This is a genomic window from Seramator thermalis (assembly GCF_004138125.1).
Lineage (GTDB): Bacteria > Bacteroidota > Bacteroidia > Bacteroidales > Dysgonomonadaceae > Seramator > Seramator thermalis.
In genome coordinates, this window is the sequence record NZ_RXHS01000015.1 from 1 (window position 1) to 57,671 (window position 57,671).

Here is a 57,671-nt window from a genome sequence, read left to right on the forward strand (position 1 = left end):
CTGCTTTTCTTCTTCCCCGTTAAGCATATACGCTTTAGTATCCATTACCCTTTTGATGGATTGATAGGTCAGAATATCGTTGTCCAGCGCATAGCGGCATACCCGCTCAAAAATTACCGGATCTGTCTTTCGTTGAAGGCTTAACAGTCCATCGCATCTTTTATACTGCACCTCGGGTATCTCTGCCCTTTCAAAAATAACGGCAAACAGCTCAGCCAACAGCTCAGAGTGTTTCCCCGCTTGCCTGATATAGAACTCAGGGCTACGGTCATGATAGAAGTTGTGGCCGGAACCCATATGCGCTTTGACGACAGTATATCCAAATCCGATAGTGCGTAGGTGGGTAGCCACATATACTCCCCGGATATAAATGCGAACCAAACTTCGGGTATAGATGACATCCGCCTCTTCCCCGATATGCGGATAAGGAACGGAATAATAATGTTTGTCACGGGCAAGATAGATGCAGTTGTTTTGAGCTACCCTGAGTTTCGCATAATATTTTATCTCAAAATCTTTTTCCGGAAGTGCTTTCAATAAAGGTTTTTCTTCTGCCAGAAACTTCTCTTCCCGACAATATCCCTTTTGCTGCTGACGAGTTTGATTGTGTTCACGCGTTTTATCGGCTAAAGCCCGGTTTATCTCTTCAAGAGAAAAGAAGGTATGATGGCGAAGCTTGGCATAAACGCGCCTGTACACAATTTTTACCTCGTTTTCAACAGAGGCCTTGTCCTGAGGTTTTCTCACTCGAGCGGGCAAAACTGCGAATCCGTAATGATTGGCAAAATCATCCATCACCCTGTTCAGTTCGGGTTCATACCGGTCTGTTTTAATCACCGAAGCCTTCAGATTGTCTGTAACTACTATTTTGGGAGAGCCTCCCAGATGTTTTAAACAACAGGAAAGAGCATAAAGAAAATCATCGGTGCTTTGCGAGGGAACGGCCATCACAAAAGCATAGTCTGAATATGGGAGACAGGCTACAAACACCTGCGTTTGTATTACTTCTCCACTCTCTCGGTTGATATACGAGACAGTGTCTCCGGCAAAATCCACAAATAGTTTTTCACCCGCATGGTGCTGCAATATGCTTCCCGGTTTGCGTGCTTTGATAATCTGTCCTAAATGAAAACAGAACTGGGAATAACCGTAACCATCCGGATGGCTTTCCCTGTATTCCTCCCAAAGTAGATAGCGTGTCACATGCGGTTTTTTGAGCTCTTCTTCCCAGTAAGAAATCATGCCCTTAAACTCTTCGAAACGATCCTGCTTGTAAGCGGGATTGCCGGCGAAAAGCTTACTCTCCAAAACCGGTTCATCCAGAGCCAATAGCTCTTCAATGCCGGATTCTTGCTCTTTAATCTTACGCACATAGGTATTGACTGTCCTCTTGTATAACCCCAAATCGCCGGCTATCTTTCGGTTCGAAACCCCTTGTGCGTGCAAGCGAAGTACTTGTTTTACCTTACTCATGTTAATTATTATTCCTGCCATACGATTATGTGATTAATTGAAATATCACACAATCTTATGAAAAAGAATCAACAAGCGGGTGGGTATGCGCCGGAATCGGCACGGAGCTGAAAAGGGAAAAAGAAAAAACGTAATATACTTTTTATAAGCATGTTATACTCGGGAAAATGGGTGCATATGCTCCGGAAAAGTATGTATTTTTCCACTACCTTGCATTGTTGGGTGCATATGCGCCGGAATCGTTAGCTCGACGCCTTGTATTCCCTTTTTTTGCTCTCTTTTTTTACAATATGTAAGCCATTTATATGGGATATGTGACAAAATGGTTGATTATCGAAGAATTTTCTATCTTATTAAATCACCGGATTTTGTCCGAAAAGTGGGTGGGCATGCTCCGGATTATCCAGTTGCTTGGTCGATATTAAAGTTTTGTTCTACGATGCTATAGCACAAGGTTGATTTTGCACGGGTAACGAAAAATGCTCCGGCGCTGTTTATTCGATATAATGCCTCAAAATCGACATAAGCCTTGTCCATCAGGTAAATGGCATCTGCATAAAACGGAATTTCATCCAACGCATTGCTGTCGTGATATTTACCGTCGGTAATCAGGATAAATTCCGGTATACTGCCACGCAAATCGAGCAGTGTGTGCATTTTTATGGCACCGCGTGAATATTTGCCTTCTGCCCAAGTAAAAAGATTGATGCTTATGGATATGGTCGTTGAGTCCAACGCAAATATCTCGTTGTCAATATCAATGCCCGGTACAGGAGAGTCGGCATAAAGAGGACGGACAAGGCGTATGAGGTAATTGCCGAAATCGGCAAAAATCCGCCAGTCACGCTGCTCGTTGGCTCGCGAAAGCGTTGTGTGGGCAACGTATTTCTTCATGCCCAAGTGATAAAGTTTGCCTTTGTGCGCTTTTAGACACAGACAGATTGAGCGAAGCGATTCCAAAGAGGTTAACTGTCCGAAAAAAAGTTGTACAAAGTGATTCCAGCAATCGAGTTCATGAATGTGGTAATCCCCCTTGTAACGCTTGACGCATTTGTTGAATTCATATTTGCTCACAAACTCCAACACTTGTGAAAATACATATTTGCCTGAATACATAATAATTTTGAGTTTAGATAATTAAAAACTGCAAAATTATTACTTTTCAAATCAAGTCGTAAAATCAAAAATCGCTTATAATGTATTTAATATTAATTACTTACAAAAATATTTTGAAAATTAACGCACCAGCAGTATAAGCAGATGAAAAAAATTACAACCTATTTATTAATCTTTCTGGGGTTATTGTCATGCTCAAAAAGTCATAATACAATAAATGAAATATTTAAACACAATATATCCCTCCAACATAAAAAGATAATTTATGACGAAGACTACCTGATTGGTAGTTCCGGAAAAATGCTTATTATTGATTCTATTTTGATTACTTTAGACTATAATAACGAACGAATGTTCCATGTATTTGATATAAAAAATAATAAATATATCAATAATCTCGGCGTGAAAGGACAGGGTCCGAACGAATTTCTACACCCTTATTCTTTGATCTATCATTCCCATATTGACTTTCTGTCATACGATCTGTTAGATAATTCCCTAAAAAAAATACGTATTGATTCGTTAATGAATGGAACAATATCTTACGAAAAAATGATTTCTTTTAACTCTATATCCAATTCGATAGTTATTCCTACAAAATACAACAACTATATAGGATTCGGGCAATATGAGTCAAACATGTTTAAATTAATCGATTCGGATGGAAAAGATATTGGATTATTTATGGATTTTCCAACTGATAAAGAGACGAAAACAATCGATCACAGAAATATTGCTCTCGGTTATCAAGGATCACTTGCCATCAATATGGATAGAGATAAGCTTGTATATGCTTCTTTATATGGGACTATCTTAGGCATTTACAATATAAAAGAGAACTCGATCAATCAGGAGTTTTTATTAGTTTATGATTATCCCCAATTTACAGTACAAAATGAAGGAGGAGGAATGTCAAGTCCTATAACCAAAGATGGTATCTGCGCATTCAGGGACATCTATGCAACAGACAAGTATATCTATTCGTTATATTCCGGCAAAACAATTTCTAAGTTAGGGGAAAAGGCTTTTGAAGCCCAAAATATCTATGTTTTCGATTGGGAAGGAAACCCTGTCATACACTATCGTCTTGATGCCTCAATTAATAATATGGCTGTTCTTTCAAACAATAAAAGAATATATGCTATTTCTAACCTGCCGGAACCGACTTTAATCGAATTTGAGATCGATTTGTAATAGTATCTTCTAATAGTCTGGAATTACTAACTTTGCCGGGACAAAAAGTTAAGCATAAAAAGCTTATTTTTGTCAAGGTATGAGACAACAAAGAACACATTATGACAAGACATTTAAAGATAATGCTGTCAAACTAAGTCTCGAGCGGAAGAATGTTTCCGGGCTCGCACTCGAATTGGGCATATCACCCACACTATTGTATCGCCGGCGCAAAAAGTACCAAGAGCGAGGGGAAAACAGTTTTCCCGGCAATGGAGTCCGTTCTCGTGAAGGAGAAGAAGCCGGAAGGGTTGTAGAGTTGGAAAGGCGTCTCAAAGAGGCTGAAACAGAACGTGACATATTAAAAAAAGCTTTAGGCATCATCTCCACGAGCGATCGTTGTCCCCGGGTTTAAAGTTCAGCATGGACGGTAAAAGAGGAGCGATCGATAATATCTTCATTGAAAGATTCCGGCGAAACATCAAATACGAAAAAATCTATCTCGAACCGTCTGATCATGGTTTGGAATTATATCACAAATATACACGCCAAATTAAAGAAAGTTCTTTGACAAATTTTCAATTAGCCCAAACCTTTCATACTTCTCCTGCTACCATAGGGAAACGTGTAAAGACAAAAGCCCACGTCCTCATCAGATCGCATATGCTTTAAATGAACCGGAAGAAAGTTTGGCCGTCTTCATCAGGAAAACTACCCCGTTACCTTTGGATGAAGTATGGGGGATGCTTTTCGTCTATAATCCGCAAATTGCAAGAAGTTCCGTTTATAGAACATTTTATAGAAACCATGTCAATCGGGTTCCGCCGGCAGGAAAGGGAAAAAGCCGAAAAGTTTAAGGAATATGAACCGGGCTGTCTTCACGTGGATGTGACCTATTTGCCTGCGTTCGCTTGATGGAAGACATGGCGGAGTGAGAAAAAGAACAGGGCGTAAAACTCCTTTTCGGGCCGTCGAAAAACCTGTGGTGAGCAAAGCCGAACCATGGTTCGTGTTAAAACATTAAATTTCTAAACAAAATCCTTTCATATTTAAAAACAAAATTTTATATTTGCATCCGAATAAAAGTCCAAGTTTTCACAAACAACTTTGTGAAACTTGACAGGTAATGGATAAATATTTCCACACCGAAGATAACCGGAAGTGGGTATTTACCGAAACGGTTGCAGAAAACGGAAGCCGGAAAACCTTTACTTTAAGGAAACCGGCTGACATATCCAATCACCCGCCATTTGAAAATCAAAATGGATGCAAATCCATTTGATGCCAAGAGGTATGAATATTTTGGAAAAAGGCAGTCTGCAAGACTGCGGTTTGCTCTCACGTAACGTGTAACTTTATCGGACAGAGGCTTGTAAAAGTCAACGAACCGGTTTAATTTCGTGAGAATTAAATTTTGTAACACTTGAACCGTATGCGGGGAAACTCGCACGTACAGTTCTTAAAGGGGAAAGCGGGGGTAACCCCGCTGACCTACGTAATACAAATCAAGAAGAAAAGATTCAGCCGTCTTTAAAGCAGAGGTTGCATTAGCAGCAATTAAAGAACGGAAGATCCTATTTGAATTAAGTGCCCGTTATGGTATTTACCCCACTGTAATAGATCAGGGAACCAAGTTATGAATTTAAAACTACTGAACAATGAAAGCAAGTAAATTATTATTATTAGGTTTTTTTATAAGTGCATTCGCAATGCTTTCTCTCTTTACTTCATGTACTGATGATGAGTTTGAATCTTACAATGAAGTACTTGTAATTGCATCAGAAATAGTTGTAAAAAGTGATGGAAATGCATATTGGGTAAAAAGAAATGGAAGTGACACATGGGAAATGATGCATGCAGAGATTGCAAATTTCCACCATGAAAGAGGGAACGAATATGTAGTTGAAGTGAGCGTAAAAAAAATTAAGGATCCAGGACCAGACCAATCTAATCACTATTATACTCTTATAAAAATCATATCAAAAGAAAAAAAGGATTCGGAAGTTCCTCTTTTTACAACAGATTTTTCATTTTTTCAATGATCGTAGTCCGGCTGTAATTTATGTTGTCTTCTTTTAATCCTTTCCTGATGTAGTTGACAATTTGGTATGCCATTATTCCGAGCTAAATATGTGGCTCTATGTATTCATCCTTTTGATGGTGGATTGGACGTACTTTTAAATCGGTTTTTAAACATCTGAATACAGCCTCCACGCCTCTTGTCATGTTGTACACATCCCATACCTCTGAGTAGGAATGGCGGCCGGACCTTGGTGGGGGGCCTTAGTATCTGTCGGATTTTGGGCGGCATCAGAAATAATGTGTTGATATTATGAATAATATTCTCTATTCTATTATTTGGTTAGCAATCTCTTTGATTCCTCCGTTTATTGTATATTTCGTAACACGTAAGTCTAAAGGAAGACAAACATCGAATAAAACTACGAAAATATATCTGTTGATATTTATTTTTGCTATAATAGCATCAACTTTGATTTATTCATTGTTTGATACTCTTTACTTATCTTTAATCATACTGTTTATATTGGGAGTATTGGCTCTAATCTATCTAATTCATAATCAGAATAGTATTAAAGATGAACATCATGAGAGTGAAGATAAGGAATAGAGGGGGTATTGGTAGATACTGGTTCCCGCATCGATCCTCATCCCCTCAGACCTGCTAGCGAAGGCACCCATTTCAAGTATCTTTTCCTTGACCAGGTTCTTGCGTAACTTGACGCACATGATCACCGGTTGCTTGCGCAGGAATTGGGTATAGCCCCCTTTCTGTTATATCTTTGGCGGAAAGAGTTCCGACAGAAAGGGGAATCCGATTTCCCCGGAAATGGAGTCCGGTCACTGAGTGAAGATGCCAAAAGGATAATTGAGCCGGAAAAACATCCGGGAGAGGTTGAAACGGAGCGTCACATATTAACTATGGGTCTCTGTGTTGAAGATTGTTTTTACTTTGGAACGGGCTTCCTTTTGTATTTCTTGTCCGATAGCAGGCAATGATTCGGATTTCATGTAAGCCGTATTGTTTTCTATAACAGTCAGTGTATCGGATATCTTGATCAATTGATTAAGATCATGAGAAGAAATAAGAATAAAAGCATCCCTTTTTTTCCACTCGTTCAATAATTCTGAAAGGATAGCTGACGACGTGATATCCAGTCCGTTTTCGACAATTTCCCGAATGTGGAAGAAGTCCTTATTTTCGGATCGAGAGCCACGGGAAATTATCGTGAGGGATCGGATATCGATTTGGCTATAATCGGTTCGAACATCACTTTCGACGAAATATTGGAGATTTCATCTCGAATCGACGATCTGGGATTGCTTTACAACGTGGATGTATTGAATTACGATCAACAAAAGGGAACTTCAATAGGCAATGAAATAGACAAATACGGAAAAACCTTTTATCGAAAAAAAGCCAATCGGATCGCCATATCACGTTAATCTTGATTCTTTTGACTCGTCGTTAAATGAATCAAATGTCGTTATCGCACAAGTGAGGGCATCATTGTTTTCTTCTCCTGAATGCGAGTCAAAAAATTATCATTAAACCTTCAAGATGCCTCCAACTCGATGGGTAACGACATACTTGCAATGGCTAAACCCAATCGGTTAATTCTTTGCCGAATCGGCGCGAGCTTATACGAAATCAGAACCGATAACCTACCGAGAAAGAACCGCGAATGAAAGCCCACGGACCATCGATCTTTATATTTGCAGAATGTTCGTCTACGCTTACCTCGCTTTTAATCATTGGAATATCTTCCAGCCCATCTTCAATGTCCTGTTTTAGTGTTTGTTGATCTTCTGGCGAAATAGTTTCGTCCGTTATGCCCGTAAAATCACCCGAACTTTTCCCGCCATGAACGCCCAGAATAGACCAATCCAGGACAATGTTCTTTTTGGAGCCCACCAACCACTGACATCCCAGTAGGATTCCACCACTATGGGTATTGAGTGAGCCATCCACATCAATAGTGCGTTCGTCATCATTGTCATCGGTAAAAGTCGTCGAAAGTTGATAAAGTGTAAATCGTTCGTATCGGTAATAGGGCGCTATATAAAATCCGCCCCCATAGCCTGATGCCAAATAAAAACGAACTTCGGGAGTAAACGAAAATGTTCCCAATCGAATGCTTTTTGCAGATTCATCATCGGTGAATTGCCCGATATAGGGCACTCCTCCCTTTGGCATGACATTGTAACTCAAAAGCACACTAACTCTTTTACTGAGGATTCGTTCGGCATAAAAGGAATAATTTCTAACGGCCGCTCCCAACAAATTGAACTTAACGATAGTTTGGCCATCCAGAAAACCGTAAGACAAATAATCAGGTTTGAGTGACGTGCTGTTCTGCGAAAACAGGGAAAACGACAGAAATATCGTTAGCCCCAGGACAATACTTCTTTTCATAAGGCCTCGAATTTAGTTTTAATCCGAAGCAAATTTATATAATTTTTCTCAACAAAAAAATAAATTAGCATTTATTTATCGCATAGAGTAGAAATAAGTATGATATTTAATAATTAACGTATTACAAATATTTCTTTCGTCGAACTTGGGGGAAATTTCAGACCTGAATTTTATGTTTATTATAGTTTTATTTTTATTTTTTTTGCTCCCGACTCATTGTTAAAAGCATCCAGAGCCGTCACCACGTAAGTGTATTTTTTCTTCCCTCCTTCGTAAGGAAATAAATAAAAATTATCAGGGGTCACTTTCACGATATTTTCGGCCCGACGGATATCGACCTTTTCGCCATCGCGAAAGCGATAAACGACATAATTCTTAGCCTTTTCGGGATTGGTGGGGTCATTTTCGCGATCCCAAGCCAAAAAGTGCATGTCTTCGGTGTAAACTTCTTTCAGGTTTTTCACTTTTTTGGGTTTCCCGTCGAACATGTGTGTATAAGCCGGCAACAGCGCTTTGGCTCGATGTATTTCGGTTTTCAACAAACTTGTTACCCCATCGGCATTATCCAATATCAAATATCCATACCAATAGCAATTCCCGTTTACAAACGACATTTCACGCGATTGACGAATTTTGGTTGGTAATTCGTTTTTGTCCATGCTTCGCTTTAAGTCCTGCCCGATGTATAATTGTTTGCCACTGTTGTTTGCATTCCACCAATGAAGCAAAGTGGTATAATCGGCCGCCCGATGTCCAATTTCCCAATAAAGTTGGGGCATGTTGTAGTCGATCCATCCTTTTTCTGCCCAAAGTTTGACGTCAGCATAAAGATCATCGTAATTCTGTAAGCCGTTGGTTTCGCTTCCCGAACCGTCGGGGGTACTTTTTTTGTTGCGGTAAATTCCAAACGGACTTACGCCAAATCGCACCCAAGGCTTAGTGGCGGCAATCGCGTATTTTATTTCTTGAATCAATAAATTCACATTGTTCCTGCGCCAATCATCGCGCTGAGTAGCCGAAAATCCTTGCTTGGCCGCATACATCGAGAAACTTCGATCGTCCGGAAACGGCTGTCCGGCAATAGGATATGGATAAAAGTAGTCATCCATGTGAATGGCATCTACATTATAGCGCGAAACGATGTCGCGCACAACATCGCAGATGAAAGCCCTGTTTTCGGGCAAACCTGGATCGAAAAACAATTGCGTGCCATATTGAATAAATCGTTCGGGATATTTCCAATAAATATGATTGGGCGCAAGTTGTGTGCTCATGCTCGTTTTCACACGATAAGGATTAAGCCATGCATGAAGCTCCATCCCTCGCTTGTGGCACTCTTCGATCATCACGGCAAGAGGGTCGAAAGAAGGATCGTCGGGTGCTTGTCCCTGACGTCCGGTAAGGAATCGGCTCCACGGCTCGAGATTCGATTTGTAAAAAGCATCGGCCTCCGGTCTCACCTGAAAAATTACGGCATTGATACCGGCCTCATCCAGTCTGCGAACCATGTCGGCGATATATTGCTTCATGGCCGCGCTGTTCATCTGTTGATATCGAGTCTGGCCTACTGTTTGAATCCACGTGCCTCGAAATTCTCTTTTGGGAGTTGGATCGGCCACACGAACGAGAGTGGGCTTTTTTGACCCGCAAGCGGAGATAAAGGCCAGGAAAACGAAGATAACGACAAATCTAAAAACGGTACGTATTGAATTCATTGCAATGAAATTACGATTAAACGGGAGTGAAAATAGGATGCTCGTCATCCAGCAAATGCTCGGGCGTATATTGCTGAGGATAGATTACCACTCTATTATAATTGGGAAAATTATTCTCGAGACGTGTTGGTAAATCGTCTAAAATGGAGAGATAAGATATATAGCCCGGATGAGCGGATACCACGATAAGCAAATCATCCGGCTTTATGAAACTCTTGCATTCCAGCGGATCGGCCCAATCGGTAAATGTCTGAAAAGTAAACAAATTTTTAATGTTTTTCTGGTTCGATATTATTTTGTGCGTATTGGGGTGTCCGAGGTGAAGAACAGGTGCCGAAAGTTCTTGTGATAAAGTTGCGATTTTATTGACCCACACTTCAAACCCGTATTCTCTTTCGGCAAGCGGTGGGGAAATTACCACAATCCGATTATGGGTTATTAACGGTTTTTCCAAATGACAAATAAACAAGTTTTTATCGAGCTTCTTTATTGTCGTTTCTACTTTGTCTCCAATCCATCTTTCGAACAGTCCCATCTTACCCGGCCAACCCATAAACACAATATCGGCCATTGTTTCGCGAGCTGTTCGCACAATGCCGTCAGGAATATTATGATCAATTGTTGTAATGATGTCCACTTTTAATTCGGCCGCAATTGCCGAATTAACCGATTCCTGCAATTCTCTTCTAAAATTGATGATATTTTTTTCAGCTTCGATATTATTAGACACAACTCCGAGTAACGAAATGGGATTTTCCGACTTTTTATCCTTGATAAAAAAAGCAAAATCGATTAAATGCCCTATATTGGGAGGATTGGCAATGGAAACCAATATTTTCTCCTGCGCAAATGTCCCCATAAATGATTTCGTAAGCTGACCATTATTTTGTTGCAATGCAATCTCGCGAGCCGCTTTTTGTGTTACTACCGAAGACACGACACATGTTAGCAAAATCAAGATAATGGTTCCGTTGAGTATGTAATCATCCAATATTCCGGCATGAAAACCCGTAATAATAATAGCCAGGGTGGCTGCAGCATGAGAGCTGCTCAGTCCGAAAATCAGGTTACGCTGGGAGGCCGAATAATGAAATATTTTTTGAGTAAAAAAAGCCGCGACATACTTACCGATAAGCGCCACCAATGTTAATACCAGAGCCACCTTGATTGTGTTCCATCCATCCATTACAACACTCAGATTCACGATCATGCCTACCGAAATAAGAAAGATAGGGATGAACAATGCATTGCCGAAAAAATCGATTCGATTCATCAAAGCAGAAGAGTGAGGTATAAGTTGATTCAATGCAAGACCGGCAGCAAACGCTCCGATAATGGCCTCCAAACCTCCCATTTCAGCCAAAAAGCCACAAAGAAAAAGTATGAAAAGAACGAAAATATAATGAGAATATTTATCGTCTCCGATTTTTTGAAAAAACCATCGGGCAAGCTTCGGAATAAATAAAAAAACAATTACCGAGAAAACCGCGAGTGAAACAATCAATCGCAGCCAAAAAGAAAATGGTAACCCGCTCTGTCCTCCGGTGGTGACAATTGTCAGAATAATTAAAACTACGACATCCGTAAAAATAGTCCCTCCAACGGTGATGGCAACCGCCTGATTTTTGGAAACTCCCATCCGACTAACGATAGGATAGGACAATAACGTATGTGTGGAAAACATGCTGGCCGTGAGAAAACTGGTCAAAGACTCGTATCCCAAACCAAATCTGCATACCGGATAGCCGATCAAAAGAGGAAACATAAAAGTTAGCGCCCCAAAAAGAAGACTTTTGTTTTGATGTATTCTGAAATCGTTAAAATCCAACTCCAATCCTGCCGTAAACATGATATACATCAGGCCGATAGTCGAAAACATCTGCATAGTTGCATCGTTGGATATTAAATTTAATCCGAATGGGCCGATAATGATACCCGCGAAAATCAATCCGATAATACTCGGTACGCGTATCCGGTTTAAAATGATGGTTACTAACAAAACAATGGTCAACAAAACCAGAAACACAATAACAGGATTGGATAATGGTAATGAAAATTCATGCGAAAAACTGCTTAGTAATATTGTTCCCATATCCAATCAAAATTTGTGGCGATTATAATCTATAAAAGTATAAAAGGAAAATCTGCTTAACATGTTCACAAAAATAATTATTTTTTTGTTTTCATCCCGAAAGATGCTTCTTTAAAAGTCACCAAAACAGACAAAAACAAAATTGCCTCCTTTATTCAACTTTAGAATTAACCGAATAAACAGCTCAAAACCGTATTTGATAAAAAATCATTACTTTTGCAAGTTATTTTCGCAGCTTATGAATTCCAATCAAATCGAAATAAAAGGTGCACGCGTCAACAACCTCAAAAATATTGACGTAAACATCCCTCGCAATACACTCACCGTTATTACCGGCCTTTCGGGTTCCGGAAAATCTTCGCTCGCTTTCGATACTCTTTATGCAGAAGGTCAACGACGTTATGTAGAAAGTCTCTCGGCTTATGCCCGACAGTTTCTCGGACGAATGAACAAACCCGAATGCGACTATATTCACGGCATTCCGCCGGCAATTGCCATCGAACAAAAAGTTACCACCCGAAACCCGCGATCTACTGTTGGCACTTCAACAGAAATTTACGAATATCTCCGACTCCTTTTTGCACGCATCGGGAAAACAATCTCACCGGTTTCCGGTGTCGAAGTCAAAAGACATTTCGTTTCCGACGTTGTGGACAAAATGCTCGAATATCGCCCGGGAACGCGAATGGCAGTTCTCTCGCCCATTCAGTTGCACAACAACCGAACGCTTGCCGAACAACTCGAAATCCTGATGAAAGAAGGCTTTTCGCGCGTAGATGTCGGAGAACAGTTTTATCGTATTGACGAGCTTCTCGCGCAAAAGGAATTACCTTCCAAAGAAGATATTTTATTGGTTATCGATCGACTTTCGTGCTCATCGGACAAAGCAACCGTCAACCGGCTTTCCGATTCGGTAGAAACTGCATTTCTTGAAGGCAATGGTGAATGTGTAGTCCGATTTTGGACCGAAAACGGCATCGAATCGTTCGTCTTTTCCAATCGCTTCGAAGCGGATGGCATGACGTTCGAAGAGCCTACCGATTTGATGTTCAATTTCAACAGCCCGATCGGGGCCTGCCCCAAGTGTGAAGGCTTTGGTAAGGTAATCGGCATCGACGAAAATCTGGTGATTCCCGACAAAAGCCTTTCGGTTCAGGAAGAATGCGTGCAATGCTGGAAAGGCGAAAAAATGAGCGAGTGGCAGAAAGAATTCGTCCGCAATGCCTACAAGGCCGATTTTCCGATTCACAGGGCATATTATGACCTCACCGATAGCGAGAAGGACATCCTGTGGAATGGTCGGCACGACTTGGGCATCTATGGCATCAACGATTTTTTCGAAATGCTCGAGCAGAATCTTTACAAGATACAATATCGCGTCATGCTGGCCCGCTATCGGGGGAAAACCGATTGTCCCGTGTGCAAAGGTTCGCGACTTAAGCCCGAAGCGCTTTACGTGAAAGTGGGCGGTCATTCCATTGCCGATTTGGTACTCATGCCGGTAACCGAACTAAAGGAATTTTTCAACCATCTCGAATTGAGTGATACCGACAAAGCTATTGCGGAACGATTGCTGACGGAGATTCACAATCGTCTGCAGTTTTTAATCGACGTAGGATTAGGTTACCTCACGCTCAATCGTCTTTCCAATACCCTGTCGGGTGGCGAAAGCCAACGCATCAATTTGGCTTCGTCACTGGGCAGCAGCCTGGTGGGATCACTCTATATTCTCGACGAGCCGAGCATCGGATTGCACTCACGGGATACTCATCTGCTGATCAACGTATTGCGCGATTTGCAACAATTGGGCAATACCGTAGTCGTGGTTGAGCACGACGAAGAAATCATTCGCGCAGCCGATTACATCATTGATATCGGGCCCCGAGCCGGACGATTGGGGGGTGAAATAATGTATCAGGGAAAAGTATCGGAAATCGAACGAAACACCGACAGCTACACCGTGAAATATCTGACTGGTGAAGAGCAAATCGAAGTGCCACACAATCGTCGCAAATGGAACAACTACATCGAAGTGCGTGGCGCACGTCAAAACAATTTGAAAAATATTACCGTTAAATTTCCACTGAATGTAATGACCGTCGTTACCGGCGTCAGCGGTTCGGGAAAATCGTCGCTCGTAAACGATGTGTTATATAATGCCTTGCAATATCATTACAAGGGGACATCACTCGAGAATGTAGAATTTAACGGAATCGGCGGCGATTTGAGGCTAATTAAAAATGTTGAATACGTCGATCAAAATCCCATCGGACGTTCTTCACGGTCGAATCCCGTAACTTATATCAAAGCCTACGACGAAATCCGAAAACTATTCGCCGCACAGCCTCTTGCAAAACAGATGAATTTTTCGCCGGCCTATTTTTCTTTCAACGTCGAAGGCGGGCGGTGCGAAGAATGCAAAGGAGAAGGCACTATTACCGTAGAAATGCAGTTCATGGCCGATATCAAGCTCGAATGTGAATCGTGCCACGGAAAACGATTTTCGCAGGAAGTGCTCGATGTGGAATATCATGGCGTTAACATCTACGATGTGCTGGAAATGACCGTAAATCAGGCTATCGAATTTTTTGGCGCACAAAAAGGGGCTACCGAAAAGAAAATCGTAAAACGATTGAAGCCGCTGCAAGATGTCGGACTCGGATATATTAAGCTGGGACAATCGTCGTCAACTTTATCGGGTGGCGAAAATCAGCGTGTGAAACTTGCCTATTACCTCGGGGAAGAAAAAAGTGAGGCAACTCTATTTATCTTCGATGAACCGACAACCGGCTTGCACTTTCACGACATAAAAACGCTGCTTCGTGCTTTCAATGCACTTATCGAACGTGGCCATACCGTGCTCGTCATCGAACACAACATGGAAGTGATCAAATGTGCCGACCATATCATCGACATCGGCCCCGAAGGCGGAAAGGCCGGAGGTTATATCGTTTGTGAGGGAACGCCCGAAAGAGTTGCCTCCTGCCCCGAATCATATACCGGTCAGTTTCTCAAAGAGAAACTGTCGATAAAATGATCGGAAAACACAAGCTACGTACTACCAAGAAATTTGATCGGATTCGGGAAATCCTTGTCAAAAACTAAACGTATTGGAGCCCGATTCGAAATCCGATAGCGAAAATAAACCTGCGCCCAATACCACAAAAAACAAAATAAAATAAAGAACCAAGATAATGGCGGACCACAGCAGTGATGCTTTTGCCCAACTCACCTTATTCGGATTATGGTTGCCTTCGCTGAATGCCCAAATAAACAGAAAAACAATATTGACAACCGGAACGAGCATAATCAGGTAAGTGATGATCCAATCCTTCACTTTCATTACCGGAGCATTGTTCGACTCCTTTCCTCCTTCAGAATTCGAATTAACGGGTTGTTGGTACGCCGGTGCTGCCGTAGTTTCCTGCACTGTATTTGTCGCGGGATAACCCTGCTCTGCAAACAGAGATTGCAGCTCGGCCACCTCGTCGGCACGCATCCATTGTGTCATGCCCTGCGTCCACACAAGCGTTTCCTTGCGGATATGTTCATTTCGAAGCTCTTCGGGTGTGTAGGTTCCCTTTTGTTTGCCATCGATGTCGATATAAAAGTAATGATTCATAATACGTTATATTAATTGTTATTTATATTGAGCAGGAGTAACCGTTATATCGTGAACGACATTTTGTAGGGAATCCCTATAAAAATATCGAAGCGTAACATCATTATCCCGGAATATGCGCAAATCGGGACTTGATGCCACTTGTGAACGAATATTTTCAGAAATAGTCTGTTTCAGTTCTCTGAAAAGCGAATCGGCATTCGTGGTATTCAAAATAGTATAATAATAACAAAATTCGTTATCCTTTGTCACAGAAGCGCTGTCAAAACGCGTGAAGCGATCGAGCATCACAGGCGTTGAACCATTCAGATTCGAAGCCATTTCGTTCAGCTTATGGTTAAGCTCCCTGTTTTTGGAAGTACATCCCCAAAAAGAAATCAAATATGGCAGCGATATGAGGGAAAAAAGCAATAATAATCTTTTCATAAGAATGCGAATAAGTTTACAAATTTAAAAAAGTTTTAAAAGCCAAAGAGGAAATATTCGGATTATTTTTCAAGGTTCTTTTTGAAATAGTGTGGGTAGATAAAAATAAAGGTTACTTCATAAATTACAGATGGCTCGCTTATTTCAATATTTATTACTCAAATTCCGCTCTTCCTTTTCCATTATCCTTATCAATTCTCAATTCCCCTCATAAACTGTCCCCTTAAGATAAGGGGACAAGTGCTGCCTGCAGGCAGTGCAGGGGTTATGTATGATACTACACTTTAATTGCAAAAATCTAACTTCGCGTCTTAGTGTCTTCGTGGCAAATATTAGCCACTAAGGTTCAAAAAAATCAATGGATAATTGATAATGCACAATGGATAATTCCCCGATTCAATGATTCTCTGTAATTCGCAATTCGTAATTCCCATTTCTCTACTTCTCCACTTCTTCCAAATTATCAATTGTTCGAATGGGACTATCGCCGTATTTGCGTCGTATTTGCGTCGTACTTCGCTCTTGTTGACCTTGTACAAACTCCAAAAAGAAAATTTTTCAAACTTGAAGCTGAAAAACAGTAAGTTGTTGCTTTCTACCATCCCACCTCCGGATCTAATAGATTTCAGTAACCGGCAATGAGCCCTTCCCATTTAGATTGACCAATATTGATGTGATGACACGTATTTTTACCGGTAACTCTTTATTGCCTGTAAATTGATTCACAAGCATTTAAAAAACATTGGCAGGATGTCTCACGACATTCTGCCAAACTTGTTAACCTTAAATCTAATACTATTATGAAAAAACCACGATGCAAATATAAAAAAGAAATAAAAACGCAGCAAATAATTTCAATAAAAAATAAATTTTTTTCGAAATATATCATTTTGTAAGTTGCGTGGCTAAATTGCAGGCAAACCCATACCCGTAATTTTACGATATAAATCGAGAGCATAAACATCGGTCATACCGGAAACATAATCCACCATGGCCTGAATTTTTCCATACAGTGATGAGGCAGCAGTTTCGTATTGTTCCGGTATGCGGTCAAGCAAAATACGCGAATAGGCATGATTCGGAGTGAGTGCAGCATCGATAAATTTTTCAAGCAAAAAGCCGATGATTCGATATCCGGCAATTTCGACGTCCAATACCTCTTTCGATCGGTAGATGGACGAGACGGCAAATTGCGAACATTCGGCATAAGCCTCTTTGGTTTTTGATGAGATCCGCTTAATAAGAGAGCCTTCGAATTCGCCGGATAGCAATAAATGTTCATTTTCGAGAAAAACATCCACACACTCATTCACCAATTCGCCGATAACGCTTGCCCGCAAATATGCAATCTGCTCGTTGACGTCGCTCACGCGAGCCAGCGTCTGCATTCGCCTTTCTTTGCGAGGCTCATCAAAAAAATTCAGAAACAATTCGATCGCCTTCTCGGTAGTTACCAAATGCAGTTTGTGGGCATCCTCGATGTCCATCACCTGATAACAAATATCGTCAGCCGCTTCCACCAGAAAAACCAACGGGAAACGTGCAAATTTAAGCGGCTGTTCATTCACTGTTGCAATGCCAAGATCGCCGGCAATAGTGCTATAATCGGATTCTTCGGAAGCAAAAAAACCGAATTTGTTTTTTCCGCCACTCAGTTCCGACGAAAAAGGATATTTAACTATGGATGCTATGGTAGAATAAGTGAGGGCAAATCCCCCTTCTCGCCGTCCTCTGAACTGATGAATGAGTAAACGCAAAGCGTTGGCATTGCCTTCGAAACACGTGAAATCCGACCAACGGCTACCTTCCTTTTCGATTTGCGCTTGCAATGACTTTCCTTTTCCTTCCGAAAAAAATGTGGATATCGCCTGCTCTCCCGAATGGCCAAAAGGAGGGTTTCCCAAATCGTGAGCCAAACAGGCAGCCGAAACAATCGAAGCAATTTCTTCGAAATGTGCAGGCGAATCGGGATATCTTCGGCGCAATTCTCGACCTACAATTTCGCCCAACGAACGTCCTACGCTCGAAACCTCCAAACTGTGCGTCAATCTGTTGTGCACAAAAATACTACCCGGCAAGGGGAAAACCTGTGTTTTGTTTTGAAGGCGACGAAATGGCGACGAAAAAATCAATCGATCATAATCGCGCTGATATTCCGTGCGATCATGCGTCTTTTCGTCGTGGTACGATTCCATGCCGAAACGCTTAGTGGATAATAGCTGCTCCCAATTCATCGTGTTGTTTTCTTCATTGTCGCAAATATACGACATTTAATTGGTGAATAATACTTTCGAAACAGCTTTCTATCTACTTGTTTAGCCGCTGCGTTATTTAAACTAATTATAAATAATTGATCAAACAGGGAATGATTCTCGGAAAAAATATGCAACTTTGCATTTCGAAATAACAAAAGAGATTAACCACACATAAATCATATATAATAGATGCGTCTTTCCGAACTACATACGGGAGAAACAGCATACATTCTGAAGGTTAATGGGAATGGTGCATTCCGAAAGCGTCTGCAGGAAATGGGATTTGTTCGTGGGCAAGAAGTCAAGGCGATTCTTAATGCCCCACTCAAAGATCCTATCAAATACGAAATCATGGATTATGAGGTTTCGCTTCGCAGAAGCGAAGCGGTCATGATCGAAACAACCATGCTCCGGGAGGAAGTTGAGCAAAAGAAAAAACAATGGCAATCGGATGCGGAAATCGATACGGACGAAGGCTTTACATCCCGCACCGGCGAATCATCCGAATCGATTATCCAGGAAAATCGGCAGCATAAAGTGCCCAAAAACATTAAAGTTGCCCTGGTAGGCAATCCCAACAGCGGAAAAACGTCTATCTTCAATTTGGTCTCGGGAGCACACGAACATGTGGGCAACTATAGCGGAGTAACGGTAGATGCCAAAGAGGGCACACTGCACCATCAGGGATATACTTTCACATTGGTAGATTTGCCGGGAACGTATTCGCTTGCCGGCTACACGCCCGAAGAATTGTATGTGAGAAGATATATCGTGGAAGAACAACCCGACATTGTCATCAATGTGGTAGCTGCATCGGCAATCGAACGAAGTCTGTATCTCACCACCGAATTGATCGATATGGAAGTGCCAATGGTGATTGCGCTCAACATGTACGACGAACTCGAACAAAGTGGTCGGAAATTCGACTACAGGTCGCTAGCCACAATGATCGGGACACCAATCATTCCCACCGTTGGTAAAAAGGGACTTGGAATTCCTCAACTGCTCAACGAAGTGATTCGTTTTTTTGCCTCAACCCAACAGCAAAATGCATCTCATCCCCACATCCCCTACGGAAGAGTATTGGAACGTGCCATCGAAATTATGGAACGAGAGTTTCAGCACATCGATATCACTCCTTTCAGACTTCCCTTGCGATATATTTGCATCAAACTGCTTGAGGGAGATAGCGAAATCGAACGCATCATCCGCCAATTACCCAATCATCAGAATATTTTCGCACGTCGCGATAAGGAACGCGCCTATATAGAGAAATTACTGCATGAGGATGCCGAATCGGCATTCACCAATGCCCGATACGGATTTATTGCCGGAGGCCTTGAGGAAACTTTGAGCGAAAGGCGTTATTTTTCGGAAACTACCCGCAAAATCGATGCGATTGTTACGAATAAATACTTGGGATTTCCGCTGTTTTTCCTCTTTATGTGGATCATGTTCGAGGCCACCTTCAAACTGGGAGAATATCCAATGCAGGGAATCGAATGGCTGGTGGAAATAATCGGCAATTTCGTGCGAAGGAATATGGCGGACGGACCATTGAAAGATCTCATTGTGGACGGAATTATCGGCGGTGTTGGGGGCGTAATCGTTTTCCTTCCGAATATTGTGATTCTCTATCTTTTTATCGCTTTCATGGAAGATTCGGGATACATGTCTCGCGCTTCCTTCATCATGGATAAAGTGATGCACAAAATGGGATTGCACGGCAAGTCGTTCATCCCGCTCATCATGGGCTTTGGATGCAATGTGCCGGCCATTATGTCCACACGAACCATCGAAAGCCGAAGCAGCCGAATGATCACGATGCTCATCGTGCCTTTCATGTCGTGCAGCGCACGTTTGCCGGTATATCTGGTTTTCGTCGGAATATTTTTCAGTAAATACGCGAGTCTTGTACTTTTAGGATTATATGTTACCGGGATTTTGCTGGCTGTTTTATCGGCACGTCTTTTCCGAAAAACGCTTTTCACGGAAGAGGATACGCCATTTGTAATGGAACTTCCACCCTATCGAATGCCCACGCTCAAATCCATTATCATCCACATGTGGGACAGGTCGAACCAATATCTTAAAAAAATGGGGGGGCCTATTCTTCTTGCTTCAATCGTTATCTGGTTTCTGGGTTATTTTCCACGAAACATGCAGCGCGAGGCAGCTTTCGATCTACAGATCGAAACAGTAAAAAGAAGTTTTACTCAAAACCGCATCGATGAACAAGCTAAAAACACGATGATTGCCGATATCGAACATATCCGAATGACCCAACATCAGGAGAATTCGCTCATCGGACAAATCGGCAAATTTATCGAACCGGTTATGCGCCCATTGGGATTCGATTGGAAAATTTCGGTAAGTCTGCTTTCGGGAATGGCAGCCAAAGAGATTGTCGTAAGCACGTTAGGCGTTCTTTACGCCGGCAACGATGATAATCAGACTTCATTGCAAGAGCGGTTAAAGGCCGAAACATATCCCGACGGTAGGCCTGTTTTCACTCCATTGGTAGTGATCGGATTTCTGCTCTTCGTGCTCATTTATTTTCCGTGCATCGCAACCATTGCCGCTATCAAAGAAGAATCGGGTTCGTGGAAATGGGCTGCATTCAGCATTTTCTATTCCACAGGCTTGGCTTGGATGGTGGCCCTGCTGGTGCATCAAATCGGATTGCTTGTGGCGTCATAAACTTTCAGAAAAAAAAATTGTTTTAGTAGCATGGATATACAGTTGATTATTGTTTTCATTATCGGCATAGCCGTTGCAGTAAAATTGGGATACGAAATCTATAAATTTTTCTTCGTGAAAAAAGACTCCCCCTATTGCAACGGATGCACCATGTGCAAAATACCTGATACAAAGACGAAAGCATAAAACTCCGGCTTCACGTCTGTTTATCGCATCAACTTCGTCAATACTTCGATATTTTTATCGGAATCAGGTTTTTTGCCTTCTACCGTGTATAAATAGGCAGTGCGCGAGGCATATTTTTCGTAAACTTTGTGTTTCACGATTTTCAAAGTCGAATTCACCATACCGTTATGCTCGGTAAAAGGTTCTTCCAAAACGGCAAAGGCCGACGGAATCCAGCGTTCGGGAAAAATTCCACCGAATTTTCCATCCTTCAGATATTGGTCTATTTCATTTTCGATAATCCGTGCAGCTTCAATCGGATCATGCGTAATCTTCTTCAATTGTTCGACGTTGGGAACAACAAGCGCCGTAGTATAAGGACTTTGGTTGTTATAAAGCACAATCTGCTCTATATATGGCGATTGAGCCATAATGGATTCTTCGATACCCTCCGGCGAAAACTTCTCGCCATCACTCCCGATCAGCAGCGATTTGGTGCGTCCAAGTACAAACAGGAAGCCGTCTTCATCCAGATATCCCATATCGCCCGTTCGCAACCATCCATTCACAATCGTTTCTTTGGTAGCTTCGGGATTTTTCCAGTAGCCTTTCATTACGTTTCCTCCGCGAATGACAATTTCGCCTCGCTCCCCGATAGGAAGTTCATGAAAATCATCGTCCACTATTTTGATATCCATGTGCGGCACGGGTTTGCCCGATGATCCCATTTTGTGCTCGTACGGCGTGTTCGACGAAATCACTGGAGTAGCTTCCGACAAACCATATCCCTGATACATGGGAATGCCGATGGCATAAAAAAAACGCTGCAATTCGATATCGAGCAAAGCACCGCCTCCGATGAAGAAATCCATATTGCCGGCAAACGATGCGCGCACCTTCGAGAAGATGAGCTTGTCGTAGAACTTAAGCATCGGTTTTTGCCAAAAAGGCGCTCCTTCGCCCTTATTATATCCTTCCTTGTTGTATGCGTAAGCAAGTTTCAAAGCTCTTCTGAAAAGCTTTTCGGTGGTTGCTCCTTTTTTTTGGATTCCTGCTTCGATGCTTTTTCTGAAATTGGCAGCCAATGAAGGCACACTCAAAAGGATGTGCGGGTTGACAGCCTGAAGACTTTTCGGAACATTTCGAAGCACTTCCATAGCCGTTTTCCCCATCGCAACCGATGCTACTGAAGCTCCACTTTTCATAAAAATATAAATTCCGGCTGTATGGCCGAAAGAGTGATCCCATGGCAGGATGAGCAATGTCCGGTAATACGAAGGGATCCCGTGCAGCAGTTCCAACGACTGCTCCACATTGCAGGTATAATTTCCGTGCGACAGCATGATACCTTTCGGATTTGCGGTGGTGCCCGAAGTATAGGAAATATTGGCCAGCGTGTCGGAGGTTACCAATTTTGCCCGTTCCCTAACTATATTCGGATTTTCCCGAAGATGTTCTCTTCCGGCCTCAACCACCTCATCGAAGAAAATCTCGTCCGATTCCAATTTATCAACGGGATCGAGAAGAATATACCGTTTCACGGTTTGTAGCTTGTCTTTCAAAGGACGCAATTTCGCAATCTGCTGATCGGAAGCAAGCACCATACAACATTCCGAATGATTGATCCGAAAAGTGATATCCTGTTCCGTTTCGAGTTTCACCGAAAGAGGTACGCTTGTTGCAGCAGCCGAAAGTATTCCCAATTCGCCGATCACCCAATTATTTTTCCCTTCCGAAATCAATGCCACACGATCCTCCGGTTGCAAACCCATCGAAATAAGTCCGCCAGCAAAAAGCCGTACCTTCTCATGCACCTCGCTGTAGGTCATCGAAATATAATCTACGCCCTTGCGCGCTTCATACAAATAAGGATTATTTCCGTATTTGGCAACGGCCTCATCGAACATTTGCAAAATCGTTTGGCTCATAATTTTTGAAAAAATGATATTCGACAAAACTACAATTTTTTTTGAAATTATATGACGACGGCAAACATTCGAGTTTTATTCTTCACATTTTTTGTTGGTAAACCTTTTGAACTCGGCGTTTGTTATAGGTATCTTTGCAGTCTGTTATTATGAATATTGTAAGGAAAATCCGGCAAGACAACACCAATGATCCTCACCTTTTAGGCAAAGGCGACATCAAAAAACTACTTGTACAATACTCGCTTCCGGCCATTTTGGGAATGGTCATTACTTCCCTCTATCATATTGTTGACAGTATATTTATAGGACACGGCATTGGAGCACTTGCATTATCGGGGCTTGCCGTAACTTTTCCTATAATGAACATTCTCGCTGCCTTTTCAACCCTCATCGGAGTGGGTGGAGCCACGCTTACCTCAATTCGACTCGGAGAGAGGGATGAAGCGGGAGCACGAAGTATTTTGGGCCATGTTACAATCCTGAATGCTGCAAACTCAATATTGTTGTGTAGCATCACATACATTTTTCTCGATCCAATCCTCACCTTGTTTGGGGCTAATGATCTGTTGCTACCCTATGCTCGCGACTTCATGTCGGTATATTTGATTGGAACTCCGGTTGTTTTTGTGTTTATTGCGCTCAACAACATAATGCGAGTAACCGGATATCCACAAAAAGCAATGCTTTCGTCATTCATAACAGTCATCGTGAATATTATTCTTGCACCTATATTCATATTCGTTCTAGGGTGGGGTATGAAAGGCACGGCTTTAGCCACTGTCCTATCACAACTAGTAGGGCTGATATGGGTTTTATCGCATTTTCTCAATAAAAAAAGCTTCATTCATTACACCAAACAATCTCATAAACTTTCTATCAAGACTATTTCGGCGATGCTTGCCATCGGACTTTCTCCGTTTCTCATCAATCTCACATCGAGCCTCATTGTTTCCATAATCAATATCGAATTGATGAGATACGGCGGTGAGATGGCAGTTGGAGCTTATGGAATCATCAATCGCGCCATCACATTGTTTATCATGATTGTTATCGGACTGACGATGGGTATGCAACCTTTGGTGGGGTATAACTTTGGCGCCGGCAAGATGGATCGCGTCTTTCGTACGTTAAAATATGCAGCCATAGGCGGTGCGGCCATCACTACGACAGGATTTCTGCTTTCCCAAATTATTCCGGCATATATAGTCCGATTATTTACCACCGATGAAGAATTACTAATGATTTCTACTCGCGGACTACAAATTATCACAGCCGTATTTCCGTTAGTTGGAGCACAAGTGGTTATCACCAATTTTTTTCAATCTGTAGGAAAAGCAAAAATTTCGGTATTTCTTTCCCTTACCCGACAATTGATATTCTTATTGCCATTCCTGCTTCTGCTCCCACCCGTTTTTGGGTTGGATGGTGTTTTCGGTAGTCTTCCCGCCGCTGACGTCGTGGCATTTGTAGTCACATTCTTTACATTTATCCATCAGACAAAGAAAATGGAAAAAGAATATGGCATCAAGGTATTGAGAAAAACAAAAGCCGATAAAAAATCGGATGATAAGAGGCAACAATCAATCGATGCATCATAAAAAAACCTCCCGGAAAAAATCAGGAAGGCATTGATATGTGCGGCTGAAGGGACTCGAACCCCCACGACTTTCGTCACCAGATCCTAAGTCTGGCGCGGCTACCAATTACGCCACAGCCGCAAATGCAGATACAAAGTTAACACTTTATTTTATTCGACCTTAAATATCGAGCAAATTCTACAAAAAAACATTATCGCTCCCTTCATTTATTTTCATCATCCAAATGAAAACTACGCGTTATAACCTTTTCGATCACAGCAGGATAGAATTCATATTCGAGTTTGTGAACCTTTTCGGCAACTTCGTGATAAGTATCCTCCGGCGACAGCAAACACGTCGCCTGAAATATGATATCGCCCTCGTCGTAATTTTCATTTATATAATGTATGGTGATACCTGATTCTGTTTCACCCGATTCTATCACGGCCCGGTGCACCCGATCTCCGTACATACCTTTTCCTCCGTGTTTCGGCAAAAGAGCCGGATGAATATTCACAATTTTGTGAGGAAAAGCATCGAGCAGCAAAGGAGGAATTTTCAACATAAATCCGGCCAAAACGATGAAATCGATATTATATCGTCTGAGAAGTTCCAACACCGAACAACCCTTTTCGAATTCCGACTTGGAGAAAGAAAACGATTCGATTCCAAAAGCTTTTGCCCGTTCGTGAACATAAGCATGTGGATTGTTTGATACTACCACTCCAACTTCAATCGAAGGGTGATTCTTAAAATACCGAATAATATTTTCGGCATTTGACCCGTTTCCCGAAGCAAAAATAGCTATCCTAACCATTGAAAAAAAAGTCGTTTTATGCACAAAAAAATCAAAAATGTGCACTTTTTGCGAATTTAGTGGACAAAAGTTTGCGCATTTCCAGAAAATTTGACTTACTTTGCACTCACAAAATTAAGCATAAATTTTTAATTCATTAATTAATAACAAAATTATGTCTGAAGTATCACAAAGAGTAAAATCGATCATCGTCGACAAATTAGGTGTTGAAGAGTCAGAAGTAACTGAAAATGCAAGCTTCACCAACGATCTTGGAGCAGATTCTCTTGACACTGTGGAATTAATTATGGAATTCGAAAAAGAATTCAACATCTCAATTCCCGACGATCAAGCAGAAAAAATTTCTACTGTTGGCGATGCAATCGCTTACGTAGAACAACATGCGAAATAATCCATCGATACATGTTTATGGAATTAAAGAGAGTAGTGGTAACGGGTCTGGGAGCCGTTACCCCACTTGGTAACGACGTGGAAACAACGTGGGAAAATGCCATAGCGGGGAAGAGCGGAGCCGGACCTATTACTCAGTTTGACGCATCGCTATTCAAAACCCAGTTCGCTTGCGAAGTGAAAAACTTCGATCCAAGCGAGTTATTCGACCGAAAAGAAGCGAGAAAATACGACCGTTACTCACAATTAGCCATCAAAGCAGCAAAAGAAGCGATGGAAGATTCGGAACTCGATCTCGAAAATGAAGATAAAGATCGTATCGGCGTTATTTTTTCGGCGGGAATAGGTGGAATAAAAACATTCGAAGAAGAAGTTGGAGCATATTATCTCGATAAAGAAAGAGGTCCTCGTTTTAACCCGTTTTTCATTCCGAAAATGATAGCAGATATAGCCGCAGGGCATATTTCTATGATTTACGGACTGAGGGGGCCAAATTACGCCACTGTATCGGCTTGTGCTTCATCAACAAATGCAATAGCAGATGCCTGCAATCTCATACGTTTAGGAAAAGCGAATGTTATCGTTTCTGGTGGAGCCGAAGCGACAATCAGTCCATCGGCGGTGGGCGGTTTTGGAGCCATGCACGCGCTATCCACCCGAAATGAATCTCCACAAACCGCATCTCGGCCATTCAGTGCCAGTCGCGATGGTTTTGTAATAGGCGAAGGAGGAGCCTGTCTTATTCTCGAAGAACTTAATCATGCACTGGCTCGAGGAGCACACATATACGCCGAAATCGCAGGGAGTGGTATGTCGGCTGACGCCTACCATCTCACGGCATCACATCCCGAAGGGTTGGGAGCGAAGCTTGTTATGCGAAATGCGCTGCAAGATGCAGAAATGCGGCCGGAAGACATTGACTACATCAATGTACATGGCACTTCGACGCCAGTTGGAGATATCTCGGAGGTCAAAGCTATCCTTGATGTTTTTGGAGAACATGCTTATAAACTAAATATTAGTTCAACAAAATCGATGACAGGTCACTTGCTCGGAGCAGCAGGAGCTATCGAAGCATTATTGACAATTCTTGCCATTCGCAATCAAATAGTTCCCCCGACCATCAATCACGAAGAAGGAGACAATGATCCCGAAATCGATTATAATCTTAATTTCACATTCAACAAAGCTCAAAAAAGAAAGATAAGAGCTGCGTTATCTAATACTTTTGGCTTTGGAGGGCACAATGCAAGTGTGATCCTCAAGCAATACGAATAAAACAAAGTGTTAAGACGAACAATCAAAAGAATAAAGGTTCTTCCCTATAAAAAGAAAGAACCTTATCTTAGTTTTAGCAAAGTACTCGGCTTCTGTCCGGACCGAATCGAATTATATCAGGAAGCCGTGACTCACCGCTCGTCATCTGTTAGATCTTCCAAAGGACGTTGGGTTAACAACGAACGTCTCGAATTTCTGGGCGACGCGATTTTGGATGCAATCGTGGCGGATATTCTATATAAGGAATTCGAATACAAAAAAGAAGGCTTCTTGACGAGTATGCGTTCGAGAATTGTGCAACGCGAAACTTTGAATAAACTTGCGGTAGAGCTCGGATTGGACAAGTTGATCGTTTCATCGACACGAAACTTGGCACACAATACCAATATTTATGGAGATGCGCTCGAAGCTATCATCGGTGCAATTTATCTTGATCAGGGGTATCGGGTGGCTAAAAGTTTTGTGTTCGAAACTATGATCAAGCAACACCTAACGATGGAAAAAGTTATCAAACGCGAAGTAGATTTCAAGTCGCGATTGATTGAATGGGGACAAAAAAACAAAATTGAAGTGAGCTTCAATCTCGTTGATTCTTTTTATGATGAACAGAATAACCCGATTTTCAAATCGACTGCCGTTGTGGGAGGTCTTGAAATTGGTAACGGTACAGGCTATTCGAAAAAAGAATCTCACCAGTTGGCGGCGAAAGAAGCAATCCAAAAAATGCGCGAAGATCGATCCTTACAGCAAACTATTCTGGATAGTACCCGTAATTATCAAATACAAGGTAACAACCCATCAGGAAGTACCAACGAACCAAATTTCGACGAACTACAGGAAGAACAATACGCCGAAGAAAATATGTAATAACAACATCATCACGAAATAAAGAAAAACGTTTCAAACGCATATATCCATTTACGGTATGCATTATTTGAAACGTTTTTTGATGCAGTTTCAAATGCCAAAAGAAATCCCCATGCGTTGACCCTGCAGCACGAGTGGCGTATCGGGAGACACCAATCGAAGTTTTCCCGCGACATCTTTTAGCGCAACATCGGTAATTTTGTTATCGATTTTGGAAACCATCCTGCCAAATTTGCGCTCATATATCAAATCGGCAGCATGACCACCCAACAACGTTCCCAAATTGCGGTCGTAGGACGTAGGTGAACCTCCCCTCTGTATATATCCGAGCACCGTTTCACGTGTTTCGAACCCTGTTACCTCCTCTATTTTCCGTGCAAAATATAATGCAGGACGCTCTTTGCCGGGCACTTCTATACCTTCGGCAACAGCAACAATGGAATATGCCTTGCCTGCTTCCATTCGTTGATTTATTTTCTCGATGACAACCTTCATATTGTAACCTAATTCGGGAAGCAAAATAATATCTGCTCCACCGGCCATTCCGGCGTAAAGAGTAATCCATCCGGCATGATGCCCCATCAGTTCGATCACCATCACTCGACGATGAGAGCTTGCCGTAGAATGCAATCTGTCGATAGCTTCGGTGGCAATACTTACCGCCGAATCGAAACCGAATGTAACATCTGTCCCATACACATCATTATCGATGGTTTTAGGGACTCCGATTACATTCAATCCTATTTCCGAAAGCATCCATGAAGTACGTTGAGTTCCGTTTCCGCCTATACAGACAAGACAATCCAAACCCAACTCGTGGTATGCGTTTTTGATTTGCTGACGGTCTTTTTCGTCGGGAGACGAAACAAGTTTTCTGAAAGTTTTCTCTCGCGTTGTACCTAATATGGTTCCGCCTAAATTTAAAATTCCCGACAACGATTTATCACTCAAGGAAACAAAGTCTTTTTCGAGCAAACCGGTAAATCCGTTCAAAATGCCAATCACTTCCATATCATAATGATTGATGGCTGTTTTCCCAACACCACGAATAGTGGCATTGATACCGGGCGCGTCTCCTCCCGAAGTGAGAATTCCTATTTTCATCCAAATGTATTTAATGAGTTATCGGATACAAAGAAAACAAAAATGTATTGAAACGACTGAAGATTTCAACAATTATTTTTTTTCAGGCTTTTGTGTTATTTTCTGAAAAACATAAAAGGCAGCTCTATCCGAAGCACCCGGATCTCCCAAAATCTGACGCATTTCGGCATAGTTTTGGAGCATTGTGTTGCGGTATTGTTGAACATTGAGAAGGCGATGAAGTTCTTGGCGGATATTTGTCTCGGTGAAACGGACGGCAAACAATTCCTTAACAACTTCACGACCACAAATCAGATTGACGAGTGAAATAAAGGGAGTGTGAAGTACATGTTTAAATCCCCAATACGCGAGTTGAGGGACAGGTGTTCGATAACATACAATCTGTGGCACATTAAGCAGAGCCGTTTCAAGCGTGGCAGTACCCGACGTTACCAATGCTGCTTCGGATTGAGCAAGAATTCTGTATGTCTGACCAAATAAAACTTTCACCGGTTGATTTTCGATAAAAGTGTCGTAAAAAGTCGATTCTATTCCGGGCGCTCCGGCAATCAAAAACTGATAGCCCTCGAAACTTTTTACCGCTCTAAGCATCATCGGCAGATTGCCGGAAATCTCCTGTTTGCGACTTCCAGCCAACAAAACAATAATGGGCTTGCTCTCGAGCCGATTAGCCTCAATAAATTCGGCAAATGTTTCGTTCTGATGATCACGTCCGGCAATTGCATCTACCGTGGGATTGCCCACATAATGTACGCGGTAATTATGTTTGCGAAAAAAGTCCACTTCAAAAGGCAGTATGCAAAGCATTTCATCGACATATTTTTTGAAAGACTTCACACGATACTCTTTCCAAGCCCAAACCTTAGGTGATATATAATAATGAACCGGTATTCGCAAGTGATCGTGAACATACTTGGCAATTTTCAGATTAAATCCCGGATAATCGACAAGAATCACTACATCGGGACGAAATTCGGCAATATCTTTCTTGCACAACTCCATGTTTTTCATGATAACCGGAAGGTGTGTGATCACGGGAATAAAGCCCATATAAGCCAATTCGCGATAATGCTTCACCGGCACGCCACCCTGAGCCTGCATCAAATCGCCTCCAAAAAACCGAAAATCGGCATTTGCATCAAGATTTTTAAGCGATTTCATCAGATTGGATGCATGCAAATCGCCCGATGCTTCACCGGCTATCAAATAGTATTTCATCCTTTAGTTATACTGAAATATCTGTAAAAGTACTACCACTGCCATTTTTTTAATTCGGGAATGAAATCGTGAGCTGTCATATCTATTTTGACAGGTACTATGGCAGCATAACCATTTGCCAGTGCCCACTCATCAGAATTATCGTTGTCTTCTTCCCAGTTTTCAAAATTTCCTGTCATCCAGAACACATCGCGGCCTGAGCCGTCTTTACTTTTAAAATACTCATTTACCCATTTGCCCTGTGTTTGCGAAGTAATTTTTATTCCTTTCACGTTGCCTGCAGGGACATTTACGTTAAGACAAATACCTGAAGGTAGTCCTTCTATAAGTACTCTCTGTGCAATTTTTCGAGCAATTTCGCCGGCCTTAGAAAAATCGGAATCGGGTTGAAACTCGCAAAGTGAAACGGCAATGGAAGGTACCTGGAAAACACATCCTTCGATTGCAGCACCTACAGTGCCGGAATACAGAACACTGATACCGGCATTCGAGCCGTGATTGATACCCGATACCACCAAATCGGGTTTTCGATCCAGAAATTCGTTGAGCGCAAGCTTAACACAGTCAACCGGTGTTCCGGTACAAATATATGCTTTCAAATCCTCCTCCTGTTTCACTAATCGGCAACGCAAAGCTGTACTCACGGTGATGGCACTCGACATTCCCGACTGCGATTTATCGGGTGAAAAAACTACGATTTCGCCTAAGCCTTTCAATGAATCGACGAGCGATTGAATTCCTTTTGCATGATAACCGTCGTCATTCGTCACAAGGATGAGCGGTTTTCGGGTTTCAGTCATTAATTTATCGTTTTGATTGTATAAGCAACAAAAATAACAAAAATCGTTCATTCGCTCGTTATCTTCGTTACACACAAAACGAGTTATTGCGAAAACTTAACCATAATTTAACAAGAAATGGTTATCTTTACGCGTTCTAAATAAGTATTGTTGTTATGAAAAGATTAAGCATTCTCATTTGTGCCGTAGCACTCGGTTTTTTTGCAATGGGGCAAACGCCCAAACCGGTAAAAAACGTGATCGTCATGATTCCTGATGGCACTTCCATCGGAGTATATTCTGCCGCTCGATGGTATAAGTTTTATACCCAAAACAATGGAAGTCTCAATATCGATCCGTTCGTTTCGGGTACTGTCACCACTTTTTCGTCAAATGCTCCTATTGGGGATTCGGCTCCTACAGGTTCGGCTTATGCGACAGGTATTCTGCAGCAGAGCGGCAACATCGCCATTCATCCCGAAGTGAGCAAAAACGATTTATATCCGGTTGATCCGGAACGACAATTTCAACCGGCTGCAACTATTCTCGAAGCCTCGAAAATAGAAAAAGGAAAAGCCGTCGGGTTGGTGGTTACCTGCGAATTTCCGCATGCTACTCCTGCAGATTTTTCTGCACATTACTATGATCGTGGCAATTACAATGCAATTGCGCCACAAATAGCTTATCAAAATCTTGATGTAATGTTTGGCGGCGGTACAGGAATTTTGACTGACGACATCAAACAGCATTTTGCCGATAATGGCACTACTCTCATCCGGGACGATAAAAATGCACTATTGAATTATCAAGGCAATGGCAAAATATGGGCACTTTTCGGCAAAAAAGCGCTGCCCTACGACATCGATCGAAATCCCGAAAAAATTCCCTCTCTTTCCGAAATGACAGGAAAAGCGCTCGAGGTACTTTCGAAAAACGAAAATGGATTTTTCCTTATGGTCGAGGGCAGTCAGGTAGATTGGGCCGCACACGCCAACGATCCGATCGCCATTATTACCGAATTCCTTGCTTTTGATGAAGCTGTGGGTAAAGTGATGGATTTTGCAAAGCAAAATGGAGAAACGGCCGTTGTCGTATTATCCGATCATGGCAACAGCGGGTTCACCATCGGAAGCTCACGCTGTCCGGGATACGACAAATTATCGATTGACAAGTTATTCTCTGCGGTTACAAAATATAAATTATCGGCTAACGGTTTGGAATCGATTCTTGTAAACACCAAACCGGCAAACATCAAATCGGAATTCAAGAAATACACCGATATCGATCTCACGGACGAAGAAGTGGAAACATTGCTATCGTCGAAAAACTACAAAGAAAGTGATTATACCAAAGTTGGCTCGAGTGAAAACATGGTTCGTCATATCGTGGACATTCTCGTGTCCCGTACATGTTTCGGGTTTACGACCGGAGGACACACGGGTGAAGAAGTACTTCTTTCGAGTTATCATCCGCAGGGAGACATTCTGAAAGGACATGTGATGAATATCGACGTAAACAAATATCTACAGCAAGTAAGCGGATTGGACAAACCATTATCGGAGCTTACTGATCAGCTCTTTGCAAAGCACACAGACGTATTCGCAGGCATGAAAGTTTCGATAGACAAAACGAACCCATCTTTTCCGATTCTGAAAGTAACCAAGGGGAAGAATACACTCGAGATAAAAGCATTTTCGTCGGTTGCCAAACTCAATGGTAAGCCACTCGACTTGAGATCTGTTGCGGTTTATATCGATAAAAACGATACATTTTATCTCCCGAAAGATCTATCAAACAAGCTATAAGACGAGAAGCTGTTTCAACAAACATGTCTCATCATAAAGGCTGTCTCAAACGGGCAGCCTTTTTTAATTCGATATGAAGAACCACTATGTTAATCACATGTAGAACAAACAATGAGGATACCACTCCTGACAGTACCAAGCTTTACCGAAAATAAGGCTCAGAGACGGTTTGTTCTCTTCTCGAAAAATGGTCAACCATCGTTACCGTTAAAAGAGAATTATTCCTACTCTTTCGAAATATTGCCCTGAAACGAAATCGGTTGACGGTTTGGATCGGTAACATCGAGTTTTGCGGAACCATTGTCCCAGATATCGAAATTCAGCAAAATCTCTCGATCGGTATCCTTTGTTTTGATTTCAACCTGCCAATTTCCGTCTTTTTTCCCCTCTTTCACCCGATAATCGAATTTGGTGCTGGTGAAATTGATGCCGCCCCGGCTCGGATCCATCGGAGCTACGTAAGCACGTCCGTAATAGGGCAGATACGCCTTTACCGTGTCCTGCGAAACTTTCACGGTGTAATACGGACTTAAATAAATGGACTTATACCCCATCGGATAGGCATAGGTGGCATTAAACGTGAAATTGAAATCCTGAATTTGCTGTCTGATTTTGGCAGCAGCGGCCTCTTTTTGAGCAGCGTTTTGTGCACTCCCGCAACTTGCAAGAAAACCTGCAAATAAGATGATTGCAGTTATCATCAACTTAAATCTTCTCCTCATAAGCAATCTCCTCCTTCAGTTTGTCCCTTATATCCGTAAAACGCTTGACATAAGTATTTTGTTTAGAAAGGAGAAAATTCGGTGAGGCAGTTTACGAGATAGTAGTAAATCAAAATCAAAAGGAGAACAAAAAAAGAAAAGATCTCGCGATTGGACGTTGTGATGGAATAGAGATGCGAGAGGATCAGCGATTCGAAAGCAAGTATGATGTAAATCCACATGACTGACTGTTCGCCATACAGCGCAAGAAAAAGGAGCGACAGACCAATAACAACAAATATAAACGAGATGGTTTTTTGAGTGATAACCTTGTCATGCCTGATATATTTGAAATCCATTATCAGAAATGCAATCAAAAAAATCAGACTTGTGCCGATAAAACCCCATTGTGGTAAAGTAAATGCGGGAATAGTATGGAAATCGAACCGGGCAAAATAAAGGAAAGGAGCAATAAATCCCTGCAAATTGTCGCCAAAAACAAAAACCGCAAATACGATCCAATATACCAAAATCAATCCCCAAAGCGAAGCAAGCAACATTTTGAAATTGAATCCACCCATTCGAGAATATCCGATCCACCAAATAGGGATAAAAAACAACGTATATATTTCAAAAACACTTGCCAATGCAAGTAAAACAGTTCCCTGAAAAACAAAATTCCGAGAATTGGTACGCTGATGTGTTTCCAATAACGGAAAAAATGCCCATAAAACAAATATAGCGCCTATATAATAAGAGTTCATCATCAAGAAGATCGGATGAACGCTAAAAAGGATGAGAGGAAACACAAACGGCAAAGCGGTTCGCGCTCGAATAACGCCGAAATGGAGATTGATTTGAGAAATAAATCCCGCAATCAAAAACACACACACGGTAGATGAGATAAAAGAAACCCATTCATTCTCGAAGTAAGGAGCTAAGTATGACCAAACAAAACCGGTTTCTGCGAAACGATAATTGGGGATTCCCTTATAAGAAAAAAGAAGAAAACGAAAAACAATCACCAAGATCGACGCTATAAGGGGCGTAAATCGAGCTTCAACAATATAGGACTTAAAGATTTTTTTAATCGTACTCATATCTGCTCAAATCCAAACCTATATCCTTGCGATAATATTTTTTTTCGAAATCGATAACGGCTGCATTCGCGTAAGAGGCGGCAAGCGCCTGCTGCATCGTATCGCCCAACGACGTAATGGCAAGTACACGCCCTCCGGCGGTTACGATATTTTCGCCTTCACGTTTCGTGCCTGCATGAAAAACAATGCTGCCTTCTACGTCATTCAATCCGGTGATCACTTTTCCCTTTTCGTAGGAATCGGGGTAACCGCCCGAAGCCAAAATGACCGTCGCAGCCCGACGGGGATCGATGTCGAGCGAGCAACGATCGAGTGTTTCGGTAGCAACGCCCTGCAGCAGCATCAACAAGTCCGATTTAATTCGCGGAATCACCACTTCCGTCTCCGGATCGCCCATGCGGCAGTTATACTCGATAACATAGGGTTCACCTTTGACATTGATCAGGCCCAAAAAGATAAATCCTTTATAATCGATTTTTTCGTTCTGCAATCCTCGAATCGTGGGGATAATCATGCGTTGCTCCACTTTTTGCATAAATACTTCGTCGGCAAAAGCAACCGGCGAAACAGCCCCCATGCCTCCGGTATTGGGGCCTGTATCTCCTTCGCCAATTCGTTTGTAATCTTTGGCTACAGGCAAAATTTTATACGATTTGCCATCCGTCAGCACAAAAACGGAGCATTCGATGCCCGTAAGAAATTCCTCGATTACCACCTTATGGCTTGCATCGCCAAATTTTCCCGTAAGCATCTCCCACAACAATCGCTTGGCCTCGTTGAGATCGTCGATAATCAGTACGCCTTTGCCGGCAGCCAAACCATCCGCTTTGAGCACATAAGGCGACGACAACGATTCGAGAAAACGATTGCCATCCTCGATATTTTCGAGGGTGACCGAACGATGACGCGCAGTGGGAATGCCATGACGAGCCATAAACTCCTTGGCAAAATCCTTGCTTCCTTCCAACTGCGCCCCTTTTCTCGAAGGCCCGATTACCGAAATGTGGCAAATATCTTCATCTTTGGCAAAATAGTCGTAAATTCCCTGAACCAAAGGATCTTCGGGGCCGACAACGACCATATCGATATCGTTTTCGAGCGAAAACTTTTTGATGGCTGCAAAATCTGTAACCGAAATCGGAACATTCTGTCCCACCGTAGCCGTACCGGCATTGCCCGGTGCAATATAGAGATGCGTAAGCTCCCTGCTCTGCCTGATTTTCCACGCAAGGGCGTGCTCTCTTCCTCCCGAACCCAAAAGCAATACGTTCATATCAATCGAATGTGGTTGTTGAGTTTAAAAACGAGCACAAAACTACGAAAAATAACCCGAAAAAGGATATTTTGAGGCAAAGAACTCGGCAAACCCTTAATTTCTTTATGCTTAAAATGGTTGTTCAGCCATTCAGAAATGAAGATTATTCAGGGGAAAAAGTTGTCCTATCGCCACATCATTAAATCATTAAATCATTAAATCATTAAATCATTAAATCATTAAATCATTAAATCATTAAATCATTAAATCCTCCGATCCGCACGTCGATTGAAAATTATCATCTACATTTGCAAAAAATAAACCCCAAAACAGTTATGGCTGCAAACAGAATCACTTCTCTCTTTCGCATAAAATATCCGATCATTCAGGGCGGAATGGTATGGTGCAGCGGTTGGAGACTTGCCTCGGCCGTGAGTAACGCCGGAGGCTTGGGATTAATTGGTGCGGGATCGATGCATCCCGAAACACTGAGAGAACACATCGGCAAATGCAAAAATGCCACCGACAAGCCTTTCGGTGTAAATATCCCGCTGATGTATCCCGAAATCGAAAAAATCATCGAAATCGTTATCGACGAAAAAGTTCCCATCGTTTTCACCTCTGCCGGAAATCCAAAAACATGGACTGCAAAACTGAAATCGGAAGGAATAATTGTTGCACATGTAGTTTCGAGCAGCCTTTTTGCCCGGAAGTGCGCCGAAGCGGGGGTTGATGCCGTAGTGGCCGAAGGATTCGAAGCCGGCGGACATAACGGACGCGAGGAAACCACCACCATGACACTTGTACCGCAAGTGCGTTCGGCAGTGGATTTGCCGCTTATCGCGGCAGGAGGCATTGGTTCGGGAGCTGCTATGGCTGCCGCATTCGCACTCGGCGCCGAAGGCGTGCAGGTGGGAACACGCTTTGCCCTCACCGTCGAGAGTTCGGCAAGCGAAGCATTCAAACAAAAATGCATATCGATAAGCGAAGGCGACACGATGCTTGCCCTCAAAAAAATTGCCCCTACCCGATTGATCCGAAACGAATTTTACGAAAAGGTTAAGGAAATGGAAGATCGCGGAGCTTCGAAAGAGGAACTGCAAACCCTGTTGGGACACGGACGAGCAAAAAAAGGCATCTTCGAAGGCGATCTCGATGAAGGTGAGTTGGAAATCGGACAGATTGCTTCGAGCATTCGCCAAATTGTGCCGGCAGCACAGGTGGTAAGCGAAATGATCGAAGATTTTAATCGAACCGTCGAAAGACTCAAAAACCTGTCATTCTGATAGACATCCATACTACCGATAATTCATACAACACAATGAAAAGTATCTGCAACTATCTCGTTTGGGCGACAATTCTTTTGCTCGCCACTGCAAGCGCAAACGCACAAGAGACAAAACAATTCACCCTCGAAGAATTAATTCCCGGTGGAAAAGATTTTTATAACTTTTACCCTCGCCTCCCGATGCACTATCAATGGCAAGGCGACAGGCTGATTTCCATCAAAAACGATTCGGTGTGGGTGACGGAAAATCCACAAAAACCGGGTAAACAATCATTCCTTTTCTCTTACGATCATCTTCAGCAGACACTTCCCAAAGAACAACGGGGAGAGATATACCACGTAAACTTTCCCGAAACGCAGGAGCAGATTGTTACCTTCTACGGATCGAAAGGCATAGGACTGTATGACCTGAAAGACAAAAAGGCGGTCGGTTTTTTTGCCTTTCCCGAAAAGAGCGAAAATCATCAACTTTCGGTTTACAACACGTTTTTGGCCTACACCATCGACAACAATCTATATGTGCTCGATCGTACGGGTAAACAAACTGCCGTCTCCAACGAAACCGACAAAGGCATCGTTTACGGCCAAACCGTGCATCGCAACGAATTCGGCATCGACGAGGGCATTTTCTGGTCGCCAAAAGGCAACAAACTTGCCTTCTATCGCATGGACGAAACCATGGTTGCCAATTACCCGCTGGTGGATATTTCGGCACGCATCGCCCAACTCAAGAACATTAAATATCCGATGGCCGGCATGACGAGCCACGAAGTTACCATCGGTGTTTTCGACCCAAATACTCAAACCACCGTATATCTGAACACGCGCGGCCCGAAAGATCACTATCTGACAAATGTCGCGTGGAACCCTGACGAGCAATTCATCTATGTAGCGGAACTCAATCGCGAACAAAATCACCTGCAACTCAACCGCTACAATGCAACGACAGGCGATTTCGACAAAACGCTTTTCGAAGAAACAGATTCGCGATATGTGGAACCACAACATCCGGTGATGTTTGTACCAAATCATCCCGACCGTTTCGTATGGCAAAGCCGACGCGACGGATACAACCACCTCTATCTCTATGATATTTCGGGCAAATTGCTCAAACAACTCACTCATGGCGAATGGGAAGTTACCGAGGTAACAGGTTTTGATGCAAAAGGGGAAAATCTGTTTTTCGAATCTACCCGCCCCACTCCGATGGATCGTCATTTATACGCCATCCATCTGAACAGCGGTCAAATGCAACAATTGACGACCGAATCGGGAATACACAGTGGCACAATCAGCATTTCGGGGAAATATCTCATCGACCGGTTTTCGTCAAGCAACAATCCCGGAAAGATTGCCTTGATCGATATTAAAAACAGCAAGACTACATTACTGAATTCGGTTAACAATCCTTTTCAAGATTACAACATCCCTACGGTAGAGTCAGGAACAATAAAAGCTGCCGACAACGAAACCGACCTGTATTACCGCCTTGTCAAGCCTTACGATTTCGATCCGTCGAAAAAATATCCCACCATCATTTATGTGTACGGCGGGCCACATTCGCAAATGGTTCAAAACCGATGGCGATACGGATCGGGCGGATGGGAAATGTATATGGCACAGCGGGGCTATCTGGTTTTTGTGATGGACAATCGGGGCACTTCCTATCGTGGCGACGAATTCGAAAAAGCAACTTTCCGGCATTTGGGCGTAGAGGAAGCCGAAGATCAGATGAAAGGGGTAGAATTTCTGAAATCGCTGCCTTATGTGGACACCAATCGCCTGGGTATTCACGGCTGGAGCTTCGGCGGATTCATGACGATCAACATGCTGCTGCGCAATCCCGATGTGTTCAAGGCAGGTGTTGCCGGCGGACCGGTGATCGATTGGAAATATTACGAAGTGATGTACGGCGAACGCTATATGGACACGCCGCAAGAAAATCCGGACGGATATCGCGAAAGCAGCCTGCTCAATAAAGCCGATCAACTGAAATCGCGTCTATTGATTATTCATGGCGATGAAGACCCTACCGTTGTTTGGCAAAACAGCCTGCAGTTTCTGAAATCGTGCATCCAAAACGGCACGCATCCTGATTACTTCGTCTATCCCGGTCACGGGCACAACATGATGGGACACGACCGCGTTCATCTGCACGAACATATTACCCGATATTTTGACGATTTTTGCAAGTGAATATTCAAATGCAAAGAGGCGAAAAAGGTCATTTCGAAATGATAGAAAAACGTGCAATCGATCGAACAAAACGAACAAAATATGGCTTAAATTTTATTCGAACCATGTACGACGCAAATACGACGCAAATACGACGATAGTCCCTTTCGAACAATTGATAATTTGGAAGAAGTGGAGAAGTTAGAAGTTAGAAGTTAGAAGTCAGAAGTGAAGAAATATCATAACCCCTGCATTGCCTGACGGCAGCGCTTGTCCCCTTATCTTAAGGGGACTGTTTGATGGTGTAATCCCATAATTGAGAATTTAAGAAAGAAGTGAAGAAGTCGGAAGTGAAGAAATATCATAACCCCTGTGCTGCCTGACGGCAGCACTTGTCCCCTTATCTTAAGGGGACGGTTAAGATGGGTGTGATCCCAAAACGACACCCCTCTTAAGATAAGAGGGGTACTGCCGAAGGCGGGGAGGTGTTATGATGTGATGGAGAATTGAGAATTTAAGAAGTTAGAAATGGGAATTTTAAATTACAAATTTTCGTCTTGTTTGTTCTTTTTTTGCCGGTATGGATATTCATTTGTACAGCGGCAATAGTTCTGCCTTTCAGGCAGAGAGATTGTAGGGACGTCTTCGTCCGCAGGTCGGTGACCTGCGGTTATGAATGTTTTTGCCTTTCAGGCAACGATGAGTTCGTGCATTGAAAACTTTTTGGGCTTGAAAAGCCGGATTTTCACAAGGAATTGCAGGTTACCGATTACGGAGAATTATCGAATCGGGAAATTATGCATTATACATTGTCAATTGAAGAAAGAAGTGAAGAAGTCGGAAGTGGAGGAATATCATAACCCCTGTGCTGCCTGACGGCACGCTCGCTGCGCAGATCGGGTGCCCCGATGAGGAGATGAGGTCGGGATAGTACCGGAGAATGGTTAATGAGAAAAGAAATGAGGGAGGGAACGGGTTATCCGTGATTCATGATGCAACCTCAATTTTTATCTACCCACACTATTCACATAGAGCCGAATTTTTTTTCTCAAGCTATGCATAAATCGGAAATTATCACGTATATTTGAACCATATCATTTCATTGTAGAAATAGACCTCAATAACCATTTAATAAATCATTTTATGAACCATCATCTGATTACTTCATCACACGGATCACTTCTCAGAGGTATTATTGCCCTGATTATTGGCGGATTGGCTGTTTTTATGCCGGATATTACCTTACAGAGTTTCGTTATCTGCATCGGGATACTGATTTTGATCAGCGGATTGATTTCTCTTGTTTTTTCTATTCGCAGTGAAGAAAAAAGCGCTAAAAACATTCTCATGGCCGATGCCGTATTCAATCTCATTTTCGGATTACTGTTTGTACTGTTGCCAACAACAATGGTCAATATTTTTGTCATTGCCATGGGCATCGGATTTCTGTTAATCGGCATCATTCAACTCATCGGCACATTGAGCATCCGACGCGACTACGGCTGGTCGTGGATTTATTTCGCTATTTCCATGCTGATGATCATTGCAGGAATCATCCTGTTTACCAACCCTTTCACCAGCGCCGAGGCCATTCTCATCTTCATCGGCATATTTTTGCTGATCTATGGTGTCTCGGAAGTGTATATGGCATGGAAATTAAGCAGAAAACCGACGGTCTGAGATGATAATCAAATCGAGTAAGGAAAAGCAAAGACAGCAATCAAAGCAATACAAACCATGATAACGAACAAAATAATCGGAAAAATAAGAATCTCCGACGTCATTAAAGCCGCTCTTTTGCTGACCTTAATCGTCGGGGTTTCCTTAACCGGCTGCAAAACGGCCAGAAAAGCCGCAAGCCCGGCACAACAGCTGCCCAACGTAAAACTGGTGAAAAACAACGCCGAAGAAGAAAAAGATTCGGTGGAATACGAACTGATCGTGCTCGATCCGAAATTCGAATCGTGGTTGGCTACCCAACCTCCTGCGACTTTTTACTCGCAGCAATATTACGAAACCTGGAACCAACAGTACGTGACCGAATGGAATCACCGCCACAATAACCCGTTGCGCTACGGTAGTTTTTACGAAACGTATATCGACTATGATCCCCACATCGATTACGGCCTCGAACTCAACTACCGGTTGTATTCCTATTTCCGGTTCATAGAAGACGAATACGGCATCGTCCTCGTTCCGCGAGCCCGATAATGAAAGTTTCTATTGATTCTTTGGATTTAGGATTTAATATGCATCGATTATGACGGCAAAACGTAAGGGTCAGACAAGAAGTATTCCGTTCAGATCAATTAAACGTACTTATTTTAGATGATGAAAAACCTTTTACGGAGGAACTGAATGAGTTTTTCCAACATTCGGGTTATAAATCCTTTAAAGCAAATACATGGGAAGAGGCGCAGAAAATTCCGGAAACGGAGAAAATTGACTTGTTGATACGGGATGTACGGCTGCCCAAGGTTAACGGACTTGATGTATTAAAAGAAGTAAAGAGAAATTTAGAAGTTAGAAATGGGAATTATAAATTGAGAATTGCTAATTACAAAGAAATAGAGAAATGGGAAGTGGAGAAATAAGAATTTCAAATTACGAATTTTCGTTTTGTTTGTTCTTTTTTCTGCCGGTGTGGATATTTATTTGTACAGCGGCAAGAGTTCTGCCTTTCAGGCAGCAATGGTAGGGATGTCTTTGTCCGCAGGTCGTGACCTGCGGTTATGAAGGTTATTGCCTTTCAGGCAAAAGTGAGCCGGTGAATTGAAACTTCGACCGTGATGGATATTTCTGTATTCGAGGGTGTTTTTGGCTTGAAAAGCCGAGTTTTCACAAGGAATTGCAGGTTACCAATTTCGAATTACGAATTTCCATTCCGGTAGTTCTGGATGTAAGGTGGTAAATCGTCAAACAGAAAAATATCATAACCCCTGTGCTGCCCGGCGGCACGCTCTTTGCGCAGATCGGGTGCCCCGATGATGAGATGAGGTCGGGAAAGTAAGGGAGAAATTGATAAAATGCATAATGTAGAAGGGATGAAAGGGAGGAGGCTCTGTAAAACGGCTTTTGCCACGATTTGCGAAAGCAAAGAGGGTAGTAAGTCGGCGACCGATTCGGAAAAAGCAGGCATTTGTTCGGAATTGAAATCCTCCATATCCTCAATATCCTCAGTTGAGGATATTGAGGATATGGCAGATTTTGGGACAGAGCCCCATTCGTTCAAGTTCAGCGTCATCGAACTTGGATGCAAGACCAAATACAGGGAACAAACTCCTGTAGTTTCCATCAGAAGTTTGCGAACATGCGTTAAGCAGGGCAGCAACGCTTTTTCTGCCGGTTTATCGAACGTGAGCCTTCCGCCGACCGTATGAAAGCCGATTTTCTCCGCCGCTTTACTGATTCCCAACATCGACACGCCTTCCCGCCCGATAAAACAGTCGTCGCGCAAATGCTCCAATGCGTATCGCTTGCCGTAATGCTCTGCAATCATGCAGATACATGCCGGGCCGCAGTCCATCGCGTCGGGTTGTAAAGTGAATGGGAAGGGCATAAGTGTTTTAAAAAGTTTAGGAACTTTTACCGATAATGAATTTAGAAGTTTAAATTCATTTTTATCAGAACCTCACGGGGTCTCATGGTACGTATGGTACGTGATTTATAGAAATCTACGACATTCTCAAAAATATAATGAGTCTGATTTGTTATATTTCTTATTTCCACGCCGATATCCATCGTTTTAAATCTATATAAGACATTAAAATTCGCGAAATAGTAATTCAACTCTTTCGTACGAAAAAGGTCTTGTTTTATACCAACTTGTATATTTGAATAAGGAAAAATGTACATAGATAGCGAGTGTTGAAAATAGGATGTTGAGAAATTATTCGTTCCTTTATCGTTCCCTGCGAGTATACTATTTATATAGCTGAATTCATATTCATTATTGAACCATTTTCGGGGTTGAATTGTCACGCGTAAATTTACTGAATAGGATTTATTGGAAAAATCAGTTTGCCGGTTTTGTACTATATACGTATACTTACTTCCTTTATAAAATCCATTCAGAAAGAGTTTTGTGTTCCACCAGCCAAACATCTTGGATCCGTTTATTCCAAACAGGGGAGAATACGTGTGATTTTTAGAAAACAGTGTTTCGTTTTGTTGGAACAAGTCGTCAATAAAAAAAGTTTTGTTTATTATCTGACGTTCCATGATGGAATAACCGGCTAACCCTTCCATGAAAAAACCTTTTACAGGGTTTCTGTATGTAAGTGATAATACATATCTATGAGAAAGGCTTTGTGTTGGTTTTCCGGTGAAAGAGTTCAGGTTCCTGTAATTGATAAATATTGTTTGTGGATATAATGTTCGAATGTCTGCAATATTATCCGTCACTTGACCCTTTAAGGATAGCGTCAACCAATTCGAGGGGTAATATTTTATCCCTGCAGATGGTAACAAATGAACGAAAGTGTACCCGCGGCGTAACGAATCCTTATTATCTATTGTTACAGATGAATGTTTTAGTAATAAATTGAAATAATAATCCATCTTATCGGATTTGTACCCTATTTGTGTTTCAACATACGAAGAGATGTTTTTGAAAGCCGCATAGTTTTCGTGATCCAAGATATCTATTAATGCCGGTGGATGCAAGAGAGAGTTTAACCTCTGGGAGGTAAAATCAAGTCCTATATTATTTTTTATCTGATACTTGTTTCGTTGAAAGGTATATGATACCTGATTGGAAGTAGTCATATTTTTAAATGCATATTCTTGTGTATAAGAATGCGTTTTAGATGCATCTCCTATCTGAAACGCTGCATCGTGCGATAAAATAGCGAGCTGAGAAAGTGAGGTCGCTTCCAGACGTCCTTTTTTTCGAGGAACAACTATCCTAAAATCGTTTCGCAACAATTGCTGTGGTGAATTATATTTTTCATCAACTTCGTGACCAGAAGTAATAATTCGATTGTTTTGTACATTCCATAAAACAGTAGAAGACCATTTATTTCTCAAATAAAAGTTGTCTGCATTATGTGTGTAAGAGAGCTCTCCGTCCAGCTTGTTTTGGGAACTATTATTCTTTTTTGATTCCTGAATAATCAATGTAGAATCTACATCCAGAACAGCTGACTGTTCCGAATCCAACTGTTGCCTTTCTCTGTAATTCAAGTAACTAATTTGATACCTTATATTTTTATCTTCAGAAAGTTTCCATATCTGGTTGGATGTGATAAGGTGCGAGGCATTCAATTGGTATTTCTTTTTATCCATAGGAAGAGAGGATATTATGCCTGGTTGAAACAATCCTCTCTCCACTTTTGGCATTCGTGCATCTATGATAATCTCGGAAATAGTTGCCGGAGAAGAGAGTTCGGAAACTATATCCTCTCCGGTGTTATTGTTTTTGTACATGCTTAGATTTTGCGAATTTTTATCAAAAGACATAGCCATCAGCCTGTTATCCCAAAGAGTAAGTGGCAGTCCAATGCCAAAATCAGCCGAGAAAAGCCATCGCCGTTTTGCTTCTTCGTTTAGAACCAAGTTTATCGCAGCCTGTTCACTAAATGTTTTACCCCTCAAGCTTTTTACTGGTTCATGCTGTTGCAAAACCTCTACATTTTCCACATAATCAGCTTTCAGATTATTAGAAGCAAGTTTATATTTTTCATCAAGCAAGTCAACGCCTTCAATATAAAACTTGTTGATTGGCTCTCCTTGAAAATATATACTACCATCATCAGTTACTCTGATACCCGGCATGTTGCGTAAAACATCGGCGATACTTCTATCTTGAGTCATTTTAAACCGGGCTACGTTATAGATTAGCGTATCTCCCTGCTCCTTTATGGGGTGCGATACTATTTTCACTTCAGGTAATTGTATTTCGGTCGGTGTTAAAGTAACAATTGTATTTGATTTAAAGTCACGTAATACCTGTTTTTGCTCCAAGTAGCCCAGAAAAGAAAATACGATGTATTGCCCTTCCACAATGCTTTTTTTCTTTAATTCAATGTTAAAAGTGCCTTTTTCATCAGAATAAACATAATCTATGATGGCATCGTTTAAGTCAAGAATATATACAGATGCCCCGCTAATCCCTATTTTAGTGTTAGAATCAATAATCCGTCCTTTAAGATTTATAGTTTGGGACAAACATAAATTCAGAAAGGATAAATTGAAAAGGAGAAGTAACTCCCAACGTTTAGGCATAGATAAAAACTATTTACTTAACTCTATTGGAAGATAAGCATCTGAACGAATACCTTCTTTGCTTCTCTCCCCTGGCGTAGAAATGCCTTCAATTTTAACGCCAAGACTTTGGGCTATAAAATTGAGAGGATCGGTTATGAAGGAGTATTGAATTTTCAGAAAATCATTTTTCGATATTTTTTGGAATCCTTTAACGTCGTAAATGATATTTTCGGGAGTCAATAGTTGTTCAAATCCTGTAGCTTCAAAGACATAATGATTTTTTGTATCGTGTAACTTCAGGATCAGGCCTGGTAACCCACTAAATTTGTAGGGCCCATACTTAATCGGGATCTCGGTTGTAAACCAAGCTTCGTAATTTCGTCCCATGTAAGAACATGTGGCTTTTTGGCAATTATATTTCAAAATCAACTTCTTTTCGGAAGTGATAGTCCATTGGATTGGCAATAAATCTTCTTCGTAATAATAGTTGTTTCTTCGTCCAACTAATTCATCCTGGTACGTTATCTTTCCATTTGGATAATTCGTATACACCTTGTAGTTATTCACTCCTTTGGGAGATTCTTTAATTTTGTTCATATCGAAACTCCCGCTTTCCGTCATTTTTCTTGTATATGCATCTTTTTCATCTTTCCGTGAACTGTAAAAAACAACCGAATTTTCACCAATATCCAGATTCATAACGTCTGTAGATAAATAACTCATATCAAGTGTATCTTTTAAAGTTGTAGTTTTGTATTGGCATCGATACAAGGCTTTATCAATAACCTTTTGCGAGAAAACAGTTTGAGAAATCGGGGTTGTCACAACTATTATAGCAATAGCTATATATAAATCATTTTTCTTCATAATGATATAATATTAAATTAAATGAGTTGTATAAAGAAAGAAGGATAAGTTCTTAATTTATAAGCCTTATCCTTCTTAAATATAAAATTACGGGCAAAGACTTTCCAGCGCGTTTACGGTATTAATAACATCTTCCATTGTTTCACATCCTCCTACGTTATAAGTTGCTCCACAAGAAGTTGTAACATAAAAAGCATTCGCAGCAAAAGCAATAAATGATAATGCTGCAATCAGAATCGTTTTCTTTATATTAAACTTTTTCATACAATATATGATATTATATTTTAAACATAATGAAATATTACAGTTTATTTTCTATACAGCTTAAAACTGCACCGCCATATTCGCTACTTTTTTACTTTCCGGCGGCTTCCGGTAAGATCCGTTATACCCAAACCCGTGGGCGTTTGAAATTACCGTGTTTTTGTTATCTTTGCAGCGCCTCTCAGTCCCTTCCGGGTTCTTCCGTCAACCGACGGAAGTGAAGTTTCGATTCTGATGGATGGACTTGCTCCTTGCAAGGGAGGCTTCCACTCTTCCCCTCTCGTGTCCCCGGCACCGAGAGGGGAGATGTGGATTACGGCACTGACTGCTTTCTTTCCTTTTGGTTTCTATATTATTCTATTTAAAGACTCGCATACAGTCCTATTTTTCAAGCAATCCGTCATAAGTTCCGTTTTCCAACATAATGCACAAGGCATAACTGCCGGCAGGCAATATTGATAGGTCGAACATGCATGCACCCGAATTGTCTATTTGAAACGATTGTTGCACAGACCCTCCTTGTCCTGTGACCTCAACCCATGCTATTCCCGAATAATTTTCGATTTCGATCGTCAAAAAACTATCGTCGACAAAGGCATTAACTATTGAAGCGGTGGCAGATCGCGTGCCTCCGGTTCTTTTCTCAAGTTCTATTTTGTGATTGGTGCTTGCCATGCTCCCGCCATCCAAGATAACAAATGAGCACAGTCCCGAAACGACGATAATAGAAAATGCGGTTAAAATAAAGTTTCGTTTCATGCCATTCCTTTTTATTTGTTTTTCTCAAACAAAGTAAAAGTAATTTCTGATGCGCGTCAATACCTCGCAACAATTTTTACCTGTTTTGAGCCTTAAAACACTTAATATGTGCGCAGTAACCAAATCTATTTTTACCTCGAAAAGTGCCGAAAAAGCTATTTGAAAAGCGATATCAGGTTGTCGAAATGATCAAAAGAAGACTGACATTATCTATTTTTTCGTTTTATCTCCATCCGACCGATTGCAGGAATTTGGTCACCAGCGGCACATCCGACAAAACGATTTTTCCTTGCAGTTCACTTTCGGGGATAAGTTTTTCCCATCGTGTTTTTTCATCAAAGGCGATACGGATTTTTCTCAAAGATGGATTGGATGAAAGAGGCAGCGGCCGAATTTCCGATACTCGACCCTGCATACTTCCCGCAACGGCATCGTCGATCAATACCTTATCCCCTTCCTCTATTTTCGCCAAAGAAACGGCTGCAATTTCTGCTGTTCCATAAACCCGTGCCTGTTCCGGCAGGACGACAAAAAGCGTATCGCCCCTTTCTACATAATCATCGTTCTTTGCGTTCAGAATGATTTCTCCTCTGAACGCTTTCTCTGAATTTGTATTGACGGAATCAGACCATTCTTTTATCGAAACAAACGTATTTTTGTCCGCCCGAACATATTCGGCTTGCGGAATCACTTTCACCCGGATGCGAACGGGGATTGTTTCCCGGTAAGGAATAAAAGTCGCAATCAAGAATAGAACCAACAGCGCTAACCCGATCATTAGCGTACCGTAGCGTATCCATACGGAAGGAATCTGTCCGATGATGTTCCTCACTTTCTCGCTGCGAAGCTCGATATTTTTCTTTTCTTCCATCACGATCAATTTCCCAGTTCAAGTTGATTTCTCACCAATTCGTAATACTTGCCTTTCCCCCTTGTCAGGTCGGTATGCGAACCGGTCTCGACAATTCTTCCGCCGTCGAGCACAACAATTTGATCGGCATTTTTTACTGTGCTTAATCGATGAGCCACCACAACAACCGTTTTTCCTTCATAAAAATCGGAAAGATTTTCTACGATGGCTTTTTCGTTGTTGGCATCCAACGAATTGGTTGCCTCGTCGAGAAGGACAATTCGCGGATTCTTATACACAACGCGCGCAATGAGGATGCGTTGTCGTTGTCCCTGACTGATACCCTGTCCGTCCTGACCGATCTTCGTGTTGTATCCCAACGGAAGCTCCTCGATATACTCCGCAATATTGGCTACACGGGCAGCATGGCGCAACTGTTTCAGATCGATTTCATCGTCCGATACGGCAATGTTGCGGGCAATCGTGTCCGAAAACAGATATCCTTCCTGCATTACCGCACCACACTGACTGCGCCACCACGACAAGCTGAACTCCGATAAATTTTCCTTCCCCACATAAATATTCCCTTCGTTGGGATTATAGAAACCGAGTAACAATTTTATCAACGTGGTTTTTCCGCTGCCGCTGGCTCCCACAATTGCCGTTACCTTGTTCTGAGGAATCGTCAGATTGATGTTGTTCAGCACGTAGTCAGGTCGCGCTCCATCGTATTTGAAACAAAGATCTTGGATCCGTATCCCGCAATCGCCGTCCGAAAGCGTCGCTATATGGCGGTTTTCGTCTTCTTCGTTCTGTTGGGTATGGATTTCGTTCATGCGGTCGAGGCTGATGCTCACATCCTGCCATTGATAGATAAAACCCATAAGCTGTTCCACCGGACTGTTCAATTGTCCGATGATATACTGAACGGACAACATCATGCCCAAAGTCAGATTGCCGTTGATTACGGCCGTAGCAGCGAGGACGGTTACCAGCATATTTTTCAGCTCGTTGATGAAGATGCCGCCTGCTTCCTGGTTTTGCCGGAGATTGAGCGATTGCATGTTTACGTCGAACAGGTCGGCCTGCACATCTTCCCATTCCCAGCGTTTGCGCTGTTCGCAGCCTTGCAGTTTGATTTCCTGCATGCCGGTAATCAGTTGATATACCACATTGCGGTTGAGACCTTGCTGCTCGAACATCTTATAATCCAACACACGTCTTTTTTTCAGAAAGATCATGATCCATGCGCCATAGAGGATGCTGCCGACAATAAATACGAGGAAGATGGGAACGTTGTAGATAAACAGGACAATGGAGAAGATAATGAAGGTGAATACCGAAAAAATAACGGAAATCGTCTGGTTGGTCAGGAAATTTTCGATGCGACGATGGTCTTCGATACGTTGCAGCAAATCGCCCGTAAGTTTGGTGTCGAAAAATTTCATCGGCAGTTTCATCAGCTTGATGAAGAAATCGGATATGAGCGAAACATTGATGCGGGTGCTGATGTGCAGCAGAATTTTGCGCCGGATGAAATCGATCGCCGTGCGGCTGAACAACAGCATCATCTCGGCAAGGAGCACCAGCCAGATAAAATGAATATCTTTGCCGCTGATGCCGGTGTCCACGATGGCCTGTGTGAGAAACGGGAAAATAAGCTGCAGGATGCTGCCGATGAACAATCCCAATATCAACTGCCCGAAAAAACGCTTGTATTTCAACAGGTAACTACCGAGAAATTTTACGCGGTTTTTCGAGCGTAGTTGATCGCCTTCCTGTTCATAGAACAATTGGGTCGGTTCCAAAAGCAAAGCCACCCCTTTTTCTTCGCCACCCGTTTGTGTGCTGACCCAGTGGTCGCAGAACTCTTCCTGGGTATAGGTGATCAATCCTTTTCCGGGATCGGCAACATATACTTCATACCCTTTCCTTTTTTTCTTGATATCGTAAACCACCACAAAGTGATCCTGATTCCAATGCACGATGCAGGGCAGTAATGCCTTCCCTGCCAGTTTATCGAATGTGAGCCTTCCGCCGACCGTATGAAAGCCGATTTTCTCCGCTGCTTTGCTAATCCCCAACATCGACACGCCTTCCCGCCCGATAAAACAGTTGTCGCGCAAATGCTCCAATGCGTATTGCTTGCCGTAATGCTCTGCAATCATGCAGAGGCATGCCGGACCGCAGTCCATCGCGTCAGGTTGTTTGGTGAATGGGAAGGACATTATAAAATAAATTTATTTCAAGCGATTTATTTCATCGCTTGCTTGTTGACCTTTGTATCTATTTTTCGTTGAATTGAAATTGTATGTTATTGTAATATAAGCAAGGCGTGAATGAATTGTTCTATCGTATTCCATACCGATATTACCATAATTCACATTCCATTTATCGCGATTTGTCTTAAATATATCATTAGCAGCCAGCATTACATTCATTTCCTTATTAAAAAACTGTTTGGATAATTTAAGATTGACACCCCATGATGGTTCTAAATATATAACTCCACTATGTCCGCTTGACTGATAATTTGCATCTAAACGAAAAGTCCAATCTGCAGGAAATAAGAAGGTATTATTCCATTTTGCCATAAAAATGGGAGAGGAATAATTTTGAGGAATATTTTCAAAATGTAACCATTGTTTCATCCCCGTAACTTCAAATCTCGGTTTCCAAAGTCCCACAGTGGGAGCAAACGAAATACCAATATTGGCTTCTTTGCTTGTAGACACATTTTCGTTTTTCAATAAAATAATCGATTTATCTTGAAACTGTGAAAAAACCAGTTGTATATCATTCCTATTAAATGAATAGCTTGCCATTGTCTGCAAATCTTTCCATGAAAACATCGCGGTAATATTACTGGAAATCTCCGGCAACAAATATGGATTACCTGCTTCATAAATGAAAGGTGATGAATACTGAACATTGCTCCTCAACTGTGAATAAGTCGGATATTTAATTTTACGCTCATATCCAAGCATACCTTGAAAATTGTCATTTACATAAGAAAGCGAAAGGTTTGGGAAAAATTTACTGTAACTTTTTGATTGTTCTTTGTTCAACACTTCATTTTCAAAATAATTAAAACGAATATTTTCGGCACGTACACCTACATTCATTTCATACTTTCCCTTTTGTATTTGATAGGTAGCAAATATGGCACTTCGGTTCTGTTTTAATTCATCGTTGGTATTTGTTATGCCCAATTCAGGTTTATTGATGAAATATTTTTGAATGATACGGGTATGAGAATATTCTGAACCCATGGATAAAATTCCGGCCGGAAAACTGTAAGACAATATTCCTTTGACTGCAAATAATGAATAGTTACGAAGATTTTCATTGTGGATGATATCTTCGGGATTTTCCACAAGGTAAGAATCTTGCAGGTTTTTTTCGTCACCTTTTAAATAGTCCATATTTATATTAAGCGATAAGTTATCGCTTAATGAACCATCAAAATAACCATTAACTTGATGTGTATTCGGATGACGAGTTACATGTGTGTTTTGAGCTATTTGTTCTGTCCCGAATGATTGAATATTTTCAATTTTATTATAAGCATTGCCGCTATAATTGTTATTTTTATACGTATATCTCAATCCGGTCGAAATATTTTTATTGGGGTTGAAGGTGATTCCCACCATAGGATTGGTTATGATTGTTTTTCCATCTTCATTCTCTATAGTAATTTGTTCACTTCTGCCCTCTGTTTCACTTATAAATTGATCAGATAAAAAATTAGAGCTATATTTGTCATGTACATAATCTAATGAACCAAAAACATCAAAACTTCCTTTTCGGTAGTTGAGTGAAAGGTATTCGTTGCCGAAAAAAACGTTTGAATATCCTTCTTTCATATAAATCATGCCGCTTATTCCTTCTCCAGCAGTTTTTTCCAAAGTAATTTTAATCACTGATTTTGCGGTAGCATCGTATTGAGCTCCTGGAGCGGTTATTATTTGAATGAATTTAATGTCTTTTGGCGAAAGCTGATTCAATTCATTTTCATCTCTTATCAATCTGTTATTAATATATATAAGAGGTTTACCCTTACCCAATATGGTAAAATTTTCATCTTTAACTGCAACAAAAGGTAATTGCGCAATTACTTCTTTACTTGTGGTAAGTGTTTCAAGAACAGTATTTTTTACGTCAACTCTAATCGCACCGTTTTCCATTTTTAAAATTTTTCTTCTGCCGGAAACTGTTACTTCATCCAACCACGTAGCTGATGGGTGCAATATAACCGTCTGCATCTGTTTCGTTTTCATGCTTTGGGGCTCATAGCCGATCATTGAAACCCGTAAAAATGTGTCATCAATCCGGTCTGAAAAGATCAAGAAACTACCTAAACTATCCGTGACCGATCCGGCAATCAGTGAAGAATCGGGCAACGTATATAATGCTACGTTGGCCAATTCAATTGGAATATTATTCTCATCGATCACCTTCCCTTTTATCGTATTTTGAGCATATAAATCTGAATAACAAGCAAATGCTAATATTAATAGAGAAGTGTATAAATGTTTCATTGTTATACTTTGAAATTATTCCATAGAAATATCTTTTAAAATCGGGGGAGCCAAAGGACAAAATGGATCAGGGAAATCCCAATTGTTAGTGCCGTAAGCCAAAATTACATCTCTCCAACAAACATGTTTATATGAATGACAATCTTTGAAATCCTTGCATATACTGCAAGGACTATCTTTTGATATATCTGATTGATTTAAATAAAAGAGCGAATGAGCTTTAGGCGAATTCCATATTTCTTCGATACTATTTAAATTTAAATCCCCTATAATGAAATGAGGATGCCAATATAATTCTTCACAAATTGTTACTTTTCCATCTGGTAAAATATACATTGAACTAACATTTCCTGAACAAGAAACGCGGCTATTGAAAATTCTACTTTTCTTTTCTTGATCTATTTTATTGTGATTTTTCACGATTTTGGGAATGTGAATTTTAAAAGAATCCATGCTCTTTGATAGATTTTCCAAATATGAAGCTATTTTTATAACATTCTCCTTTGAAGGTTTATAATAAGAATAATCATAAGGTAAATACATAGAACATTTTGCTGAATCAACGAACCATTCTTGAAGAAATTTTCTATTAATTATGTGATCTTCAATAGATTTAATATCTTCAACAGTATCATTATACAAATTTAGTACAGTATGAATTATATAGTTAACTTCATATTTTTCTAAAAGTTCTATGAAAGATATAATGTCATCTTTATATTGTTCTCCTTTTACATGTAGGATGCTTTGGATATTTTTAGGAATGAGAGTATCTAAAGAAATTTGCAAAGGTATTTTGTCGTCTAAAATTTCTTTAAGTTTACATACATCTTTTTCCTTTAGTGGATATTTTGTTGATAAGCAAGGATTATAGCCATAAGATTTTAATTTCTCCAATATAATTTCCCATTCTTTATACTGAAAAATATCTCCGCCCATTAGTTTGAAACTTACCGCTCCCAAATTATATGCTTCATCAATAATATTACAAATTTTTTCAGGGGACATTTTATAATTTAAATGTCCATGTCTATCAGCATAACAATACATGCAATCAGTATAACATTTCATTGTGATATTACAAATGATATCAGCCGGGGCTTTTAATCTTGATAATTTTAAATTTAAATTAGAACACTGAAAATCATCAGGATTGTATTTACGTCTTTCCATCCCTGACTTATATTCGATCAAAAAGTCTTTAGGGAATATCGATCCAAATCCTTTTATTATTTTTTTATTTTCAATAAGAGGAAGTATTATATTCATAATTTCTTTTTCGCCAATTCCTAAATAGTTTGAAGCTTTTACAACTGCCTCTTTAATAGGACATCCATCAACAAAACATAAAATCATCGCGTAGATAGGATGCAAAACGCAAATCAATGTTGGAGAAACAGGATCAGGTTTCATTAAAAGGACAATCTTGTCCAACTCATTCCTTAGAATATATCTAGGATTGATAATATATTGCTTTTCCATAAAAAAATATTTAAAAGTAACGGACAATATATCCGTTACTCACAATTAAAAATATCTCAATTTAATCAACTTCTCGAGAAGCACTACCTCCTCCTAAAGCTAGCTGACAACATGATGCACATTTTTCTTCACTAAGTTGATCAGTCACTCCTCCTTTAATTTCTTCGAGTTGGAATTCCTTAATCACTTCTAAGTCTTTTATAAAATCTTTGTTTTTAATATTTTCTTTCATAATTATATTTATTAGAACATTTTCTACTCGTCTCGCTTTTCGAATCCGCGTCCATTGTTCTTTCATACAGCAACCCGATGATCGGTTTCGGGGGAAATTACTGCACCATCCTACCGGCTACTTTTCTTCACTTTCGGTGGCATCCGGTAAACAATTACCGTGTTTTTGTTATCTTTGCAGCGCCTCTCAGTCCCTTCCGGGTTCTTCCGTCAACCGACGGAAGTGAAGTTTCAATTCTGATGGATGGGCTTGCTCCTTGCAAGGGAGGCTTCCACTCTCCCTCTCTCGTGTCCTCGGGCACCGAGAGGAGGGACGTGGATTTCGGCACTGACTGCTTTCTTTTTCTTAATTATTCCGTTTTTAATATTTCGGTTATTCTTACATAAAAATCGTTATTCAACGTTCTGTTAGGATGATCACAGCGTCTTGATTTCCACGATTCGTCCACCGCTGTCTCTCCTTACCCAAACCGGCCTTCCGTCGATATAAATAAGTTCCCATTCCTCTTCATCGGCGTTCGCAGTCCCACCTTGCAACGCAGCCATAGCTGTGTTTGTCATCAAATCCTGCTGCGGCTCAAACAGGTTGTCGGTGCATGTTGTCTTTTCCATACGATTCGAAATTTTTTCAGGTTTATGTTGTGTCAAAATTGGGATGTTTTTCCGAGACAGTCTCTAACAAACGTCTAATATTTATCTAACCAATCTAACCAAAACAGCTGAATTATGAAAATTTAACTGAAAAATGAGGCGTTCAAATTTTAAGACCGGGAAAATTTTCCGCTCGTTCGAGTTCAGCGTCATCGAACTTGGATGCAAGACCAAATACAGGGAACAAACTCCTGTAGTTTCCATCAGAAGTTTGCGAACATGCGTTAAGCAGGGCAGCAACGCTTTTTCTGCCAGTTTATCGAATGTGAGCCTTCCGCCGACCGTATGAAAGCCGATTTTCTCCGCTGCTTTGCTAATCCCCAACATCGACACGCCTTCCCGCCCGATAAAACAGTTGTCGCGCAAATGCTCCAATGCGTATTGCTTGCCGTAATGCTCCGCAATTATGCAGAGGCATGCCGGACCGCAGTCCATCGCGTCAGGTTGGTGGATAAATGGGAAGGACATTTGATAACTAATTTTATTTCATTCTTTCTTCAATGCTTTCAATACCTGTATTTCTTTTCCTCGATTGCTTCACTTTATCTGAACCTAAATTATAAGTAAAAGAAATTCTTAATATTCTCATATCCGGAATAATATGACTCGTTGCATCAATATTTTTGTATTTTAAGACAGATTTAAACTGATTCCATCTAAAAGGATCCTGAAGAGATATTGAAAGATTCCCTTTACGGTTACATAATGTTTTTTGTAAAGTCAGATCCAAACTACCCATCCTATCTATTTTTGTAGCAATATTCCGATTTGAAGAAGACAAAAAGCCATTCAATTCTAATTTTATGCCATTATTAATTATGAATTGATTATTGATCTGAAAACTTCCGTTAAAAAACGAAAGATTAAAATCATCTCCCATAAATCGGGACTTATAATCTCTATAATAGCCATTCCCATTAAAATTTAAATTCCACCACTTTGAAATCCTAAAGGGTACATTTAATAAAACAGCATAAATTTTTGCTGATCCGAAGTTTTTATAGGTATAACTAAACTCTTGACTTTCATCATTCTGAAAAGGTTCCTGTATAAATAATCCGTCATATTCACTATATGATAATGTAACAAAGAATCTGCGTTGATTATATTGTAATTGTATGTTATGCACATAGGAAGGACTAAGGTCCGGATTGCCCTCTGTATATGTATTTGGTGAAGTATAAAATTTAAATGGATTGAGCATACTGAAAGAAGGTCGATTAATTTTATACGTATAAGATAGTGATAAAAATTGGTTATTTTTGAACAGGTATTGCAAAGATGCCGAAGGGAATACATCGAAATAGTGATGCGAAAAACTACTATCATTAGCCATTTGATACCCATTTTGATAAGTTTGTTCTCCACGTAAACCGATAGATGCGTTGAAATCCGTCCATTTTTTAGATAAGTTAAAATATAATGCGGCTATTTGTTCTTTGTAAGTAAAATTATTTGACATGGAATTTTGTTCTTCCCAGCTATCTTTATTTAAAACGAATTCCAAAAGATCATTATTTCTTTTTATTTGGCTAAATTGTGCTCCTGTTTCAATACGACCATTTCCTAAAAATGTACTTTCGTAATCCGTTTTTATAACCCAAGCGTCACTCTTTTGAAAGACATTATGTCCTTTCCCTTTTTGAGGATGTAAAATTTCATTGTTGGCGTCATAATAATTAAGAACCATCTTTTGCTCTTGAGAATGGTCTGCGTAAGAATAAACTATGTCCGAATTCAATACTTTATTAGAATCAATAATCCACTTATGATTCAAATCGAAAGAATACATTTTTGAATCAATATCCATATTTATGGGGGAAATAATACTCGAATCAATATCGGAAGACCCAATTTTTTTTATAAAAGTTGTAGAACGATTTGTATTGCCTCCATTATATAAATTGGTGTTCGATAAAAAACCTATAGTATGGATAGGCGAAATAAAAAAATCAACACCAAATCTCGCATATTGATTGGTTCCACTTGGTTTGTATAAACTATGTTCGTCATATTCAATAGGAGGCGCTAGACTCATGAATTTTCTTTGCTCGGAAATTTTTTGTTCATACCGGCCATTGTTCAACCCATATATACCATAGATATTAAATTTCTTGGATTGAAAATTCAAATTTACAGTCGGCATATAAACCAATCCCGTGCTTTTTATTCCTAATGCCATAGATAACGATCCGTTATATCCTAATGATTTGTCTTTTTTCAGCTTAATATCAATAATCGCACCGGAATATCCTGCATCGTAACGCGATGGCGGATTTGTAATAATTTCTATGCTCTCAATCCGATCTCCCGGCAAGTTATTTAAAATACCATTTACGCTCGTTCCTGTTATATCTGCCGGTTT

The 57,671-nt window shown here is 41.1% G+C and carries 47 protein-coding genes and 1 tRNA gene (1 of these 48 running past the window's edge); 18 read left to right on the forward strand and 30 right to left on the reverse strand.

Features of this window, described 5'->3' with window-relative positions:
• Both istA and EJN84_RS10245 read right to left on the reverse strand, forming a co-directional pair.
• The coding region (istA, locus tag EJN84_RS10240) for an IS21 family transposase (protein ID WP_238944001.1) at window positions 1-1,473 on the reverse strand (1,473 nt) is incomplete at its 3' end.
• Window positions 1,474-1,872: 399 nt separating this feature from the next.
• Window positions 1,873-2,589, reverse strand: a complete 717-nt coding sequence (locus tag EJN84_RS10245) for an IS4 family transposase (protein ID WP_129595338.1) — start codon at window positions 2,587-2,589, stop codon at window positions 1,873-1,875.
• A gap of 144 nt (window positions 2,590-2,733) precedes the next feature.
• Here EJN84_RS10245 and EJN84_RS10250 point away from each other — a divergent pair, with 144 nt between their 5' ends.
• The 6 genes from EJN84_RS10250 (at window position 2,734) to EJN84_RS10270 (ending at window position 7,227) form a co-directional block, all read left to right on the forward strand.
• Window positions 2,734-3,783: a BF3164 family lipoprotein gene (locus tag EJN84_RS10250; RefSeq protein ID WP_129595339.1), complete on the forward strand. Its 1,050-nt coding sequence runs from the start codon at window positions 2,734-2,736 to the stop codon at window positions 3,781-3,783.
• A 79-nt stretch (window positions 3,784-3,862) separates the two neighbouring features.
• Window positions 3,863-4,177 carry a transposase gene (locus EJN84_RS10255; protein ID WP_129595340.1) on the forward strand — a complete coding sequence of 105 codons (315 nt, stop codon included), beginning with the start codon at window positions 3,863-3,865 and terminating at the stop codon, window positions 4,175-4,177.
• A gap of 257 nt (window positions 4,178-4,434) precedes the next feature.
• Entirely contained in the window at window positions 4,435-4,677 is a 243-nt protein-coding gene (locus tag EJN84_RS10260; protein WP_129595341.1) for a hypothetical protein, read from the forward strand.
• Window positions 4,678-5,420: 743 nt separating this feature from the next.
• Window positions 5,421-5,804, forward strand: a complete 384-nt coding sequence (locus tag EJN84_RS10265) for a DUF4377 domain-containing protein (protein WP_101486862.1) — start codon at window positions 5,421-5,423, stop codon at window positions 5,802-5,804.
• A 730-nt stretch (window positions 5,805-6,534) separates the two neighbouring features.
• Window positions 6,535-6,780 carry a transposase gene (locus EJN84_RS12565; protein ID WP_394343093.1) on the forward strand — a complete coding sequence of 82 codons (246 nt, stop codon included), beginning with the start codon at window positions 6,535-6,537 and terminating at the stop codon, window positions 6,778-6,780.
• A gap of 153 nt (window positions 6,781-6,933) precedes the next feature.
• Entirely contained in the window at window positions 6,934-7,227 is a 294-nt protein-coding gene (locus tag EJN84_RS10270; protein ID WP_101487644.1) for a nucleotidyltransferase domain-containing protein, read from the forward strand.
• A gap of 205 nt (window positions 7,228-7,432) precedes the next feature.
• Here EJN84_RS10270 and EJN84_RS10275 read toward each other — a convergent pair whose 3' ends face one another.
• The 3 genes from EJN84_RS10275 to EJN84_RS10285 all read right to left on the reverse strand — a co-directional run bounded on the left by EJN84_RS10275 (window position 7,433) and on the right by EJN84_RS10285 (window position 12,004).
• On the reverse strand, window positions 7,433-8,197 hold the full coding sequence (locus EJN84_RS10275) for a DUF3575 domain-containing protein (RefSeq protein WP_129595342.1): 765 nt from the start codon (window positions 8,195-8,197) through the stop codon (window positions 7,433-7,435).
• 179 nt (window positions 8,198-8,376) lie between these two features.
• Entirely contained in the window at window positions 8,377-9,912 is a 1,536-nt protein-coding gene (locus EJN84_RS10280) for a glycoside hydrolase family 10 protein (RefSeq protein WP_129595343.1), read from the reverse strand.
• 16 nt (window positions 9,913-9,928) lie between these two features.
• Window positions 9,929-12,004, reverse strand: a complete 2,076-nt coding sequence (locus EJN84_RS10285; protein WP_129595344.1) for a cation:proton antiporter — start codon at window positions 12,002-12,004, stop codon at window positions 9,929-9,931.
• A 238-nt stretch (window positions 12,005-12,242) separates the two neighbouring features.
• Between EJN84_RS10285 and uvrA the strand changes: the two genes are divergently transcribed.
• Window positions 12,243-15,041, forward strand: coding sequence for an excinuclease ABC subunit UvrA (gene uvrA, locus EJN84_RS10290; protein ID WP_129595345.1), 2,799 nt, complete (start codon window positions 12,243-12,245; stop codon window positions 15,039-15,041).
• A gap of 57 nt (window positions 15,042-15,098) precedes the next feature.
• Here uvrA and EJN84_RS10295 read toward each other — a convergent pair whose 3' ends face one another.
• The 3 genes from EJN84_RS10295 to dgt form a co-directional block, all read right to left on the reverse strand.
• Window positions 15,099-15,626, reverse strand: coding sequence for a DUF4339 domain-containing protein (locus EJN84_RS10295; RefSeq protein WP_129595346.1), 528 nt, complete (start codon window positions 15,624-15,626; stop codon window positions 15,099-15,101).
• Between the two features lie 18 nt (window positions 15,627-15,644).
• Window positions 15,645-16,052, reverse strand: coding sequence for a hypothetical protein (locus EJN84_RS10300; RefSeq protein ID WP_129595347.1), 408 nt, complete (start codon window positions 16,050-16,052; stop codon window positions 15,645-15,647).
• 905 nt (window positions 16,053-16,957) lie between these two features.
• Window positions 16,958-18,286 carry a dGTP triphosphohydrolase gene (dgt, locus tag EJN84_RS10305; protein WP_129595379.1) on the reverse strand — a complete coding sequence of 443 codons (1,329 nt, stop codon included), beginning with the start codon at window positions 18,284-18,286 and terminating at the stop codon, window positions 16,958-16,960.
• A 210-nt stretch (window positions 18,287-18,496) separates the two neighbouring features.
• Between dgt and feoB the strand changes: the two genes are divergently transcribed.
• The gene (feoB, locus tag EJN84_RS10310) at window positions 18,497-21,007 is read left to right on the forward strand and encodes a ferrous iron transport protein B (protein ID WP_129595348.1); all 2,511 of its coding nucleotides are present in this window, start codon (window positions 18,497-18,499) and stop codon (window positions 21,005-21,007) included.
• Window positions 21,008-21,213: 206 nt separating this feature from the next.
• Here the strand turns inward: feoB and EJN84_RS10315 are convergent, their stop codons facing one another.
• Complete coding sequence (locus EJN84_RS10315; protein ID WP_129595349.1) at window positions 21,214-23,100, reverse strand: AMP-dependent synthetase/ligase; 1,887 nt, start codon at window positions 23,098-23,100, stop codon at window positions 21,214-21,216.
• Between the two features lie 149 nt (window positions 23,101-23,249).
• Between EJN84_RS10315 and EJN84_RS10320 the strand changes: the two genes are divergently transcribed.
• Window positions 23,250-24,698 carry an MATE family efflux transporter gene (locus tag EJN84_RS10320; RefSeq protein ID WP_129595350.1) on the forward strand — a complete coding sequence of 483 codons (1,449 nt, stop codon included), beginning with the start codon at window positions 23,250-23,252 and terminating at the stop codon, window positions 24,696-24,698.
• Between the two features lie 38 nt (window positions 24,699-24,736).
• On the opposite strand, the gene EJN84_RS10325 is transcribed toward EJN84_RS10320, so the two are convergent.
• Window positions 24,737-24,818: transfer RNA gene (locus tag EJN84_RS10325), tRNA-Leu, on the reverse strand.
• Window positions 24,819-24,900: 82 nt separating this feature from the next.
• A complete protein-coding gene (purN, locus tag EJN84_RS10330) occupies window positions 24,901-25,494 on the reverse strand; it encodes a phosphoribosylglycinamide formyltransferase (protein WP_129595351.1) in 594 nt (197 codons plus the stop codon).
• 154 nt (window positions 25,495-25,648) lie between these two features.
• On the opposite strand from purN, the gene EJN84_RS10335 reads away from it, so the two are divergent.
• From EJN84_RS10335 to rnc, 3 genes are read left to right on the forward strand one after another with little or no spacing between them, the layout of a single operon-like run.
• A complete protein-coding gene (locus tag EJN84_RS10335) occupies window positions 25,649-25,885 on the forward strand; it encodes an acyl carrier protein (protein ID WP_101487653.1) in 237 nt (78 codons plus the stop codon).
• A gap of 17 nt (window positions 25,886-25,902) precedes the next feature.
• On the forward strand, window positions 25,903-27,162 hold the full coding sequence (fabF, locus tag EJN84_RS10340) for a beta-ketoacyl-ACP synthase II (RefSeq protein WP_129595352.1): 1,260 nt from the start codon (window positions 25,903-25,905) through the stop codon (window positions 27,160-27,162).
• 6 nt (window positions 27,163-27,168) lie between these two features.
• Complete coding sequence (gene rnc / locus EJN84_RS10345; protein ID WP_129595353.1) at window positions 27,169-28,029, forward strand: ribonuclease III; 861 nt, start codon at window positions 27,169-27,171, stop codon at window positions 28,027-28,029.
• Window positions 28,030-28,119: 90 nt separating this feature from the next.
• On the opposite strand, the gene EJN84_RS10350 is transcribed toward rnc, so the two are convergent.
• The 3 genes from EJN84_RS10350 to surE form a co-directional block, all read right to left on the reverse strand.
• On the reverse strand, window positions 28,120-29,133 hold the full coding sequence (locus tag EJN84_RS10350) for an ATP-dependent 6-phosphofructokinase (protein WP_129595354.1): 1,014 nt from the start codon (window positions 29,131-29,133) through the stop codon (window positions 28,120-28,122).
• A 72-nt stretch (window positions 29,134-29,205) separates the two neighbouring features.
• The gene (gene lpxB, locus EJN84_RS10355) at window positions 29,206-30,351 is read right to left on the reverse strand and encodes a lipid-A-disaccharide synthase (RefSeq protein ID WP_129595355.1); all 1,146 of its coding nucleotides are present in this window, start codon (window positions 30,349-30,351) and stop codon (window positions 29,206-29,208) included.
• Between the two features lie 32 nt (window positions 30,352-30,383).
• On the reverse strand, window positions 30,384-31,151 hold the full coding sequence (gene surE, locus EJN84_RS10360) for a 5'/3'-nucleotidase SurE (RefSeq protein ID WP_129595356.1): 768 nt from the start codon (window positions 31,149-31,151) through the stop codon (window positions 30,384-30,386).
• Between the two features lie 155 nt (window positions 31,152-31,306).
• Here surE and EJN84_RS10365 point away from each other — a divergent pair, with 155 nt between their 5' ends.
• Window positions 31,307-32,935: an alkaline phosphatase gene (locus tag EJN84_RS10365; protein WP_129595357.1), complete on the forward strand. Its 1,629-nt coding sequence runs from the start codon at window positions 31,307-31,309 to the stop codon at window positions 32,933-32,935.
• 224 nt (window positions 32,936-33,159) lie between these two features.
• On the opposite strand, the gene EJN84_RS10370 is transcribed toward EJN84_RS10365, so the two are convergent.
• The 3 genes from EJN84_RS10370 to purD all read right to left on the reverse strand — a co-directional run bounded on the left by EJN84_RS10370 (window position 33,160) and on the right by purD (window position 36,009).
• Window positions 33,160-33,636, reverse strand: coding sequence for a DUF4251 domain-containing protein (locus EJN84_RS10370; RefSeq protein WP_238944003.1), 477 nt, complete (start codon window positions 33,634-33,636; stop codon window positions 33,160-33,162).
• A gap of 83 nt (window positions 33,637-33,719) precedes the next feature.
• On the reverse strand, window positions 33,720-34,736 hold the full coding sequence (locus EJN84_RS10375) for a hypothetical protein (protein ID WP_129595359.1): 1,017 nt from the start codon (window positions 34,734-34,736) through the stop codon (window positions 33,720-33,722).
• Window positions 34,723-36,009: a phosphoribosylamine--glycine ligase gene (gene purD / locus EJN84_RS10380; protein WP_129595360.1), complete on the reverse strand. Its 1,287-nt coding sequence runs from the start codon at window positions 36,007-36,009 to the stop codon at window positions 34,723-34,725. Before purD ends, EJN84_RS10375 begins: the two co-directional genes overlap by 14 nt.
• Window positions 36,010-36,299: 290 nt before the next feature.
• On the opposite strand from purD, the gene EJN84_RS10385 reads away from it, so the two are divergent.
• The 5 genes from EJN84_RS10385 (at window position 36,300) to EJN84_RS12570 (ending at window position 42,048) form a co-directional block, all read left to right on the forward strand.
• Window positions 36,300-37,277: an NAD(P)H-dependent flavin oxidoreductase gene (locus tag EJN84_RS10385; RefSeq protein ID WP_394343092.1), complete on the forward strand. Its 978-nt coding sequence runs from the start codon at window positions 36,300-36,302 to the stop codon at window positions 37,275-37,277.
• A gap of 35 nt (window positions 37,278-37,312) precedes the next feature.
• Window positions 37,313-39,475 (forward strand): S9 family peptidase, encoded by a 2,163-nt coding sequence (locus tag EJN84_RS10390; protein WP_129595362.1) that lies wholly within the window; start codon window positions 37,313-37,315, stop codon window positions 39,473-39,475.
• 1,122 nt (window positions 39,476-40,597) lie between these two features.
• Window positions 40,598-41,134: an HdeD family acid-resistance protein gene (locus EJN84_RS10395; RefSeq protein ID WP_129595363.1), complete on the forward strand. Its 537-nt coding sequence runs from the start codon at window positions 40,598-40,600 to the stop codon at window positions 41,132-41,134.
• 57 nt (window positions 41,135-41,191) lie between these two features.
• Window positions 41,192-41,665: a DUF6146 family protein gene (locus EJN84_RS10400; protein ID WP_129595364.1), complete on the forward strand. Its 474-nt coding sequence runs from the start codon at window positions 41,192-41,194 to the stop codon at window positions 41,663-41,665.
• A gap of 110 nt (window positions 41,666-41,775) precedes the next feature.
• A complete protein-coding gene (locus EJN84_RS12570) occupies window positions 41,776-42,048 on the forward strand; it encodes a response regulator (protein ID WP_129595380.1) in 273 nt (90 codons plus the stop codon).
• Window positions 42,049-42,323: 275 nt separating this feature from the next.
• Here the strand turns inward: EJN84_RS12570 and EJN84_RS10410 are convergent, their stop codons facing one another.
• From EJN84_RS10410 to EJN84_RS10460, 13 genes are all read right to left on the reverse strand, one after another.
• Window positions 42,324-43,013, reverse strand: a complete 690-nt coding sequence (locus EJN84_RS10410; protein WP_129595365.1) for a cysteine peptidase family C39 domain-containing protein — start codon at window positions 43,011-43,013, stop codon at window positions 42,324-42,326.
• A 41-nt stretch (window positions 43,014-43,054) separates the two neighbouring features.
• The gene (locus tag EJN84_RS10415; RefSeq protein ID WP_129595366.1) at window positions 43,055-45,679 is read right to left on the reverse strand and encodes a carboxypeptidase-like regulatory domain-containing protein; all 2,625 of its coding nucleotides are present in this window, start codon (window positions 45,677-45,679) and stop codon (window positions 43,055-43,057) included.
• A gap of 9 nt (window positions 45,680-45,688) precedes the next feature.
• On the reverse strand, window positions 45,689-46,528 hold the full coding sequence (locus tag EJN84_RS10420; protein WP_129595367.1) for a GLPGLI family protein: 840 nt from the start codon (window positions 46,526-46,528) through the stop codon (window positions 45,689-45,691).
• Between the two features lie 87 nt (window positions 46,529-46,615).
• Window positions 46,616-46,792: a hypothetical protein gene (locus tag EJN84_RS12270; RefSeq protein ID WP_165004260.1), complete on the reverse strand. Its 177-nt coding sequence runs from the start codon at window positions 46,790-46,792 to the stop codon at window positions 46,616-46,618.
• A 381-nt stretch (window positions 46,793-47,173) separates the two neighbouring features.
• Entirely contained in the window at window positions 47,174-47,551 is a 378-nt protein-coding gene (locus EJN84_RS10425) for a DUF3244 domain-containing protein (protein ID WP_129595368.1), read from the reverse strand.
• A 223-nt stretch (window positions 47,552-47,774) separates the two neighbouring features.
• Window positions 47,775-48,422, reverse strand: coding sequence for an HlyD family secretion protein (locus EJN84_RS10430; RefSeq protein WP_129595369.1), 648 nt, complete (start codon window positions 48,420-48,422; stop codon window positions 47,775-47,777).
• Window positions 48,423-48,427: 5 nt separating this feature from the next.
• Window positions 48,428-50,629: a peptidase domain-containing ABC transporter gene (locus EJN84_RS10435; protein ID WP_129595370.1), complete on the reverse strand. Its 2,202-nt coding sequence runs from the start codon at window positions 50,627-50,629 to the stop codon at window positions 48,428-48,430.
• A 12-nt stretch (window positions 50,630-50,641) separates the two neighbouring features.
• Window positions 50,642-52,942 (reverse strand): outer membrane beta-barrel family protein, encoded by a 2,301-nt coding sequence (locus tag EJN84_RS10440; RefSeq protein ID WP_129595371.1) that lies wholly within the window; start codon window positions 52,940-52,942, stop codon window positions 50,642-50,644.
• A 15-nt stretch (window positions 52,943-52,957) separates the two neighbouring features.
• Complete coding sequence (locus EJN84_RS10445; RefSeq protein WP_101486943.1) at window positions 52,958-54,424, reverse strand: radical SAM/SPASM domain-containing protein; 1,467 nt, start codon at window positions 54,422-54,424, stop codon at window positions 52,958-52,960.
• 61 nt (window positions 54,425-54,485) lie between these two features.
• The gene (locus EJN84_RS12275) at window positions 54,486-54,656 is read right to left on the reverse strand and encodes a hypothetical protein (protein ID WP_165004263.1); all 171 of its coding nucleotides are present in this window, start codon (window positions 54,654-54,656) and stop codon (window positions 54,486-54,488) included.
• A gap of 416 nt (window positions 54,657-55,072) precedes the next feature.
• Window positions 55,073-55,267 carry a hypothetical protein gene (locus EJN84_RS10450; RefSeq protein ID WP_129595372.1) on the reverse strand — a complete coding sequence of 65 codons (195 nt, stop codon included), beginning with the start codon at window positions 55,265-55,267 and terminating at the stop codon, window positions 55,073-55,075.
• 81 nt (window positions 55,268-55,348) lie between these two features.
• Window positions 55,349-55,774, reverse strand: a complete 426-nt coding sequence (locus EJN84_RS12400; protein ID WP_238944004.1) for a cysteine peptidase family C39 domain-containing protein — start codon at window positions 55,772-55,774, stop codon at window positions 55,349-55,351.
• 13 nt (window positions 55,775-55,787) lie between these two features.
• Window positions 55,788-57,671: the 3' portion of an outer membrane beta-barrel family protein gene (locus tag EJN84_RS10460; protein WP_129595373.1), read on the reverse strand. 525 nt of this gene lie beyond the right edge of the window; the window shows 1,884 of its 2,409 coding nt (coding positions 526-2,409); the start codon falls outside the window, past its right edge; its stop codon occupies window positions 55,788-55,790.

What these genes read in the sequence shown, in the direction of transcription:
- EJN84_RS10255 (WP_129595340.1), top strand. Translation starts at nt 3,863, where the DNA reads ATGAGACAACAAAGAACACATTATGACAAGACATTTAAAGATAATGCT.
- EJN84_RS10395 (WP_129595363.1), top strand. Translation starts at nt 40,598, where the DNA reads ATGAACCATCATCTGATTACTTCATCACACGGATCACTTCTCAGAGGT.
- EJN84_RS10295 (WP_129595346.1), bottom strand. Translation starts at nt 15,626, where the DNA reads ATGAATCATTACTTTTATATCGACATCGATGGCAAACAAAAGGGAACC.
- purD (WP_129595360.1), bottom strand. Translation starts at nt 36,009, where the DNA reads ATGAACGTATTGCTTTTGGGTTCGGGAGGAAGAGAGCACGCCCTTGCG.
- EJN84_RS10420 (WP_129595367.1), bottom strand. Translation starts at nt 46,528, where the DNA reads ATGAAGAAAAATGATTTATATATAGCTATTGCTATAATAGTTGTGACA.
- EJN84_RS10430 (WP_129595369.1), bottom strand. Translation starts at nt 48,422, where the DNA reads ATGGAAGAAAAGAAAAATATCGAGCTTCGCAGCGAGAAAGTGAGGAAC.
- EJN84_RS10365 (WP_129595357.1), top strand. Translation starts at nt 31,307, where the DNA reads ATGAAAAGATTAAGCATTCTCATTTGTGCCGTAGCACTCGGTTTTTTT.
- uvrA (WP_129595345.1), top strand. Translation starts at nt 12,243, where the DNA reads ATGAATTCCAATCAAATCGAAATAAAAGGTGCACGCGTCAACAACCTC.
- surE (WP_129595356.1), bottom strand. Translation starts at nt 31,151, where the DNA reads ATGACTGAAACCCGAAAACCGCTCATCCTTGTGACGAATGACGACGGT.
- EJN84_RS10435 (WP_129595370.1), bottom strand. Translation starts at nt 50,629, where the DNA reads ATGTCCTTCCCATTCACCAAACAACCTGACGCGATGGACTGCGGTCCG.
- EJN84_RS10390 (WP_129595362.1), top strand. Translation starts at nt 37,313, where the DNA reads ATGAAAAGTATCTGCAACTATCTCGTTTGGGCGACAATTCTTTTGCTC.
- EJN84_RS10370 (WP_238944003.1), bottom strand. Translation starts at nt 33,636, where the DNA reads ATGATAACTGCAATCATCTTATTTGCAGGTTTTCTTGCAAGTTGCGGG.
- EJN84_RS12275 (WP_165004263.1), bottom strand. Translation starts at nt 54,656, where the DNA reads ATGAAAGAAAATATTAAAAACAAAGATTTTATAAAAGACTTAGAAGTG.
- EJN84_RS10250 (WP_129595339.1), top strand. Translation starts at nt 2,734, where the DNA reads ATGAAAAAAATTACAACCTATTTATTAATCTTTCTGGGGTTATTGTCA.
- EJN84_RS10450 (WP_129595372.1), bottom strand. Translation starts at nt 55,267, where the DNA reads ATGGAAAAGACAACATGCACCGACAACCTGTTTGAGCCGCAGCAGGAT.
- EJN84_RS10315 (WP_129595349.1), bottom strand. Translation starts at nt 23,100, where the DNA reads ATGAGCCAAACGATTTTGCAAATGTTCGATGAGGCCGTTGCCAAATAC.
- EJN84_RS10445 (WP_101486943.1), bottom strand. Translation starts at nt 54,424, where the DNA reads ATGGAAAAGCAATATATTATCAATCCTAGATATATTCTAAGGAATGAG.
- EJN84_RS10425 (WP_129595368.1), bottom strand. Translation starts at nt 47,551, where the DNA reads ATGAAACGAAACTTTATTTTAACCGCATTTTCTATTATCGTCGTTTCG.
- EJN84_RS10415 (WP_129595366.1), bottom strand. Translation starts at nt 45,679, where the DNA reads ATGCCTAAACGTTGGGAGTTACTTCTCCTTTTCAATTTATCCTTTCTG.
- EJN84_RS10300 (WP_129595347.1), bottom strand. Translation starts at nt 16,052, where the DNA reads ATGAAAAGATTATTATTGCTTTTTTCCCTCATATCGCTGCCATATTTG.
- EJN84_RS10410 (WP_129595365.1), bottom strand. Translation starts at nt 43,013, where the DNA reads ATGCCCTTCCCATTCACTTTACAACCCGACGCGATGGACTGCGGCCCG.
- fabF (WP_129595352.1), top strand. Translation starts at nt 25,903, where the DNA reads ATGGAATTAAAGAGAGTAGTGGTAACGGGTCTGGGAGCCGTTACCCCA.
- EJN84_RS10265 (WP_101486862.1), top strand. Translation starts at nt 5,421, where the DNA reads ATGAAAGCAAGTAAATTATTATTATTAGGTTTTTTTATAAGTGCATTC.
- EJN84_RS10275 (WP_129595342.1), bottom strand. Translation starts at nt 8,197, where the DNA reads ATGAAAAGAAGTATTGTCCTGGGGCTAACGATATTTCTGTCGTTTTCC.
- EJN84_RS10280 (WP_129595343.1), bottom strand. Translation starts at nt 9,912, where the DNA reads ATGAATTCAATACGTACCGTTTTTAGATTTGTCGTTATCTTCGTTTTC.
- EJN84_RS10375 (WP_129595359.1), bottom strand. Translation starts at nt 34,736, where the DNA reads ATGAGTACGATTAAAAAAATCTTTAAGTCCTATATTGTTGAAGCTCGA.
- EJN84_RS10335 (WP_101487653.1), top strand. Translation starts at nt 25,649, where the DNA reads ATGTCTGAAGTATCACAAAGAGTAAAATCGATCATCGTCGACAAATTA.
- lpxB (WP_129595355.1), bottom strand. Translation starts at nt 30,351, where the DNA reads ATGAAATACTATTTGATAGCCGGTGAAGCATCGGGCGATTTGCATGCA.
- EJN84_RS10245 (WP_129595338.1), bottom strand. Translation starts at nt 2,589, where the DNA reads ATGTATTCAGGCAAATATGTATTTTCACAAGTGTTGGAGTTTGTGAGC.
- EJN84_RS10320 (WP_129595350.1), top strand. Translation starts at nt 23,250, where the DNA reads ATGAATATTGTAAGGAAAATCCGGCAAGACAACACCAATGATCCTCAC.
- dgt (WP_129595379.1), bottom strand. Translation starts at nt 18,286, where the DNA reads ATGAATTGGGAGCAGCTATTATCCACTAAGCGTTTCGGCATGGAATCG.
- purN (WP_129595351.1), bottom strand. Translation starts at nt 25,494, where the DNA reads ATGGTTAGGATAGCTATTTTTGCTTCGGGAAACGGGTCAAATGCCGAA.
- EJN84_RS10350 (WP_129595354.1), bottom strand. Translation starts at nt 29,133, where the DNA reads ATGAAAATAGGAATTCTCACTTCGGGAGGAGACGCGCCCGGTATCAAT.
- EJN84_RS12400 (WP_238944004.1), bottom strand. Translation starts at nt 55,774, where the DNA reads ATGTCCTTCCCATTTATCCACCAACCTGACGCGATGGACTGCGGTCCG.
- EJN84_RS12270 (WP_165004260.1), bottom strand. Translation starts at nt 46,792, where the DNA reads ATGAAAAAGTTTAATATAAAGAAAACGATTCTGATTGCAGCATTATCA.
- EJN84_RS10440 (WP_129595371.1), bottom strand. Translation starts at nt 52,942, where the DNA reads ATGAAACATTTATACACTTCTCTATTAATATTAGCATTTGCTTGTTAT.
- EJN84_RS10400 (WP_129595364.1), top strand. Translation starts at nt 41,192, where the DNA reads ATGATAACGAACAAAATAATCGGAAAAATAAGAATCTCCGACGTCATT.
- EJN84_RS10260 (WP_129595341.1), top strand. Translation starts at nt 4,435, where the DNA reads ATGAACCGGAAGAAAGTTTGGCCGTCTTCATCAGGAAAACTACCCCGT.
- EJN84_RS10285 (WP_129595344.1), bottom strand. Translation starts at nt 12,004, where the DNA reads ATGGGAACAATATTACTAAGCAGTTTTTCGCATGAATTTTCATTACCA.
- feoB (WP_129595348.1), top strand. Translation starts at nt 18,497, where the DNA reads ATGCGTCTTTCCGAACTACATACGGGAGAAACAGCATACATTCTGAAG.